This window comes from Streptomyces sp. NPDC043870, assembly GCF_056435785.1.
The window spans coordinates 115344-170476 of the sequence record NZ_JBWKDT010000014.1 but is presented as its reverse complement, the minus strand read 5'-3'; the positions used below and the strand labels follow the sequence as shown (position 1 = coordinate 170476).

The 55133-nt window shown below is 69.2% G+C and carries 57 protein-coding genes, 1 tRNA gene, 2 pseudogenes and 1 riboswitch (2 of these 61 cut by a window edge); of the genes and pseudogenes, 25 read left to right on the top strand and 35 right to left on the bottom strand.

All coding sequences use genetic code 11. The features are described from left to right. Positions 1–245: the beginning of a hypothetical protein gene (locus tag AC0699_RS19740; RefSeq protein ID WP_478661745.1), read on the bottom strand. The gene continues 670 nt to the left of window position 1, outside the view; only the first 245 of its 915 coding nucleotides appear in the window; the start codon lies at positions 243–245; the stop codon falls past the left edge of the window. Positions 246–307: 62 nt separating this feature from the next. Next, positions 308–1732, bottom strand: a complete 1425-nt coding sequence (locus tag AC0699_RS19735; protein WP_478661743.1) for an ROK family transcriptional regulator — start codon at positions 1730–1732, stop codon at positions 308–310. A 56-nt stretch (positions 1733–1788) separates the two neighbouring features. On the opposite strand from AC0699_RS19735, the gene AC0699_RS19730 reads away from it, so the two are divergent. The 4 genes from AC0699_RS19730 (at position 1789) to AC0699_RS19715 (ending at position 5909) form a co-directional block, all read left to right on the top strand. Next, positions 1789–2880, top strand: coding sequence for a Gfo/Idh/MocA family protein (locus AC0699_RS19730; RefSeq protein ID WP_478661741.1), 1092 nt, complete (start codon positions 1789–1791; stop codon positions 2878–2880). Continuing rightward, complete coding sequence (locus tag AC0699_RS19725; protein ID WP_478661737.1) at positions 2877–3344, top strand: heme-degrading domain-containing protein; 468 nt, start codon at positions 2877–2879, stop codon at positions 3342–3344. Before AC0699_RS19730 ends, AC0699_RS19725 begins: the two co-directional genes overlap by 4 nt. Before the next feature lie 367 nt (positions 3345–3711). Continuing rightward, the gene (locus tag AC0699_RS19720; protein WP_478661735.1) at positions 3712–5286 is read left to right on the top strand and encodes a hypothetical protein; all 1575 of its coding nucleotides are present in this window, start codon (positions 3712–3714) and stop codon (positions 5284–5286) included. A 179-nt stretch (positions 5287–5465) separates the two neighbouring features. Further along, on the top strand, positions 5466–5909 hold the full coding sequence (locus AC0699_RS19715; protein WP_478661733.1) for a carboxypeptidase-like regulatory domain-containing protein: 444 nt from the start codon (positions 5466–5468) through the stop codon (positions 5907–5909). Positions 5910–6021: 112 nt separating this feature from the next. Here the strand turns inward: AC0699_RS19715 and AC0699_RS19710 are convergent, their stop codons facing one another. The 4 genes from AC0699_RS19710 to AC0699_RS19695 form a co-directional block, all read right to left on the bottom strand. After that, entirely contained in the window at positions 6022–6882 is an 861-nt protein-coding gene (locus AC0699_RS19710; protein WP_478661730.1) for a fumarylacetoacetate hydrolase family protein, read from the bottom strand. Between the two features lie 141 nt (positions 6883–7023). Continuing rightward, entirely contained in the window at positions 7024–7788 is a 765-nt protein-coding gene (locus tag AC0699_RS19705) for a YidC/Oxa1 family membrane protein insertase (RefSeq protein WP_478661727.1), read from the bottom strand. 157 nt (positions 7789–7945) lie between these two features. Beyond that, positions 7946–8257: a DUF6412 domain-containing protein gene (locus tag AC0699_RS19700; RefSeq protein WP_478661724.1), complete on the bottom strand. Its 312-nt coding sequence runs from the start codon at positions 8255–8257 to the stop codon at positions 7946–7948. 190 nt (positions 8258–8447) lie between these two features. Then, positions 8448–8975 (bottom strand): winged helix-turn-helix transcriptional regulator, encoded by a 528-nt coding sequence (locus AC0699_RS19695; protein WP_478661723.1) that lies wholly within the window; start codon positions 8973–8975, stop codon positions 8448–8450. Positions 8976–9162: 187 nt separating this feature from the next. On the opposite strand from AC0699_RS19695, the gene AC0699_RS19690 reads away from it, so the two are divergent. After that, entirely contained in the window at positions 9163–10710 is a 1548-nt protein-coding gene (locus AC0699_RS19690) for an MFS transporter (protein ID WP_478661721.1), read from the top strand. Here AC0699_RS19690 and AC0699_RS19685 read toward each other — a convergent pair. Beyond that, on the bottom strand, positions 10707–11261 hold the full coding sequence (locus AC0699_RS19685; RefSeq protein WP_478661719.1) for a hypothetical protein: 555 nt from the start codon (positions 11259–11261) through the stop codon (positions 10707–10709). The genes AC0699_RS19690 and AC0699_RS19685 overlap by 4 nt on opposite strands. A gap of 156 nt (positions 11262–11417) precedes the next feature. Further along, positions 11418–12230 (bottom strand): class E sortase, encoded by an 813-nt coding sequence (locus AC0699_RS19680; protein WP_478661717.1) that lies wholly within the window; start codon positions 12228–12230, stop codon positions 11418–11420. A 129-nt stretch (positions 12231–12359) separates the two neighbouring features. Between AC0699_RS19680 and AC0699_RS19675 the strand changes: the two genes are divergently transcribed. Then, on the top strand, positions 12360–13364 hold the full coding sequence (locus tag AC0699_RS19675) for a tetratricopeptide repeat protein (protein WP_478661716.1): 1005 nt from the start codon (positions 12360–12362) through the stop codon (positions 13362–13364). A 57-nt stretch (positions 13365–13421) separates the two neighbouring features. Further along, positions 13422–16562 (top strand): DEAD/DEAH box helicase, encoded by a 3141-nt coding sequence (locus tag AC0699_RS19670; protein WP_478661714.1) that lies wholly within the window; start codon positions 13422–13424, stop codon positions 16560–16562. A 59-nt stretch (positions 16563–16621) separates the two neighbouring features. On the opposite strand, the gene AC0699_RS19665 is transcribed toward AC0699_RS19670, so the two are convergent. Beyond that, on the bottom strand, positions 16622–17092 hold the full coding sequence (locus AC0699_RS19665; RefSeq protein WP_478661712.1) for a hypothetical protein: 471 nt from the start codon (positions 17090–17092) through the stop codon (positions 16622–16624). A 560-nt stretch (positions 17093–17652) separates the two neighbouring features. On the opposite strand from AC0699_RS19665, the gene AC0699_RS19660 reads away from it, so the two are divergent. After that, positions 17653–19416 carry a DUF262 domain-containing protein gene (locus tag AC0699_RS19660; RefSeq protein ID WP_478661710.1) on the top strand — a complete coding sequence of 588 codons (1764 nt, stop codon included), beginning with the start codon at positions 17653–17655 and terminating at the stop codon, positions 19414–19416. A 28-nt stretch (positions 19417–19444) separates the two neighbouring features. Here AC0699_RS19660 and AC0699_RS19655 read toward each other — a convergent pair whose 3' ends face one another. Continuing rightward, positions 19445–20089 (bottom strand): ATP-binding protein, encoded by a 645-nt coding sequence (locus AC0699_RS19655; protein ID WP_478661800.1) that lies wholly within the window; start codon positions 20087–20089, stop codon positions 19445–19447. Positions 20090–20292: 203 nt separating this feature from the next. Here AC0699_RS19655 and AC0699_RS19650 point away from each other — a divergent pair, with 203 nt between their 5' ends. Both AC0699_RS19650 and AC0699_RS19645 read left to right on the top strand, forming a co-directional pair. Beyond that, positions 20293–21138, top strand: coding sequence for a helix-turn-helix domain-containing protein (locus AC0699_RS19650; protein WP_478661708.1), 846 nt, complete (start codon positions 20293–20295; stop codon positions 21136–21138). Then, positions 21138–21332 carry a DUF397 domain-containing protein gene (locus AC0699_RS19645; protein WP_478661706.1) on the top strand — a complete coding sequence of 65 codons (195 nt, stop codon included), beginning with the start codon at positions 21138–21140 and terminating at the stop codon, positions 21330–21332. Before AC0699_RS19650 ends, AC0699_RS19645 begins: the two co-directional genes overlap by 1 nt. A 9-nt stretch (positions 21333–21341) precedes the next feature. Here AC0699_RS19645 and tgmC read toward each other — a convergent pair whose 3' ends face one another. Beyond that, positions 21342–22469 carry an ATP-grasp peptide maturase system methyltransferase gene (gene tgmC, locus AC0699_RS19640; RefSeq protein WP_478661704.1) on the bottom strand — a complete coding sequence of 376 codons (1128 nt, stop codon included), beginning with the start codon at positions 22467–22469 and terminating at the stop codon, positions 21342–21344. Then, positions 22466–23000, bottom strand: a pseudogene (locus tag AC0699_RS19635) (MvdC/MvdD family ATP grasp protein); the annotation flags it as partial. The gene tgmC and the pseudogene AC0699_RS19635, both read right to left, overlap by 4 nt. Positions 23001–23010: 10 nt before the next feature. Between AC0699_RS19635 and AC0699_RS19630 the strand changes: the two are divergent. From AC0699_RS19630 to AC0699_RS19620, 3 genes are all read left to right on the top strand, one after another. After that, the gene (locus tag AC0699_RS19630) at positions 23011–23313 is read left to right on the top strand and encodes a hypothetical protein (RefSeq protein ID WP_478661702.1); all 303 of its coding nucleotides are present in this window, start codon (positions 23011–23013) and stop codon (positions 23311–23313) included. A 225-nt stretch (positions 23314–23538) separates the two neighbouring features. After that, complete coding sequence (locus AC0699_RS19625; protein WP_478661699.1) at positions 23539–24003, top strand: hypothetical protein; 465 nt, start codon at positions 23539–23541, stop codon at positions 24001–24003. Between the two features lie 106 nt (positions 24004–24109). Next, complete coding sequence (locus AC0699_RS19620; protein WP_478661697.1) at positions 24110–24397, top strand: acylphosphatase; 288 nt, start codon at positions 24110–24112, stop codon at positions 24395–24397. Between the two features lie 238 nt (positions 24398–24635). Here the strand turns inward: AC0699_RS19620 and AC0699_RS19615 are convergent, their stop codons facing one another. The 3 genes from AC0699_RS19615 to AC0699_RS19605 form a co-directional block, all read right to left on the bottom strand. Further along, on the bottom strand, positions 24636–24899 hold the full coding sequence (locus tag AC0699_RS19615) for a DUF1876 domain-containing protein (protein WP_469770015.1): 264 nt from the start codon (positions 24897–24899) through the stop codon (positions 24636–24638). 57 nt (positions 24900–24956) lie between these two features. After that, a complete protein-coding gene (locus tag AC0699_RS19610; RefSeq protein ID WP_478661693.1) occupies positions 24957–25400 on the bottom strand; it encodes an SRPBCC family protein in 444 nt (147 codons plus the stop codon). Positions 25401–25674: 274 nt separating this feature from the next. After that, the gene (locus AC0699_RS19605; RefSeq protein WP_478661691.1) at positions 25675–26172 is read right to left on the bottom strand and encodes a COG4315 family predicted lipoprotein; all 498 of its coding nucleotides are present in this window, start codon (positions 26170–26172) and stop codon (positions 25675–25677) included. 167 nt (positions 26173–26339) lie between these two features. Here AC0699_RS19605 and AC0699_RS19600 point away from each other — a divergent pair, with 167 nt between their 5' ends. Both AC0699_RS19600 and AC0699_RS19595 read left to right on the top strand, forming a co-directional pair. Further along, positions 26340–27308 carry a CHRD domain-containing protein gene (locus AC0699_RS19600; RefSeq protein ID WP_478661689.1) on the top strand — a complete coding sequence of 323 codons (969 nt, stop codon included), beginning with the start codon at positions 26340–26342 and terminating at the stop codon, positions 27306–27308. Between the two features lie 163 nt (positions 27309–27471). After that, a complete protein-coding gene (locus tag AC0699_RS19595; RefSeq protein WP_478661687.1) occupies positions 27472–27774 on the top strand; it encodes a hypothetical protein in 303 nt (100 codons plus the stop codon). Between the two features lie 160 nt (positions 27775–27934). Here AC0699_RS19595 and AC0699_RS19590 read toward each other — a convergent pair whose 3' ends face one another. From AC0699_RS19590 to AC0699_RS19570, 5 genes are all read right to left on the bottom strand, one after another. Further along, entirely contained in the window at positions 27935–29515 is a 1581-nt protein-coding gene (locus tag AC0699_RS19590) for a DUF445 domain-containing protein (RefSeq protein ID WP_478661685.1), read from the bottom strand. Positions 29516–30430: 915 nt separating this feature from the next. Then, positions 30431–31132, bottom strand: coding sequence for a DUF1707 SHOCT-like domain-containing protein (locus AC0699_RS19585; protein ID WP_478661683.1), 702 nt, complete (start codon positions 31130–31132; stop codon positions 30431–30433). 100 nt (positions 31133–31232) lie between these two features. Beyond that, positions 31233–32240: an ABC transporter ATP-binding protein gene (locus tag AC0699_RS19580; RefSeq protein WP_478661798.1), complete on the bottom strand. Its 1008-nt coding sequence runs from the start codon at positions 32238–32240 to the stop codon at positions 31233–31235. Positions 32241–32339: 99 nt separating this feature from the next. After that, positions 32340–33191, bottom strand: a complete 852-nt coding sequence (locus AC0699_RS19575) for an ABC transporter permease (RefSeq protein WP_478661794.1) — start codon at positions 33189–33191, stop codon at positions 32340–32342. Positions 33192–33207: 16 nt separating this feature from the next. Beyond that, positions 33208–34008, bottom strand: a complete 801-nt coding sequence (locus AC0699_RS19570) for an ABC transporter permease (RefSeq protein WP_469770024.1) — start codon at positions 34006–34008, stop codon at positions 33208–33210. 210 nt (positions 34009–34218) lie between these two features. On the opposite strand from AC0699_RS19570, the gene AC0699_RS19565 reads away from it, so the two are divergent. Continuing rightward, positions 34219–36702: a transglycosylase domain-containing protein gene (locus tag AC0699_RS19565; RefSeq protein WP_478661680.1), complete on the top strand. Its 2484-nt coding sequence runs from the start codon at positions 34219–34221 to the stop codon at positions 36700–36702. 142 nt (positions 36703–36844) lie between these two features. Here the strand turns inward: AC0699_RS19565 and AC0699_RS19560 are convergent, their stop codons facing one another. The 3 genes from AC0699_RS19560 to AC0699_RS19550 all read right to left on the bottom strand — a co-directional run bounded on the left by AC0699_RS19560 (position 36845) and on the right by AC0699_RS19550 (position 38113). Further along, positions 36845–37165 (bottom strand): DMT family transporter, encoded by a 321-nt coding sequence (locus AC0699_RS19560; RefSeq protein ID WP_453668066.1) that lies wholly within the window; start codon positions 37163–37165, stop codon positions 36845–36847. Positions 37166–37197: 32 nt separating this feature from the next. Next, a riboswitch (guanidine-III (ykkC-III) riboswitch) is annotated at positions 37198–37261 on the bottom strand. A gap of 129 nt (positions 37262–37390) precedes the next feature. Continuing rightward, positions 37391–37738, bottom strand: coding sequence for a GroES family chaperonin (locus AC0699_RS19555; RefSeq protein ID WP_453668067.1), 348 nt, complete (start codon positions 37736–37738; stop codon positions 37391–37393). A 54-nt stretch (positions 37739–37792) separates the two neighbouring features. Beyond that, positions 37793–38113 (bottom strand): DUF3618 domain-containing protein, encoded by a 321-nt coding sequence (locus AC0699_RS19550; RefSeq protein ID WP_469770026.1) that lies wholly within the window; start codon positions 38111–38113, stop codon positions 37793–37795. A 139-nt stretch (positions 38114–38252) separates the two neighbouring features. Between AC0699_RS19550 and bcp the strand changes: the two genes are divergently transcribed. From bcp to AC0699_RS19530, 4 genes are all read left to right on the top strand, one after another. Beyond that, on the top strand, positions 38253–38720 hold the full coding sequence (gene bcp / locus AC0699_RS19545) for a thioredoxin-dependent thiol peroxidase (protein ID WP_478661678.1): 468 nt from the start codon (positions 38253–38255) through the stop codon (positions 38718–38720). A 140-nt stretch (positions 38721–38860) separates the two neighbouring features. Next, entirely contained in the window at positions 38861–39487 is a 627-nt protein-coding gene (locus tag AC0699_RS19540) for an HNH endonuclease (RefSeq protein WP_478661676.1), read from the top strand. After that, entirely contained in the window at positions 39484–40323 is an 840-nt protein-coding gene (locus tag AC0699_RS19535) for an HNH endonuclease signature motif containing protein (RefSeq protein ID WP_478661673.1), read from the top strand. The genes AC0699_RS19540 and AC0699_RS19535 overlap by 4 nt, the downstream gene beginning before the upstream one ends. Positions 40324–40335: 12 nt before the next feature. Beyond that, a tRNA-Leu gene (locus AC0699_RS19530) sits at positions 40336–40411 on the top strand. A gap of 65 nt (positions 40412–40476) precedes the next feature. Here AC0699_RS19530 and rdgB read toward each other — a convergent pair. From rdgB to AC0699_RS19510, 4 genes are all read right to left on the bottom strand, one after another. Further along, positions 40477–41079 carry an RdgB/HAM1 family non-canonical purine NTP pyrophosphatase gene (rdgB, locus tag AC0699_RS19525; protein WP_478661670.1) on the bottom strand — a complete coding sequence of 201 codons (603 nt, stop codon included), beginning with the start codon at positions 41077–41079 and terminating at the stop codon, positions 40477–40479. A gap of 31 nt (positions 41080–41110) precedes the next feature. After that, positions 41111–41488: a hypothetical protein gene (locus tag AC0699_RS19520; RefSeq protein ID WP_478661669.1), complete on the bottom strand. Its 378-nt coding sequence runs from the start codon at positions 41486–41488 to the stop codon at positions 41111–41113. Positions 41489–41584: 96 nt separating this feature from the next. Continuing rightward, positions 41585–42322 carry a ribonuclease PH gene (gene rph, locus AC0699_RS19515; protein ID WP_469770029.1) on the bottom strand — a complete coding sequence of 246 codons (738 nt, stop codon included), beginning with the start codon at positions 42320–42322 and terminating at the stop codon, positions 41585–41587. Positions 42323–42581: 259 nt separating this feature from the next. Then, entirely contained in the window at positions 42582–42815 is a 234-nt protein-coding gene (locus AC0699_RS19510; protein WP_478661668.1) for a PTS sugar transporter subunit IIB, read from the bottom strand. A gap of 242 nt (positions 42816–43057) precedes the next feature. Here AC0699_RS19510 and AC0699_RS19505 point away from each other — a divergent pair, with 242 nt between their 5' ends. Then, entirely contained in the window at positions 43058–44323 is a 1266-nt protein-coding gene (locus tag AC0699_RS19505; RefSeq protein ID WP_478661667.1) for a PTS transporter subunit EIIC, read from the top strand. Between the two features lie 194 nt (positions 44324–44517). Further along, positions 44518–45783 carry a PTS transporter subunit EIIC gene (locus AC0699_RS19500; RefSeq protein WP_478661664.1) on the top strand — a complete coding sequence of 422 codons (1266 nt, stop codon included), beginning with the start codon at positions 44518–44520 and terminating at the stop codon, positions 45781–45783. A gap of 78 nt (positions 45784–45861) precedes the next feature. Here the strand turns inward: AC0699_RS19500 and AC0699_RS19495 are convergent. The 3 genes and pseudogenes from AC0699_RS19495 to AC0699_RS19485 all read right to left on the bottom strand — a co-directional run. After that, positions 45862–46063 (bottom strand): annotated as a pseudogene (locus AC0699_RS19495) (universal stress protein); the annotation flags it as partial. A gap of 1 nt (position 46064) precedes the next feature. Then, positions 46065–47591: an APC family permease gene (locus tag AC0699_RS19490; protein ID WP_478661662.1), complete on the bottom strand. Its 1527-nt coding sequence runs from the start codon at positions 47589–47591 to the stop codon at positions 46065–46067. Positions 47592–47738: 147 nt separating this feature from the next. After that, complete coding sequence (locus AC0699_RS19485; protein ID WP_478661660.1) at positions 47739–48491, bottom strand: MBL fold metallo-hydrolase; 753 nt, start codon at positions 48489–48491, stop codon at positions 47739–47741. Positions 48492–48723: 232 nt separating this feature from the next. On the opposite strand from AC0699_RS19485, the gene AC0699_RS19480 reads away from it, so the two are divergent. Next, complete coding sequence (locus AC0699_RS19480; protein ID WP_478661658.1) at positions 48724–49185, top strand: type II toxin-antitoxin system PemK/MazF family toxin; 462 nt, start codon at positions 48724–48726, stop codon at positions 49183–49185. 208 nt (positions 49186–49393) lie between these two features. Here AC0699_RS19480 and AC0699_RS19475 read toward each other — a convergent pair whose 3' ends face one another. From AC0699_RS19475 to AC0699_RS19455, 5 genes are all read right to left on the bottom strand, one after another. Beyond that, the gene (locus tag AC0699_RS19475) at positions 49394–50344 is read right to left on the bottom strand and encodes a PLP-dependent cysteine synthase family protein (protein WP_478661656.1); all 951 of its coding nucleotides are present in this window, start codon (positions 50342–50344) and stop codon (positions 49394–49396) included. Positions 50345–50350: 6 nt separating this feature from the next. Then, positions 50351–50629 carry a MoaD/ThiS family protein gene (locus tag AC0699_RS19470; RefSeq protein WP_453667951.1) on the bottom strand — a complete coding sequence of 93 codons (279 nt, stop codon included), beginning with the start codon at positions 50627–50629 and terminating at the stop codon, positions 50351–50353. A gap of 105 nt (positions 50630–50734) precedes the next feature. Then, positions 50735–50857: a putative leader peptide gene (locus AC0699_RS19465; protein ID WP_453667952.1), complete on the bottom strand. Its 123-nt coding sequence runs from the start codon at positions 50855–50857 to the stop codon at positions 50735–50737. 88 nt (positions 50858–50945) lie between these two features. After that, complete coding sequence (locus AC0699_RS19460) at positions 50946–51368, bottom strand: M67 family metallopeptidase (RefSeq protein ID WP_478661653.1); 423 nt, start codon at positions 51366–51368, stop codon at positions 50946–50948. 122 nt (positions 51369–51490) lie between these two features. Then, positions 51491–52198 (bottom strand): TetR/AcrR family transcriptional regulator, encoded by a 708-nt coding sequence (locus AC0699_RS19455; protein WP_478661650.1) that lies wholly within the window; start codon positions 52196–52198, stop codon positions 51491–51493. A gap of 108 nt (positions 52199–52306) precedes the next feature. Here AC0699_RS19455 and AC0699_RS19450 point away from each other — a divergent pair, with 108 nt between their 5' ends. Continuing rightward, positions 52307–54637 (top strand): MMPL family transporter, encoded by a 2331-nt coding sequence (locus AC0699_RS19450; RefSeq protein WP_478661647.1) that lies wholly within the window; start codon positions 52307–52309, stop codon positions 54635–54637. Next, positions 54634–55133, top strand: the 5' portion of a protein-coding gene (locus tag AC0699_RS19445) for an LmeA family phospholipid-binding protein (protein ID WP_478661645.1). The gene runs 229 nt beyond the window's last position; the window shows 500 of its 729 coding nt (coding positions 1–500); the start codon lies at positions 54634–54636; its stop codon lies beyond the right edge, outside the window. Before AC0699_RS19450 ends, AC0699_RS19445 begins: the two co-directional genes overlap by 4 nt.

Below are 55133 nucleotides of genomic sequence, written 5' to 3'. Positions count from 1 at the left end.
AGTACGTCACCGCAGGCAGGCTGCTGGTCGACCGGCGCGCCGCCGGGTTCGGGGAGTACGTCGGCGGATCGCGGGGCCGCCGACTCGGGCGGCATCGGCTCCGCGGCGTGCGCGGAGACCGGACCCGCGAGGACGGCCGGCGCGATGGCGGCCGTGGCGGCTCCGGCGGCGAGGGCGGTGCGCAGTCGCATGAGGGACCTCTGCTGATCGCGGGCGAGGGCGGTCGTCGCCCCCGACGCTGCCATGCGGCGGGCCGCCGCCCCGGCACACACGCCTCCAGGCAGCCGAACAATCACACAAATACGCTCTATCGGCCGAGTTGGCCGCCATCCATGCGGCCGAAGAGGGGGGCGAGGACGAGCTGCGCGGCGCCTTCGGCGACCGGGTACGCGCCGGCGTCGGCCAGGGCGACGGGCACGGCGTCGTCGCAGATCGCGGCGCGGACGCCACGTACGAAGGTCTCCCCGGCCGCGGCGACCGTCCGCCCGCCGAGCAGGACCTGGTCGATGTCGAGCAGCCGGACGAGATTGGCGGCGCCGGTGCCGAGCACACGCGCGGCCTCGCCGAGGTCCCCGCGGGCGACGGCGGCGAGGCACAGCGCCTCGATGCAGCCGCGGTTGCCGCAGCCGCAGGCGGGCCCGTCGAGCTGGATGACCTGGTGCCCGAACTCCCCCGCACCCGTGCGGGCACCCCGGTGGAGCACCCCGCCGAGCACGAGCCCGGCGCCCAGGCCCGTACCCAGATGGAGATACGCGAACGACTCCCCGGATCCGGTACTGGCATCGGAACCGGCCAGGGCGGGACCGGGGCCCGAGCAGGAACCGGGGGCGGGTCCCGCGGCGGGGGCGAGACCTGAGCCGGGACCGGGAGCGGGACCGGCGGGGCCGGGGTCGGGGTCGCGGCCGAGGACGAGGCCGAGGCCGGAACCGGAGCCAGAGCCGGAACGGGAACCTTCGCCGGAGGCGGAGCTTTCAGGCCCCCCGCGCAGTGCAAGCCCGAGCGCGGCGGCATTGGTGTCCTTGTCGAGCACAACCGGCAGCCCGATCCGCTCCGTGAGCTCCTCCCGGAGCGGCACGCCCTCCCACGCCGGCGCCCCGGTCACCCGCCCCGGCACGCCGGTCCAGTGATCCAACGGCCCGGGCATCCCGACGCCGACGCCGAGCACCCGTTCCACCGGGCCGGATCCCTGTGACAGCAGGGCCGTCACCTCGTCCGCCGCCGTCGCGAGGACGTCCGGGACCGGACCACCCAGGTCAAGCGCGCAGGTACGGGACGCGACGACCGTGCCGGCGAGGTCGACGAGAACCGCGGTCAGCTCGTCACGGTCGAGATGCAGGCCCACGGCGTGGGCCGCGGAGGGGACCAGACGCAGGACCGTACGCGGCTTGCCGCCGGTCGAGGCGCGGCGGCCCGCCTCCGTGGCCAGCCCTTCCGCACGCAGCCGCGCCGTGATCTTGCTGACGGCCTGGGGGGTGAGCCCCGTACGCTCGGCGATCTCCAGCCGGCTGATCCCCGCCTCGGCCGCACCACCCACACCGGCGTGGCCGCCCGCACCACCCGCGCCGCCAGTACCGCCAGGACCGTCCGTGGCACCGGGACCGCCCGCGCCACCAGGACCGGCCGCGCCGCCGGAACCGCCGGCACCGCCCGCCGTCCGCAGCAGATCCAGCACCAGCGCCGCGTTGTGGCTGCGCAGCACCGGCAGATTCGCACCCGCGTTACTCCTCTTCACCCCGCCATTCTCCGCCGCGCTTGCGCTTTGGCAACACCGTTGCTTAAGTGGAACGCATGACAGGCACTGGCACCGGCTCCCCCTTCCGCGTCGGACTCGTCGGCTACGGCCTCGCGGGCTCTGTTTTCCACGCCCCGCTCATCGCCACCACCGAGGGCCTCACGCTCGACACGATCGTGACGTCGAACGAGGAGCGCCGGGAGCAGGCCCGCGCCGAGTACCCCGGCGTGCGTTTCGCGGCCACGCCCGAGGAGCTGTGGGAGCGTGCCGACGAGCTCGATCTCGTCGTGATCGCCTCGCCGAACAAGACCCACGTCCCGGTCGCCACCGCCGCCCTCCAGGCCGGTCTTCCCGTCGTCGTGGACAAGCCGGTCGCCGGAACCGCCGCCGCCGCGCGCGAGCTCGCCGCCCTCGCCGAGAAGCGCGGCCTGCTGCTCTCCGTCTTCCAGAACCGCCGCTGGGACAACGACTTCCTCACCCTCCGCGGGCTCCTCGCGGACGGTGAACTGGGCGACGTCCAGCGCTTCGAGTCCCGGTTCGAGCGCTGGCGCCCCCAGCTCAAGGGCGGCTGGCGCGAGTCCGGCGCCCCGGAGGAGATCGGCGGTCTCCTCTACGACCTGGGCAGCCACGTCGTCGACCAGGCCCTGGTCCTCTTCGGCCCGGCGGTCCGGGTGTACGCGGAGTCCGACGTACGCCGCCCCGGCGCCGAGACCGACGACGACACCTTCATCGCCATCACCCACGCCGGCGGCGTGCGCTCGCATCTGTACATGAGCGCCACCACCGCCCAGCTCGGCCCGCGCTTCCGGGTCCTCGGCTCGTCCGCCGGTTACGTGAAGTACGGCCTCGACCCGCAGGAAGCAGCCCTGCGCGACGGCAACCGCCCGTCTCCCGGACAGCCGTGGGGCGTGGAGCCGGAGTCGCTGTGGGGCCGCGTCGGCTCAGGGGAGTCGCCGCTGACCGGCGGCGGGCGCCCGCTGAGGACCCTGCCCGGCGACTACCCGGCGTACTACGCGGGCATCGCCGCCGCCCTGCGCGACGGCACCCCGCCGCCGGTCACCGCCCACGAGGCCGCCGACGCCCTCGACGTCCTGGAGGCGGCCCGCCGCTCCGCCCGCGAGGGCATCGCCGTGGAGCTCGGCGCATGAGCGACACCGCCGGCATCGCCGCACTCGAAGCCCAGGAACGACAGCTGACGCTGCGCCAGTTCACCTACGACGACGCCTGGACGCTCGGCTCGATGCTCGTCGAGCTCGCGCGCGAGCGGCACGCGCCGGTCGCGATCGACATCCGGCGCGGCCCACAGCAGCTCTTCCACTGCGCGCTGCCCGGCTCGTCGGCGGACAACGACGCGTGGATCGACCGCAAGCGGCGGGTCGTCGAACGCTACGGCGAGAGCTCCCTCCTCGTCGGCAGCCGTTTCCGCGCCAAGGGCACGACGTTCGAGGAGTCGTCCCGCCTGGACCCCGACCGGTACGCGGCGCACGGCGGCTCGTTCCCGATCCGCGTCCACGGCGCGGGCGTCGTCGGCACAGTCACGGTCTCCGGCCTCCCCCAGGCCGAGGACCACGCGATGGTGGTGGAGGCGCTGGAGCGCCTCATCTCCACCTGAGCCCGCGGAGGGGGTGAATCCCCCGCACCCCCTCCGCGGCCCCTTCGCGGCCCCTTCGTCCACGCCGCCCGCCGAGGTCTTCTCTCCGCGCCTGCCGAGGCCCTTCTCCGCATCGCCCGTCGAGGCCCGGCTCCGCATCGCCCGTCGAGGCTGCATACATACGGGAGATATCAGCATTCAGGTGGTTTCGCCGACCATCTCCCTTCAGCTCCCGGTCATTCTCCGATTTCCCTCACACGATGAGCGCAGGAATCCCGACGCGCGGTTGTCTCGCGACCGCGAAAACTCGAGATGAGGACCTGCGTTGACGTCCAGAACGAGAGCTCGGCGAGTTCTGCCACTCCTGCTGGTCACGCTCGCCCTGAGCTTGGGCCTGCCACAGGCGACGGCCGGCACTCCGGCGGAAAGCGGCACCCCGACGGAGAGCGCTACTCAGGCGGAGGGCGAGCAGTCCGCCGTGGTGACGACGGACGAGATCCGGGTGCCCGCGGCGAGAGTCGCCACCCCGAGCGGTGACGCCCAGCCTGTGAAGTGGACCCCGCCACCGGCGCCGCGGCTCACGGCGACCGCCGAGGAGCTCACCGCGTCCCGGTCGATGAAGCCGCCGAAGCGCCCGGCAGTCCCCGTCCGGCGGTCCGGTGCACTCGCGCCGCCCCCACTCCAGAGCAACTTCGAGGGACTCGGCCAAAGCCCGTCCGGCGCCCGCCCACCGGACACCCACGGCGCCGTTGGACCCAACCACTTCGTGGAAGTCACGAACGGCCGTGGGCTCGGCATGTTCCAGAAATCGGACGGCGCGCTCGTGAAGAACGTGACGTTCGCCAGTTTCTTCGGCTACACGGCGCAGACGATCTTCGACCCGCGAGTCGTCTACGACAAGAAGTGGAACCGATGGGTCGTCGTCGCCACGGCGTTCCAGGAGAGCGCCACGATCCAGAACGTCTTCCTCGCGGTGTCCACGACCTCCGACCCCACAGGCTCCTTCTACATCTACAAGTTCGACGCGCCGGAGCCGTCGGGTGATTTCTTCGACTTCCCACAGCTCGGCATGGACCAGGACGCCGTGATCGTCACGGCCAACATCTTCGCCGGGAACACCTACGTCCGTTCGCGGGTGCTGGGCATCGCCAAGTCGGACATCTACAACGGACGTCCTCTCTCCATGCTTTACCAAAGCCTCGGCACGGTGGGCAGCTTGGCGCCTCCGATCGTGGAGGACAACAACGCGAACGCGTATCTCGTGGTGGCCAACGCCGGCTCGCCCACCGCACTGAGACTGTTCCGCGCGAGTGGCCTCGGCCGGAGCAACGCGAGCATCGCCGCCGCGGTCAACGTGCCGGTTCCTGCGTTCTCGCTGCCGCCGGACGCACGTCAGCCCGGAGTCGCCGACCGGCTCGACACCTCGGACGCCCGCTTCCAGAACGCCAGTACGCAGATCGGCAACCGACTCCTCAACGTCCACACCATCAACGTGGGCGGCTTCCCGACGCCGCGGTGGTACCAGATCAACACCAGCACCAACACGGTGGCTTCCACGGAGCGGGGCCTCCTCCGTGAAACCGTCGATTCCGACGACTTCAACCCGGCGGTTGCCGGTTCGCCCGTCGGCGGCACCGCCTCGAACCCCATCGGCCGGATGTTCTTCACCTGGTCCTCGACCGATGCGGTCGGCTCGGGCCTGCACCATGCCAGGGTGAAAGGCAGCGGTCGGCTGGCCACCGATCCCGTCGACGTCACCGGGGGCTCGACCCTCGCCACGGCGACGACTCCGTACAACCCGTCGGCCGACACCGTTGAGCGGTGGGGCGACTACTCCGCGGTCTCGATCGACCCGGTGGCGGGCGGCACCTGCGTCATCGGCCAGCGTGCCTGGATCGTGAACGAGCGACATGTCAACACGACTCAATGGGGCTCGCGATTCGGCAGGCTCGGCTTCTGCTGACCGGACACGCGGCGGCGAGGTGGCGGGACGGCGGGTGCGGGATGGCGGGGTATGGGGCGGTCAGGAACGACCCAGCCCCGCCCTGCCCCGCCCCCCGCTCCGAAGGAGTGAGCGCCATGCCGGAGCGTCCCAGCCGCCTTCACCGTCCCAGGCGCCTTCGCCGTCCCGCCCCATCGGGAATGCCCGTACGGCGGTACCGTCCGCTCGCCGCGGCACCGCTGGTCGTGCTGGTCGCACTCACCACCGGATGCGGGACTTCACCCGACGTGCAGTCCAGCAGTTCCCCGACACTGCGGCCGTCCGGGGTGAGGGGTGTGGTCGTCCTGTATCCGGTCTGCCCGATCGAGAGCAGCCCGATCGGGAGCAGCCCGGCAGAGGGTGGTGAGGACCCCTGCCGTGCGGTACCGACCGCGGCGACCGTGCGGGTACGCGACACCGCGGACGCCCTCGTGGCGACCGCGCGTGCCGAGCGCGACGGCAGGTTCCGGGCATTGCTGCGGCCCGGCGAGTACGTGCTGGAGGCCACGGCCCCCAGGAGCACCGGCTGTCACCCGATCGGCGTGACCGTCTCGCCCGGCACGTACACGGACGTGACCGTCCGCTGCGACACGGGCATCCGCTGAGGGCGCAGAGCCACGGCGCCCGTCGGCCCCGCGCAGGGCCGGGCCGGGCCGGGGGCACCGGCCCTGGACCACCTGGCCGGGGCCGCCGGGCGGGGGCCGCCACCGGGACGTGTTACGCGTCCTTCAGCTCCTGCCGCTGTCGGCCGAGCCCCTCGATCTCCAGCTCGACGACGTCCCCGGACCGCAGGAACGGCTTGGGCTCGGGCTGCCCCAGCGCCACACCCGCCGGCGTACCGGTGTTGATGACATCACCCGGGTACAGGGTCATGAACTGGCTCACGTACCGCACCACTTCGGCCACCGGGAAGATCTGGTCCGCGGTGGAGCCGTTCTGCTTCAGCTCACCGTTGACCCAGAGCCTGAGCGACAGCGCCTGCGGGTCGGGCACCTCGTCCCGCGTCACCAGCCAGGGGCCCAGCGGGTTGAACGTCTCGCAGTTCTTGCCCTTGTCCCACGTGCCGCCGCGCTCTATCTGGAACTCCCGCTCCGAGACGTCGTGCGCCACCGCGTACCCCGCGACATGTGCGAGAGCCTCCTCATGGGACTCCAGGTAGCGCGCGGTACGTCCGATGACCACCGCGAGCTCGACCTCCCAGTCCGTCTTCTCGCTCTTGCGCGGTACGAGCACGGTGTCGTTCGGTCCGACGACCGTGTCCGCCGCCTTGAAGAAGACGACGGGCTCGGCGGGAGTCGCCGCACCGGTCTCCGCCGCGTGGTCGTGGTAGTTCAGCCCGATGCACACGACCTTGCCGATGCGGGCCAGCGGCGGGCCTATGCGCAGCCCGGTCGCGTCGAGCACGGGCAGCTCACCGGCCTCGACCGCCTCCCGGATCCGGCCGAGCGCGGCATCGTCGGCGAGCAGCTCGCCGTCGATGTCCGCCACCAGCCCGGACAGGTCCCGCAGTGTCGTCCCGTCCTGGTCGAGCAGCGCCGGACGTTCAGCACCCGCCGTACCGACACGCAGCAGCTTCATGTTTCTTCTCCCTGTGGTCGAGGTGGCCCCGGCTGAGGGTCCCCCGCCGTAAGGCAGGGGCACTGTGCGGCTCATTGGAGGATTGGTTGATCCTCCAAGACATCAGACCAGCCTGCAAGACCCCGTTCACAACCTGGACCGTTACCCAGCGGTAGCGAGGGCGCCGGCCACCGGAGTGTCCCGGTACAGGAACACCCTCTCCACTGCGCTCCAAGTGGTGCTGGTGACGACATAGAGCGCGGCGGCGAGCGGCACGACCGCGACGGTGACGAGCGTGGCGAACGAGAGCAGCGGCATCACCTTCGTCATGGCCCCCATCCCCGGCAGTTGCTGCCCCTGATCCAGCGGACCGGCGGCCGCCAGCTGACGCTTGGTGCGGACGTAGTTGAACGTGGCCACGGCGGCGACGATCCCGAACAGCGCGACGTACACCAGCCCGGCCGGCCCGAATACCCCACCGTCCCCGAGCGCGTCCGCCCACCTGCCCCCGAGCGGGGCGGCGAGCAGGCTGTGCCCGAGCAGCCCGTTCGCCACGCCACCGATCTCCGAGCTGGAGAACAGCTGGTACATGAGGAAGAACGCCGGCAGCTGCAGCAGGCTGGGCAGACAGCCCGACAGCGGCGAGACCTTCTCCCTGGCATGCAGCTCCAGGACCGCCTTCTGCAACCGCTCCGGGTCCTTGCCGTGCTTCCTGCGCAGCTCGGCGACCTGCGGCGCGAGCCGGGTGCGGGCCTTCTGCCCGCGCGCGGCCGCACGCGAGAGGGGAAGGACGGCGAGCCGTATCAGCGCGGTGAAGAGGATGATCGCCGCGGCGGTGGCGGAGCCGTGGAAGAGCGGCTGGACCACATCGGCGAGCCGCTCGACCAGCGAAGCGAAAACGGAATTGAAAGAGGCGAAAGCGGACATGGAGGCCCTCCGGGTCTCGTCGTGCCGGAAACAAACAGACATGTCGGCATGACGACCCGCGAAGGGGTACCGGAAAGTACGCGGCTGGGCAGATGCGCGGCTGCCCGGTTGAGCAGATGCCCGGACGAGCAGATGCGCGGATGAAGTGAGGGTGCCCCTACGCGGCCGTCGTGCAGGGACGGCCCGGGGCTCGAGGCCTGGTGCGGCCCGATGCGTCGGGATCGCGCTGCGGCAGGAAAGCCGTCCGCCGCTCGCGGTCACGTATCGCTGTCCGTATTCGCGTGCGCGGCACCCGCGGAACGGACCGCGAGAGGACCAGCGCACAGGCGATGAGCGCGGCGCCCGCTGCGGCCGTGGCGGCAAGCGCGACGGCGACAGAGAGTCCGATGCCTTCGGCCACGAAGACTTCGACGAGAACGAAGAGCAGCAAAGCGATCGGCCGCAGAGCACGCAGCAACTGTCCGGTCACGAGCGCCTCCTCCCTCTGCCCTCTACGTCTTCCTCGCACAGAGCTCTCTGCTCTGTGCGCACTGCTCTCTGGCCTCTGCTCGGTGCTCCTCCTCGTACGGAGCGGCCCCGCTCGGGCGATACGAACCTTCATTCGTTATACACGAGCAAAATCCGCTCCGGGTTCCCTGTGGATAACCCGCACAGTGCGCTCACACGCGCTCCGCTTCAAGCGGCTCCAGGAGTCGGCGCGGCTTGAGCAGCGCACGGCTGACCGGGTCCGAGGGGTTCGGGTCGAGACCAGGCCCGGGGAGCATCTCGATATCGGCGGGCGGTACCCCGACCCCGCATGCAGGGCATTCGCCGTACGCACCCAGCTCCGTACCGCACGCGGCATGGCGGAACAGCCTCATCGGCCGGACGCCGGGGAGGCCGTGCCCCCACAGCCCCAGCGAGCGCAGAGTGGGCCAGAGCGCGAGGCCGCGCTCTGTGAGGACGTACTCGTCGCGCGGCGGTGACTCCTGGTACCGGCGCTTCTCCAGCACCCCGGCGCTGATGAGCGCCTGCAGCCGCCCCGCCAGCACGGCGCGCGGGGCGCCGAGGTGGATCAGGAAGTCGTTGTAACGGCGCACGCCGAAGAATGCGTCGCGCACAACGAGGAGTGTCCACCGTTCACCGATGACCTCGAGCGCGCGGGCGATCGAGCACTGCTGCGCGGCGTAGTCCTTGCCCAGAGCCATGCCCCCAGCGTAACCGCTGAAGGTTCATTGACCGAACCAAGCGTGCTACCGTCGAAGCAGGCGATAGGTTCATTCACCGAACCTTCCTGGCCTGGCCTGGCCTGGCCTGGCCCCGTCCGGACCCGGGCCAAGACCTGCACAGCCACACGACGCGGCTCGACTCGACTCGACTCGACTTGGGGAGTACATGGCACACCCGGCACGGCCCACACGCACCGCGCGACCTCGGTCCAACGAGCAGTGGCCCGCAGAGCCGCAGCCCAACGGGCAGCGGTCCGCAGAGTCCCGGTCCGCAGCGCCGCACGGGACCGGAGCAACCAACCCGGCCACCGGCCACCGCACCGGCCACCGCCCCGACCCCGACCCTGGCCCTGGCGCCCACCCCAGTCCCCGCCCAGGTGCGACGCTCGCCGTCACCAGCGCCGCGACGGCCGTCGCGCTCATGAACTACACCGCGCCGATGCTCACACTCCCCGGCATGACGGCGGCATTCGGGACCCCACCCTCCGCGCAGGCATGGCTGCTCAACGGCACCCCGCTCGGCCTCGCCGCCCTCCTCCTCGTCGCAGGCAGCCTCGCGGACGACTACGGCCGGCGCCGCGTGTTTGTCGCCGGCACGCTCGCGCTCGGTCTCACGACCGGGCTCGGCGCGTTCGCCGACTCGACCCTGACCTTCACCCTCGCCCGTATCGCCCAGGGCGCCGCGAGCGCGGCGATCCTCGCCAGCAGCCTCGGTCTGCTCGTCCACGCCTTCCCGGCGGGTTCCGCGCGGATCAGGGCGACCGGCGTGTGGGGAGCGTTCGTCAGCGCGGGGATCGCGCTCGGGCCACTGCTGGCCGGCGCCCTCGGCACGCTCGACTGGCGGCTCGTGTACGACGTCCTCGCGGTCGTCGCGCTCGCGACCGGCGCCGCAGCCTTCCGCATCCTGACCGAATCCCGCGCACCACGCGGCGGACGCCCCGATCTGCCCGGCGCGCTGGCCCTCGGCCTGTCGCTGACCGCGCTGCTCACGGCCCTGACCCTGGGCCGCGACGGCTGGCTGCGCGCGCCGGTCGGGCTGCTGACGGCCGCGTCCGTGGCCCTGCTCGCAATGTTCGTGCTGGTCGAGCGCAGGACCACGACCCCGATGATCGACCTCGGGCTGTTCCGGCGCCCGCTCTTCCTTGCCGCTTCGTCAGGCGGGCTGTTCACGGGCCTCGCCGTGATCGGCCTGTTCAGTTACCTCCCGACGCTGCTCCAGCGGGCTGCGGGGATGTCCCCGCTCGGCACCGCATGGTTGTTCCTGCTCTGGTCGGGTACGGCCTTCCTGGTCGCCCTCCAGACGAAGCGACTGGCGGGCCGTATCACTGCCCGGCACCAACTGGCCCTGGGCTTCGCCCTGTCAGCGGCGGGCGTGCTCGCGATGCTCGGCGCGGTGTCCGCAACGGGCAGCACGGGTGGCTGGATACGTCTGCTGCCCGGCCTGGTCGTGGCCGGAGTGGGCAGCGGCCTGCTCAACGCCGCGCTCCCCCACCTCGCCGTCGAGTCCGTACCGCCGGAACGCGCGGCGATGGGCTCGGGCGCCAACAACACGGCCCGCTATATCGGTTCAGCCGCGGGCGTGGCCCTGATGATCGCGGTCTCCGCGGCCGGTACGAACGCGGCGCTGGTCGTCTCGGCAGGGCTGTCTCTGCTGGGCGCGGCTGCTGTGCTGGCGTTCCGGCCGGGACGCGCAGTGCCAACTGCCCGCCGCTAGTGGCCGTCGACGATCTCCATGCCCGGTGCGAAGTGCGCAACGGCGGCAGTGAGCCGGTCCTTGTCGAGGCGCCAGCCGTTCACGGCTCTGGACGCCATGAGCAGGTCGATCGGTACGGGCGCGAGCGCCCCGCCCACGGCGCGAGCGAGCCGCCCCTGCCCAGGGCCGGGCAGCGCAGGCGCGCCCTCAGGGTGAGCCACGCCGATCCATGGGATCGTCGCGTGCGGTACGTGCTGCCGCCAGAGCACCACGGCCGTGATGTCCGCCCACGGCACATGGACGGTGGTGGCCCGGTATCGGAGGGGGCTCCCGCCGAGGAGTACGCCCGACTCGTCGACACGGAGCGCCACCTTCCGGGTCAGCGCCCCCGCGGCCATGAGCAACCCTCCACCGCCGAACAGGACCAGGACCGTGATCCGCTGTCCCCAGGAGAAGCCGGCTCCCGGTATCAGCACGCACGCACAGAACAGGACAGAACCACCCAGGACCGCGACGGTCCGACGATCGAACCCGTACCGCGCCTCGTAGACGGGCGCTTTGCTGCTACTCATGGATGGATCATGACGACTACCCGCCCCTGCGAGTAGGCATGAACAAGTGACGGATCACCGGCACGAGCTGAGATGTGCCGACCGGCACGCCGGACCGACGACGGGGCAGTCCACCGGTGACCGCCTATCGAGGCCCTGCCGAGCCGCATAGAGGCTTCAACGAGGCTTCATCGAGGCGAGCTTCCCCCACACCACCAACCGGTACTTGGACGTGTACTCGGGCGTGCAGGTCGTCAACGTCACGTAATAGCCGGGCTCGTTGTACCCGTACCCCGGTTTCACCACACTCCGCGGCACGGCCGCGATCACCCCGCCGTCACGCGCGGATGTCTGAGGCAGCCCCTTGTCCACCACATAGGTGAAAACCCCTGCCCGCGTCTCGACCACGACCCTGTCCCCGCTCCGCAGCCGGTTGATGTACCGGAACGGCTCGCCGTGCGTATTGCGATGCCCGGCGACCGCGAAGTTGCCGGGCTGCCCGGGCTGCGCGGTCTGCGGATAGTGCCCCACGTACCCCTTGTCGAGAACGCCCCGTTTCGCGATGCCCTGCGCGACGGGGGCGACGACCCCGAGCCGGGGGATGCGGAGGACGGCGTAGGCCTGGTCCCAGCGGGGCGTGCTCTGCCGGGCCGCCTGGCCACCTGCTCCGCCACCGCCCCCCTCCCCCGTCCCGGACGCGCTCCCCCCGGCATCGGGCCCCGGGTCCGCATCGGCGCCGTCGGCGCCGGTCTCAGGGGCCTCCGGGGCAGCCTCCCCCCACTCCCGCTCCAGGGCCTGGACCTGACGCCCTGCACCTTCCTTGGCCTGCCGATTGGTCCACCAGAGCTGATGAACGACGAGCAGCAGCACCACCACACCCAAGGTCACCGTGACCTCGGCTCCGACCCACAGCCCGCGGGCGAGCGTGACCCGGCCGCGCACCGGGCCACGCACCCGGCCGCCCCGGGTCCGCCGACGCTGTACGACCACAGGAATCCGCTCGGAACTCCGCTCAGATCTCCGCCCAGGCATCCGCTCCCGCACGGCCCGCACGATAAGGGCAGCCCCTCCAAGTCACCAGTCCCCTGCGGAGCCCCGTACAGCAGTACGGTGTGCTGCATGCGCCCCGACACGCCTGCCGACCACACCGCCGAAGCCGAGCGTCTGCTGCGCACAGCGGAGCAGTATCCGGAGGACCGTGAACCACTGCTGCTGCAGGCCGCGGCCCACCTGGAGCTGGCCGGCGACCGCGACCGCGCGACCGGCCTGTACGACCGTCTCCTCTCCGACGCTCCGGAGAACCCGCACCTGATCAAGGCGCTCCAGGCGGCGAACCTGTGGGAGTACGGCCACGACGCGGAGGCTCGCGCGATCATCGAGGGCATCCGCGCAGCCGCCCCGGATGACGCGGCCCCGTGGGAGATCGTCGCCGAGACCCTCGAGGCCCACGACGAGCTCGACGCGGCCCACTCCACGTTCACCACAGCGGTGACCCGGCTCGTCGACCCGGACGACGAGATCCCGTACCCGTCCCAGTCCCTCCTCACCGGCCGCCACCGCGTCCGCCGCCTGCTGGCCCTGCCCCACGACACCTGGGACTCCCTGGCGGACCGCCTCCATACCGCGGCCGTCCCCCTCGACGAGCTCCACGACCCCAAGCGCCTCTGGGCCCTCGGCTCCTCGGACCCCACCGAACTCCGCGCCGAAATCGCCCGCCTCCGCACCGAACTCGGCACCTACCGCGCGGCCCTCTCCCGCCCCTTCCCGGTCGCGGTCCTCCACTGGCCGGCCCCGGAACTCACCGAACTCCTCACCGCGTACCCCTCACTGGCGGCCGAGTACCCCACCCACGACGACCACCTCACGTCCATCGAGTCCGCCCTCCGCGACCTCTCCGCCACCGGCACGGGCAACCTGGGCATCGTCACCGGCACGGTCCCGTCGTACGAGGCCTTCGCAGCCTCCGAGTCCGCGTCCCCCGCGGATGCATCGCTGCTGCCGCAGTACGCGACGACCCTTGCGGCCCGAGGGAAGGCGGTGCCGTGGCCTCCGGCGAAGGCTGCGGCTTGCTGGTGCGGGTCGGGGGTGGCGTACAGGGAGTGCCACGGGGCGGAGCGTGCCTAACGCTCTGTCAGTGACTCCTGATATCAGTAGGAGGATCTGAAACGGGGAGGGAAATAGATGACGGGTTCCGTCGACGCCAGCCTGCCGGTCACTGGCCTCTACGAGCAGCTGATCACCCTGCGATTGGAAACCCAGCTCAAGAATCTCAGCGCCGGGGGTAGCTGGCATGCCATCGATGACGTCGTGGGACCCGAGTCATCGCCTCACGTCATCGCGCGGCACGTCGCCGAGACCATGAGGCGCGTCCTTGAGAGGCTGCCAGCGGCGGAACGCGTTCACGCGGCGAACCACATCCTTGAGTCGATGAACACCATTGACGGTGCTCGCGAGTGGGTCGATCTTGTCGCTGAAGGCCCCCGTCAGCTGCTCGCAATCGCTGAGCAGGAAGCCAAGGGCGTCTACTCCATCCGACCCGCAACGCCCTTGTCCGAGACCGCACTCATCACCAACTCCCCGGAAGATCCGAGCCTCGGCTTCGAATTGCGTGCTGAGCTCGCAACGGCTGACCGCGTGGACCTGCTCTGTGCCTTCGTCAAATGGCACGGGCTGCGGGTCATCGAGCAGTCCCTTGAAGCAGCTCATGCGCGAGGCGTACCGATTCGCGTCATCACCACGACGTATATCGGCGCCACGGAGCGACGAGCCTTGGACCGTTTGGTGCAGAAGTTCAACGCAGAGGTGAAGGTCAACTACGAACTGCGATCGACGCGCCTCCACGCCAAGGCATGGCTCTTCCGCCGTAACAGCGGATACGACACGGCGTACGTGGGCAGCTCCAACCTGTCGAAGGCTGCGCTCCTCGACGGCCTGGAGTGGAACGTCCGCCTCTCGTCCATCGCCACTCCCGATGTGCTGCGCAAGTTTGAAGCGACCTTCGACTCCTACTGGAGCGAGTCGGCCTTCGAGTTGTACGACCCCCATCGTGACGCCACGCGCCTCGATGAAGCGCTGCAGCAGGCAGGCCGGGGAACCAGCGGCACCGATGGTCGTCACGTCACCCTCTCCGGGCTGGAGGTACGCCCGTACCCACACCAGCGCGACATGCTGGAACGGCTTGAGGTGGAGCGCGAAGTCCACGGCCGTCACCGGAACCTGCTGGTTGCCGCGACAGGCACTGGCAAGACCGTCATGGCTGCTCTCGACTACAAGCACCTGAGGCAGAAGTACGGCCCAGATCTGCGCCTGCTGTTCGTCGCCCACCGCCAGGAGATCCTTCGGCAGTCGCTCCGCACGTACCAAGACGTGCTGGTCGACGCCAACTTCGGCGAGGAACTGCACAGCAGCATCGTTCCCGAGGATTGGAAGCATGTCTTCGCCAGCGTCCAGTCCCTCAATGCTCGGTCACTGGAGCGTCTTGCTCCCGACCACTTCGATGTTGTCGTCATCGATGAGTTCCACCATGGGGTGTCGCCCACCTATCGAAGGATCATCGATCACTTCACCCCCCGCGAACTGCTCGGCCTGACGGCCACGCCGGAACGGATGGATGGCCGCAACGTTCAAGACGAGTTCTTCGACGGGCGCATCGCTGCAGAGATGAGGCTCTGGGAGGCGCTTGAGAACGACCTGTTGAGTCCCTTCCACTATTTCGGCGTGACGGACAACACCGATATGAGTGCCATCACCTGGAAGCGAGGCTCGTACGATGCCTCGGCACTCAGCAACCTCTTCACTGGCAACGACGCCCGTGCCCGCCTCGTCGTTCAGGCCGTCATGGACAAGGTCACCGACCCTGGTTCCATGCGGGCCCTTGGCTTCTGCGTGTCCGTCCCGCACGCTCATTTCATGGCGGACTTCTTCCGTCGTGCCGGCCTGAACGCTGTCGCACTGTCTGGCGAGACGCCTCGTGATGAACGCAAGGCGGCACTCGACGCCCTGAGGTCAGGTGAGCTGCAGGTCATCTTCTCGGTCGACCTCTTCAACGAAGGTCTGGACATCCCGGACGTCGACACGCTTCTCCTACTGCGCCCGACATCGAGCGCCACTGTCTTCCTTCAGCAGCTGGGGCGCGGTCTCCGACGGACCGAGGGCAAGGCAGTGCTCACCGTCCTGGACTTCATCGGCCAGCACCGTAAGGAGTTCCGCTTCGAGGAGCAGTTCCGAGCCCTGACCAATCTGACGCGCAACCGACTGCTGACCAATATCGAGCACGACTTCCCGAAGCTTCCCTCCGGCTGTCAGATCGTCCTTGAGTCCAAGGCCAAGGAGATGATCATCGACAACATCCGCAGCCAGATCAGCGTCAATGTGACGCAGCTTGCCCGTGAGGTCAGCCAGTACGGCGAGCCTCGGCTCTCGGAATACCTCAAGGAGAGCGGCCGCGAGCTCAAGGAGATCTACCGAGGCAACGGCAACTCCTGGACGGGCCTCCTGCGCCGCGCCAAGCTCCTGCCCGCTCCTGCCCCGGAAGGCGAAGAGGCGCTCCTCAAGCGCGTCTCCGCGTTCCTTCATGTGGACGACCCTCAGCGCGTCGCTGCGTACACGAAACTTCTCGAGGACGACGCCCCGGCGTACGACGACCTCAGCGAACGCGAGCAAGCGTACGCGCGCATGTTCTACTTCTCGCTCTGGCCTCTCGGCGGCTTCGCTACGTACCAGGAGGCGCTGGACTCACTCCGCCCGCACCACGCCTTCCGCAACGAACTCCGCCAGGTTCTGGCCCACGTCCTTGACCGGGCAGACCACGTCCCGGTCCCTCTCCTCGGTGACCTCGCCGGCCTCCCCCTCACGGTCCACGCTTCGTACAGCCGCGAGGAGATCCTCCCCGCCCTGGGCCAGTCCTTCATCGGCGGCTTCATGCCCGGCCACTTCCGTGAGGGTGTGAAGTGGTGCGAGAACATCCGCGCCGATGCGCTCCTGATCACCTTGGAGAAGGACGAGAAGGACTTCTCACCTCAGACGCGCTACCGGGACTACGCCATGAGTGACTCCCTGTTCCACTGGGAGTCCCAGAACCAGACCTCGGATACGTCCCCAACGGGTGTCCGCTACCAGGCCCACAAGGAACAGGGCACTCACGTCCTCCTCTTCGTCCGCCGCTACAAGAAGACGGACATTGGCGGGCCACAGCCCTGGATGCTGTTGGGCCGAGCCGACTACGTCGAGCACAAGGGCAGCAAGCCGATGGGCATCACATGGAAGCTCCAACACGAGGTGCCGGCTGACGTCTTGACCTACTCAGCGATCGCAGCAGGCTAACTTCTCTGCCGCCGCGGTCAGGTTCGGGCCTCGAAGCCCGAACCTGACCACGGGGGGGATCACTCCACGGAGTTCGTGACGGCGTCCACGACCTGCGCTATCTCCTTTGCCACCCCAGAGCCTGCCTCAATTGCGGACTGCAGTTGGGTTGCGCCGGTGGTGAAGACGACTGACGCTGCCACAAATCCGAGAAATGCTCGCTTCCATTTTCCACCTGTCTCAGCATCAGCCCCGGTCAAGACAGTCGAAGCCTGAGCAAGCGAGCCGATTACGCTATTCGTCTCGCGTGAAACTCGAGCAACGCCGAAGATCTCTACATTACTTATGAGCCAGAGAAGGTGATGGATCTGAGCAACGATCTGATCCTTCAACCCTGCTGGCAGCTCAGAGTCGGGTGTATCGGCAATGATCGCGAGCCATGAATTGCAACTGTCACTCAGGGCCTCAAGGTTATCCCCTTGGGGAGCGGAACTCGTGTCATGCAACGCTCCCGCCACGAGGTCAGCCGCCGACTCGAGGTGGTCGAGCATCTCTTGAGTGATTAGCACTCGGGCGGGGCGCGCAGGGTCGGCCCAACCGACATTCGGCTGCACGATAGCCTGCCACCACTGAGAAAAGTAGCGCGAAAATCTAATCCGAGAACGCTCCGGCAGCGCTTGTATCTGTTGAATCGTCTCAGATAGCAGAGACGCAACCTCGGCATGCCGACGCGCAAACTCGTCTGATTCCCACTCCGTCTCAAGCGCTACAGCCCAACCTTCACTGAAGGTCGACGCCCCCGATTCGCACACCTTCACCAAAATTGCGTGCAGGTGATGCGGACTTGTCCCCAAAACCAGGCTCCCCATTCTTCCGCGTTTCCACTATCCCATCCGGGAAGCCACAAAACTATCAGGGGGATCGCCAGAACACCCGAGTGCGCGGCCATCAGGACACGCAGTTATCCAGTATCTCCAGATAAGGGATGTTTGACAGAAAAGATCCCGCCCGCCCCAATTCGTCCAATGATTTCAACCCGCCATGCGAACCCTTTCATGCATGACCGCGGTACTGGGCGCTATCGTTTGCCAAAACTCGGGGAGGAGAATTTATGGCGATCATCAAGCACGCAGCCCGTCAGACCCTCGGGCAACTCATCGGGGCGAACAATCCGCCTGTAGAGGTGCCCAATGACAGCCAGCGGCAGTACGCCTGGGGGAAGAGGGAGGTTGACACGTACTGGTCCGACATTCAGAAGTTTATGAGGGCTCGCCGCGCTGGAACTGAAGCATCGGCAGAATACTTCATCGGCCCCATCGTCACCATTACGGACGACAAGGTAACCAGCCGGTCACTCCTTGATGGACAACAGCGCCTCACCACTTCAACTATCCTCATCGCCACCATTAGAGACACCCTCGGCAGGATGGCTTCGACCGAAGCTCGCGTTATGGCGAACAACATCCAACGCGACTACATCGCACGAAAAGACGGCCGCCACTCGCGTCCACAATACTTCCTAACCCTCTCCCTCTTCGATCGGGACTTCTTCAGGGACTTCATTCAAGACTGGAACGAGACCACCGGGAAAGTCGCAAACACAGAGCAGTCATCTCGCCCCTCACACAAACTGATAGAGGACGCCAGTTCGCTATTTCACTCGCACGTAGCTTCAGCGCTACAAGAAATCCCGATGGAGGACGACCGCCTCGATTGGCTTGACGAGCTTAAAGATTGCCTAGTAAAGGGTCTTGTATTCGTCGAGGTGCAGACACCCACTTCCAGCGATGCCAATGAGGTATTCGAAACCATCAATTCTCGCGGGAAAGACTTGTCTACCGTCGATCTCGTCCGAAACTTCCTGATGGAAAAGAGCAGGGATGATGGCGAGAAAGATAGAGTGAACAATGCCTGGCAATCGCTCCTCGACGGCTTCGAGCGACGGGAGGACATAGAGAAGTTCCTCCGCCACTTCTGGGTCGCCCGGCACGGCGACGTCAGATCGCATAGTCTCTATACAACCATCAGGGCCAGTCTGACGCAGCGTTTTGAGGCGGTTACCCCACGATACGAAGTGAGGAACTTCGCGGCTGAACTCCAGAATGCTTCGGTTCGCTATCTCGCATTGATCACCTCTGGCACTGGGGTCGAAACTCTGGACAGCTTGCTGGACGAAATCAAGGTCCTTGGCGCCGACGCCTCTTATCCGTTGCTACTTGCAGTGTCGGGAAAGTCCGAATACAGCGAGATGGTCACTGTGACGCAGGCACTGATCAGCTACTACGTGCGCTGGACGGTAGTTGGCCGGCGCGAGTCCACACTCCTCGAGGAGAAGATGTTTGACCTCGCCAAACAGGTGAGCAGTGGTTTGCATCTGTCTTCAGCCGTTCAACAGATCATCGAGTGGACGCCGGACGACCAGGCATTCCAGTCCGACTTCGAGCAAGCTCCCATCCCCAAGAGCACCCAGGCCAGGTACTTGCTCACTAAGGTCGAGCAGCATCTCAGGCGCGAAGCGGGCGTGGATGATGTTGTCGTGGCAGGGTCGAGCGCCGTGCACGTCGAGCACATATATCCCCAGTCGCCCGAAGCCGACCTCCGCCTCGAGGACCACGCAACCTGGGTCAACAGGCTCGGCAACCAGACTCTGCTGCATGGACGGAAGAATCGAGCTGCATCAAACAAGGCCCACCCCGAGAAGGTCGACGCGTACAGCGCCTCGTCGCTACTCATAACTCGGGACACCGGGGTCGACCGTCTCTGGGACTCTGAGGGTGCCCGCTGGCGCACAGAGGGGATAGAGGAGCGCCAAGCGGACCTCGCCAAGATTGCCATCGCAGTCTGGCCCCGTGAGGCTCGCGAATCGAATCAGTGACAGCGCTAGTCCAGACGATGGCATCGCGTTAGAGGCATGCATCCAAATTCGCCTGGGCCCCGTCGAGCGCGAAGTCAACGTCGCACCCGTGGGCGACGAGCCAGCGGAGGAGGTCGGCGATGAGGTCGATCGCCGCCTCCTCCAACTTCGCCATGCCGATCCGCCTGCTACCCAACGCGTACGGAGAGCGGCACATTTGAAAGAGCACCAGGAGCGCTTCAGCCTCATCGTTCCGAGCACCACCCGTGTGTCCGTTGGGGGACGGCAGAGCGGTCGCCAGCTCACACCAAGTGACCTTGGAGTCGGCGCGCAGCAGAACGCCCCACCGATCCGCTGTGGCATCCACCAGAGCCATGCCTCGGCCGGCTTCGTCGTCATATCGCGCCGACATGAGCGTGGGGAGCGCCCTCGTATCGGGGTCCTGGACCTCGATACGAAGGTTCGTGCCGTTCATCGAGACCGCGAGCGTCGTGGGGGTCTCGGGACCCACGTGCCGGACCACATTCGCGACTAACTCGGTCACACAGAGCTGAGCCGGATCGACAAGTTCCGGTAGGCCCCAGCGGTTGAGGTGGAGACGCATCACGCGCCGCAGCCCGGCAACCTCCCGAGCCTCGGCCAGGAAGGATAGTTCCCAAGCCTTACGCGGTACTTCACAGCGACACTCGTTCATCTCCGCCAACCTCCAGCGATTCTCGGGCGTTGCGTTGTGTAACGTCTCGCTCCTCCAGCGTGACAGCGGAACTTTCAAAATGGAACTCTCAGAAATGCCTTGAGGGAGCACGGGAGGGGCAGCGCGCCCCTGGCGTACGCCGTCTTGTCTCTGCGCCACTGAGGCATGCACGCTCAGGTAGATCGACATGGAGGGCCTCGACCATGGCAGTTGGACCGACCACCCGCAGGCGCCAGTTGGGCGCAGACCTGCGTCGTCTGCGGGAGCGCAAAGGCCTCACCCTGGAAGAGGCAGGTGCACTCGTTGGGATCTCGAAGGCGACCCTGAGTCGGTACGAGAAGAAGGAGGGAACCGTTAAGTGGCCTGCTGTTGATGCACTTTGCCGCGAGTACGGCGCGACCGAGCAGGAGCGTCAGACTCTTGTTGAGCTGGCCAAGGGTGCCAAGATCCAGGGCTGGTGGCGATCCCTCGCCGACCCGATCCCCGAGTCGATGAACCTCATGCTGACGCTGGAAGACGAGGTCGTGCGGGAGGATCACTTCGCCTGCATGTACGTCCCAGGTCTGCTCCAGACGCGCGCGTACGCAGAGGCGGTTCACCGCGCCTCTGAGATGCGGTGTAGTGAGCAAGAGATTGCGCACATGGTCGACATCCGTATGAAGCGGCAAGAGTTGCTGACGAGAGAAGAGCCGCCGCACATCTGGGCCGTGATCGACGAGGCCGTCATTCGCCGCATGGTTGGTGGATGTGCCGCCATGCGTGGGCAGTTGGAGCACCTGGTCTTGCTGACGGAGCAGCCTCACATCACCGTCCAGATACTGCCGTTCGCAAGTGGCGCGCATGCCGCCGCCGTTGGCAGCTTCGTCGTCCTGGGTGGGCCTGCCCCGGAGCTCGATGTGGTGTACGTGGATGTCATCGGCGGCGGCCTCTTTATGGAGAAGCCCGAGGAGCTCGAGCGCTATAAGTTGGCGTTCGAATACTTGCGCGCACAGGCGTTGGACATTCCGTCGTCGGTTGCGCTCCTCGATCAGGCTTGCAGGGAGCTGTAATGGATCGCGACGCCGTCCAGTGGTTCAAGTCCTCGTACAGCGGGGGCAGCGGCACGGAGTGCGTGGAGGCCGCACGCGTGGCTGGGGGAACCGCCGTTCGGGACAGTAAGGATCCCCGAGGGCCACTACTCGCGTTCCCCGCGCACGTCTGGAACAACTTCACCGCTGCCGTACGTGATGGTGAGATCGGCTGATTTAGCAGGTCAGGTTGCCCAACTGATGGTCTGCCGGTCTGGGGTAGCCGTGATGAGGAACTGATCGAGGCCAGGTGCGCCATCCCGACGCCAGCGGGCAACGTAGTCCTCGACCTCGTCCCACACACGCCCCGGGCCGCCTTGCCGTACGAGCCAGCGACCGGCCTCGCGGTGCAGCGCCGCCCCCGAGCCGGCCTCCACGTCCAGCAGCACGTCCGCTGTGTAGCCGCCGTCGAACGACATCTGGACGCGTTGGGCTCTCGGGGCTGCGAGCTGGGCTACGAAGCGGGCGGTCCAGTCGTCGAGAGCATCCGCGCCGAGGACCGCTTCGCGCTCTTCGCCGGCCTTCATGTCGGGCAGCATCCCGAGCGGCGGCGGGAGCTGAGGGCGGGCGAGCATGAAGGAGATCTGTCCGCCGAGGAGGCGTCCGGTGGCGGTGCCGTCCTCGTGCACGGTCAAGCGGGCGAGTGCGGAGGAGTACAGCCAGCCGCACACGGTGGCGAGGATTTGGCCCCCGGGCCGGGTCTGCGCGAGCCAGTCCGCGGGGATGTCGAGGACGCCGCAGGTCGCGATGATCCGATCGTACGGAGCGCCTGCCTCGTAGCCGGTCAGGCCGTCGCGTACGACGAGCCCGGGCATATGGCCGACCGCGCCGAGTGAAGCTCTGGCGCGGCTCGACACGTCCTCGTCGACCTCGACCGAGGTCACATGGTCGTCGCCGAGCCGGTGGCACATGAGCGCGGTGGAGTAGCCCGTGCCGGTCCCGATCTCCAGGACCCGCATCCCGTCCTCGACACGGAGTTCCTCAAGCATTCGAACGACGAGGCTGGGCAGGGTACTGGAGCTGGTCGGCGGGCGCAGGATCCGGCCTTGGATGTCGGCTGGGACGATGGCACCCGCGATCTGGGTCACCAGCGATTCGTCCGAGTAGCAGGCCGGTAGCCACGCGGCGGCGTCGGGCATGACCGGCTCCCAGCCGGTCGGGCCGTTGCCGTCCACTCGTTGGAAGAAGCCACCTCGCAGGAACTCGTGTCGAGCGATGTCGAGCACAGCCTGTCGCCACTGCGGCGATCGCAGGTCACCACTGGCGGCCAGGCGATTGACCAGGTCCTCGCGAAGGGTCTTGTCGTCGCTCATCGGTGTTTCCGTTCCAGTAGGTCGGCCATGGCCGACCTAGGGCAGTCCGGTTTCCGGCTCCATCCACGCCCGCTGACCGGACGGGTTGCATTCCAGGAACCACCATCCACCGTCGCGGTCGACGGCGAAGTCGAATGCTCCGAAGACAAGACCGAAGAAGGCGAGATAGTGGTGGAGGGCTTCGGTGATGTCGGGTGGAGGGGTCCATGACGGTGTACGTGAGCCGGTCGTAATCGGTACGCCAGTCCAGCAGCCCCGAGTCGATCCGGACCCTGAAGACCTGGTCTCCGATGACGGTCACGCGTACGTCCGCGATCTCTTGATGAAGGCGCGGGCGGCGTCCGGGTCGGAGGTGACCAGCGTTGCCGGGATCTGGAATCCGCACCGCGCTGCGGCTGCAAGACCGGAGGTCTTGAACTCCGCGTCTCCGATGCGATGCGGATGGTTGACGTACAGACAGCCGGGCAGCGACGCGAGGACGCCGCCGAGGCCGTAGCGGGCCTGGGTGATGGCGAAGCGCGCGTCACGATCCCGCGCAGGCGTGTCCACCCGGCACGTCGACGGTTCGGTCGAAGCCCTGCAGGAGTCGAACCGTCTGCGGGAGTCCGTGTACCGGCGGGCGCGGGTACGCCACGGGGCGATGCTCGCCGAGCGGAAGCTCCAGGTCGGGCGGCTGGAGGAGGCCTGCGTCGACTGGCACAGGATGCTCGACGACTACCGGCACGTGCGGTCGGGGCGCTGTGATGACCGGTACCGGTCAATGATGGCCGCGGTCCGTCCCCACCTGCGAAACCAGCACGCGGGAGCGTTGTACGAACGGGCCCGGACGATTGCCCCCGCCTGAGGCTGCTCGATGAAGCGGGTAGGTATGTGTTGCTCTGTGAAGTTGTCACCTGTGCGGTTGGTGTGACCTCCGGCGCGGTCGTAGCGTCGATACAGGAGCAACCGGTGGGAGGAGGTCGACAGCGCCCGTCCGGAGCCCGCCTCCGGGCGCGGAGATCGCAGGGCGCGGCGGGTCAAGGTGTTTACGCAGGGCCATGTGGGCTCAGAGAGACGGCTGGGAGCAGACATGCAGAGACACAAGCTGAAGGCAGCGGTCCTGATCTATGCCGCTACGGCGCTCGCAGTGGCCGTTGCGCCGGCATCCGCTTCCACTTCCGCTTCCCCGTCCGCAGGGTCACAGCCACGTGTCGACGTCGTGGTGGTCGTCGACTGCTTCTCGAAGCCGCAGGTGCGACCCGGTGAGTACTTGATCGCCTGTGGGGACGGCAACAACGGCCTCACCAAGCTCAAGTGGACCAACTGGGGATCGACGTCTGCCACGGGTAGTGGACTCAACTACGTGAACGACTGCATCCCCTACTGCGCCGCAGGCAAGTTCCACTCCTACCCCGTGAACGTCAGGCTCGAGCTCCCGGAGCGCTGGGACAAGCATCCTGAGCAACTGCGTTTCACCCAGCTGCACATCGAATTCACCACTGACAGCAAGCCGGCGAACGCGTCGCAAGAGGTGACGTACAAGCTCTGGCCCTGACGGCAGCACGACGACAGCCTGACGGCGGACGAGCAAGCGGGGCAGACCCGAGGCTCGCGCCGCGTCGTCCTCGCCGTCGGCCTGGTGGCTCGTACGATCCGGAGTCATGGTGCGGAAGCGCGTGATCGTCTCAGGCTTGGTCCAGGGCGTGTTCTACAGGGACACGTGCAGGCGCGTGGCCCTGGAGTACGGGGTGTCCGGATGGGTGCGGAACCTGGCCGACGGGGATGTCGAGGCCGTGTTCGAGGGGGAGGCGGACGCCGTCGAGACGCTGGTGCGGTGGGCTCGGCAGGGGCCGCCGACGGCGAAGGTGAGCGGGGCCGAGGTGCGGGAAGAGGAGCCCGAGGGGCTCAGGGGGTTCGAGGTGCGGGGTACGCCCAGGGCTTGGGGCTGAGGTTCCGGCTGCTCCGCGGGGCGGCCGGAACCCGCCGAAATCCGGATACGCGCCGAAACCCGGGTCCGCCGGACGTACGCCGGCCGGCGCTTGAAGCCGGGTACACCGCTGGGTACGCCGAGGGCCGGGGCTGATGCCCCGGCCCTGGCCACTTGCTTTCGGGTTCTTGGTCTCGGGTTCTTGGTCTCGGGTTCTTGGTCTCGGGTTCTTGGTCTCGGGTTCTTGGTCTCGGGTCAGGTCAGATGGCGATGTCGGCCGGCCTGTGGGTGTGGCTCTCCACATCGGCGGCGGCTCGGCCCACAAGCTCGTGGGCCAGTTCGGAGCAGGCGCGGGCTGCTGCGAGTTCCTCGCCTATCTTCGCGTCCGGGGTGTCGCCGGGGCTACGCCTGGCTACTCCCATGCCCTGGACGCCGGGGGCATTTTCCCCGCTGAGGGAGGCCTTGCAGGCGGTCCGGGTTCCGTCTTCCTCGAACGACAAGTCGATGTTCCAGTGTTGCGTCATGACGGGTCACCTTCGCCGTACGGTTCCGTCAGCCCCTGCGTGCGGGGCATCGTGGCGTTACTTGATGGGGTGTGCCTGCTCCACCAGGTCCTTGAACTGGTGGAGGTCCTCCCGGACGGTCCGTTCGATGGCGGAGGACTGGGCAAAGCCCTTGGGCCCCCCGAAGGCATTGTGCGCCTCGGCGGGGTCGTACTCCATGCGTAGCTGCATCCTGGTGTGGGTCGCGTCGATGGGGAGGAGCGATACGGAGCCGCTCAGGTGCGGGCCCTCCGTGGTTCTCCAGGTCATCGTCTCGTTGGGACGGAGGTCATCGGTGGCAGCGTCGATCCCGCGGGCCGTGCCGCCGCCGGGCTCCAGGTCCATGTGTACGCCGGTGGTGCCTGCGCGCCGGGCTTCCCGTACGCCTCCGACGAACCGTGGATAGTCCTCGACCTGGTGCAAATGGTCCCAGACCACGTCACCGGGTGCCGTGATGTCGATCTGTTCCTCGAGCGTGGGCATAACGGTCTCCCTACCTCTTACTCCAGGGTGCGTTCCGCGGCCCGTCATCGCAACGGATCCGGCTGTCCGGAAGGCGGCTCTGTCCATGGATCAGCTGGTCGCTGCGGCCTCCTCCCCGGTCGCCACATCCGACAAGGCAGCGGTCACCGGGAACGGCAGGCTGCGGCGGGAGAGCTGAATTCCAGCCACCGCAGATCCATGGGTGGCCGTAACCGAACTGGATTACGTCTGTTACGGAATCATGAAGGAATGGAGAGGCGAATTCCGGGTGACGTCAGATCGCTTTCTTGATGAGCTTTCCGTCCGCCGCGATCACGAACCACTCGCCGTCCAGACCCTGCCCGTTGAGGTCGCCGGGCGTCGCGTCGCCGACGTAGTAGTAGAGCGGCCAGTCCCCGTACGTCGCCTGCTCCGCACCCTCGCCGAGCTTGGTCTCCTTCAGCAGGGAGGCGTTGGCGCCGCTGCCGGCCGTGACGTCCTCGGCCGAGGTGAGGGCCGGCCAGACCGCGATGCAGTCGGCGTCGCAGGCGCTCGCGGCGCCGGGCTTGTCCTTGGTGAATCCGTACAGCGTACGGCCCGAATCGTCGACCAGGATCCGGCCGAGCGGGGAGTCCGCGATCTTGACGGAGGCTGCGGGCTTGGCGGGCTTGGCGGGCTTGCCCGCGGACACGTCCGCGGGCTCGTCGGACCCGCCGCAGGCGGTCAGCGTGAGCAGGACGAGCGTGGCCGCCGAAGCGGCGAGGAACGTCGTTTTGGTACGGGCGCTGCGCATGGTGATCCCCCGGTTCGGTGTGTGTGGGTACGTAGGGTTGTACGGCCGCAACTGACCGGCGGTTCAATCGAATTAAAGAGATTTTCTGTTGAACAACCGCGAGCCGCGGCGCGTACTTCCCGGCGACCGACTCGATGCGAGTCGGCCTCAACGGGAGGATGAGAACAATGCAGAAGCGATTTCTCGCGGTGACGGCAGCGGCAATTGTTGTCGGTGTTACGGGTGTTACTCCGGCGATCGCGCACGGGGGGCATGGCGGGCACGGCAGCCATGGGTCGGGAGCGGGGGGCGGAGGTACGCAGACGGGCAACGCCGCTACGTTCACCACGCCGGCCGCCGGCAAGGCGGTGACCCTCGCCGCCGAGCTCTCCGGCGCCCATGAGGTGCCCGTCCAGGGCGGGCCCGCGGTGAACGACCCGGACGGCAAGGCGATCGCCCTGGTGAAGGTGAAGGGGGACCGGGTCACGTTCGCACTGCAGTGGAAGGGCTTCGTGCCGAGCCTCGGCCACATCCACGAGGGCGTCGCCGGGAAGAACGGGGCGGTGAAGGTGCCGCTGTTCGGCAGCGCGATGCCCGACACCGTGCACTCCGCGGCCGGGCAGGTCGCGGTCACCGACGCGAAGCTGGCCGAGAGCATCCGTAGCAACCCCGCCGGCTTCTACGTCAACCTGCACAGCGCGGAGTTCCCGGGCGGGGCGGTACGGGGCCAGCTGAAGCCGCTCAAGCGGAACGTCAACCCGCTGGAAATCATCAAGGGCGGCAAGCTGCGAGCGCTCGCCAACGGCGACCAGGAGGTCCCGAAGAACGACGCGTCGAAGGTCGGCGACCCGGACGGGCACGCGGTCACGTTCCTGCACCCGAAGGGAACGGCCGTGGACTACTCCTTCGCCTGGGTCAACATCCAGAGCCCGTCGAAGGGCCACGTCCACAAGGGCACGTTCGGCAAGAACGGCGACGTCGTCTTCGACTTCTTCAACCGGCCGGTGCCGGACGGGATCTTCGCCGTCAGCGGGCGGCTGGCGGGGCAGAACCCGGACGTGGTGAAGCGGGTCCGGGAGAACCCGCGTAACTACTACTCCAACATCCACACGGCGGAGTTCCCTGACGGGGCCGTGCGCGGGCAGTTCTTCCACTGAGGCGGGTGCGCGCTGCACGGTGGGCGGGGCACGGGAGGCGGTGCGCGGTGGGCAGTGGGCGGGCGGCCCGGCGCAGGTCGAGCCCCGGCCCCGGCCCGGCTCCTGCCCACCGACCCCCTCGTTAGGCTCAAGCCAGTCCAAGACCGAACGAAGGGCGGCAATCATGGCGAGGATTCCGGCAGCGGCAGTCGCGGCGAGCGGCCTCATCGGGGGCTACGGCGTCGCCCGGTGGACCAAGAAGCGGCCGCTCGGCGGGGTCGCGCTGGCCGCCGCCGGGGCCGTCGCCGCACGGCAGTGGCAGCAGGAGGCCGGGGGGAAGGCCGCGGCGGGGCTGAGTGCGGCGTACGTGGCCGCGTTCGCCGGGTCGCATCCGCTGGCCAAGAAGGTGGGGGCGTGGCCTGCTGTGTTCACCGTGGCGGGTGGGGTTGCGCTCGCATCGTGGGCCGTCACCCGTCGGGCAGCCTGAGCGAACCGCTCCACACGGGATTGAACGGGGGCGGGGGCCCGTACGTACGTATGGGCACTCCCCCATGGTGGCTGGGCGCGTAACCGGACGACAGGGTCCGGTCTACGCGCCCAGCACTTTTTCACGCGCATGGCGCTCTGCGTCCGCCGCCGGCGCTCGTTCACGCACCCAGCGCATGCGCGACCGTATAGATCAGCAGACCGGCCAGCGCGCCGACGACCGTGCCGTTGATACGGATGAACTGCAGGTCACGGCCGATGTGTGCCTCGATCTTGCGCGAGGTGTGCTCGGCGTCCCAGCCCGCCACGGTGTCGCTGATGAGGGACGTGATCTCCTCGCGGTACGTCGTGACGACGTAGACCGCGACGTCCTCTACCCAGCCCTCCAGCTTCTGCTGCATCCGGCCGTCCGTCGCCAGTCGGGCACCGAACGACATGAGGGACGCGCGGGCGCGCAGGCGCAGCTCGCTGCGCTCGTCCTCGGCGGCCGAGATGATCATGGCGCGTACGGAGGACCATGCGGAGGCGATGATGTCCTGCACCTCGGTGCGGGACAGCATGTCCGACTTCATGCGCTCCACCCGCCCGCGGGTGTCCGTGTCGGCCTGGAGGTCCAACGCGAAGTCGGCGAGGAACCGGTCGATGGCGCCGCGCGCCGGGTGGGCGGGCATGTCCCGGATCTCCGTGACGAAGCGGACCAGCTCCTTGTAGACGCGCTCGCCGACCCTCCGGTCGACGAAACGCGGCGTCCAGCCGGGGGCACCGCCCTGGACCGCGTCCATGACGGAGTCACCGTGCTCGACCAGCCAGTCGGCGGCGCGTGCGCAGATCAGGTCGACGGCGCGGTGATGAGCGCCGTCCGCGACGACCTTCTCGAGGGTCTTGCCGATGCCGGGCGCGATCTCGGCGGCCTCGGCCCGGCGCGTTATTGCCTCGCCGACGACCGCCTGGACGTCGGCGTCCCGGAGGACGGTGAGCGCGCCGCGCAGGGCGGTCGACAGCTCGGCGGTGACCCGGTCGGCGTGCGCGGGCTCAGCGAGCCAGGCGCCGAGCCGTCCGCCGAGGGAGAGGCCGCTCAGGCGGGCCCGGACGACCTCGCCGGAGAGGAAGTTCTCGCCGACGAACGAGCCGAGGGAGGCGCCGAACTGGTCCTTCTTGGTGGGGATGATCGCGGTGTGCGGGATGGGGATGCCGAGGGGGTGCTTGAACAGCGCAGTAACGGCGAACCAGTCGGCGAGCGCGCCGACCATGCCGGCTTCGGCGGCCGCGGCGACGTAGCCGGGCCAGCCGTCGATTCCCGAGTTCTTCGCCCAGGTGGCAAGCGTGAAGATCAGCGCGACGAGCAGGAGCAGACCGGTGGCCATCGACTTCATCCGGCGAACGCCGCGGCGTTTCTCCTCGTCGGCGGCTGTGTACGCGAACGAGGCGAGGGGGGCGGGGCGGGTGCCTCCGGCGGTCGTCGCGGAAGTGGCCGCCTGGCCGGTGCGGTCTGTCGGGCTTCGGCGGGTTCCGCCCGCGGGGCCTCCGCCGGTGCCGCCTGCCGGACTCTCGGCCGTGGCGCCTGCCGGGCTCCCGGCTGTGCCGCCCGCTGGACTTTCGGCTGTGGCGCCTGCCGCACTGTCGGCCGCTGTCATGCGGGGGCCGCCCGCGGGGCCCCCGTCGGTGCTGCCTGCCGGACTTTCGGCTGTGGCGCCCGCCGGGCTCCCGGCTGTGCCGCCTGCCGCACCGTCGGCCGCTGTCATGCGGGTGCCGCCCGCGGAGCCTCCGTCGGTGCTGCCTGCCGGACTTTCGGCTGTGCCGCCCGCTGGACTTTCGGCTGTGCCGCCTGCGGGACTTTCGGCAGGGGCCAGCCCGGTGCCACCCGCCGGGCCGCCGCGGGTGCCGCCGGTGCCGCTGGCGCCGCCGACGAGGCTTCCGCCGGTGTCATGCACCTCGCCGTCGGCTGTGGCGCCTGCCGCGCTTCCGGCTACCCGGCCGGTCCCACCTCCGGCACCTCCTGCCACCCTGCCGGTCCCACCTCCGGCACCTCCGGCCGTCCGGCCGGGCCCACGTGCTCCGCTGTCGGCCGCTGTCATGTCCGTGTCGCCTGCCGGGCCACTGGCCGTGCCTCCGCCGGGCCGGGCATCGGAGGAGCCGGTACCGCCACTCGGTTCTGGGCCCGCGGCCCCACCAGACCCCGACGTGCCCGGGGCAGCGGACTCCCCCGACCCGAGTTCGGGCCCCTGCGCGGACGACTGGCCGGACGCCCCGGACACCCCGTCCCGCCCAGCGGCAGCCGGCGCGCCGACGAAGCCCGCGCCACCGTCACGGCGCTCCGGACCCGCGGCCCCACCAGGACCGGCCGCTGCCGCCAGGGCAGCAGACGCCCCCGGCCCAGGCCCCGGCCCAGGCCTCTGCGCGGCGCCGGACGCCACCGTCCCGGGCTCGTTCGCCGCCGGCGGGCCGGGCTCTCCGGGGACCCCCTGGGGCTCCGGATTGGCGCGATCCGTTCTTTTCATCCGCTCCACCCGTCCGCGTACGTATCGTCCCTTCCCTATCTGACCTACTCCTGGGACGCACGTCGAGTTCCCGCGGCCGCGTGGCAGGCAGCCGCGGGAGCGGGAACGGCGGGCGCGGCGGGCGCGGCGGGCGCGGCGGGCGCGGCGGGCGCGGGCGCGCTACTCCAGCTCGCCCCGTGCCTCCGCGCCGCGCTCGCCCTTCTCCAGGCGTGCACGGCGGCGGGCCTCCTTCAGCCGCAGCTTGTCGGCCTTGCGCATCTTGCGCTCCACGCCGACGCCGCCCATCAGGGCGAAGCCGGTGATCACCACGCGGGGCGAGCCCGGCGTGATGACGGCCTCGTCGACGTCCTTCTCGTCGAAGCCGCCCATGATGCCGAAGCCCTTGACCTCGACGTGCAGCTCCGGGGGAACGGTGACCTGGATGCCACCCATGAGCGTGAAGCAGCGGATCACGATCTCGCGGTCCTCGAAGTTCGCGTCGCGAAGATCGATCTCGCCGCCGCCCTGGAGTGCGACAGCGGTGAAGTTACGGCCGACGGTCCACGTGCCCCTGCGCATGAACCCGCTCCAGAAGGCGAACGCCCCCGAGGACGTGGGCGGTTGACCCACACGCCGGGACCAGTCCACGGCACCGTCGGCTGCGGGTACGGCCGCGAGCGGCGCCGAGCTGCCTCCCGGTGCGGGGAGATCCCGTACCAGCGGCTCCAACTCCCCATGCGTACGCGCCCTGTACGCGGCGTCCAGGCGCTCCTCGAACTCCTCCATGTCGAGCCGCCCCTCGGCCACCGCGTCGCGCAGCCGCTCGGCGATCCGCTCCCGCTCGGCGTCGGAGGCCCGCATTTCCGGAAGATCGCTCGTCATACGGTCAGCCTAGTCAATCCGCGTTGCCGTCGCCGTACCCACAGCACCTACAGCACCGACTGCGGACGCCGGCCCGCGTCGCGAGCCTCACCGGCCGGACTCACCGCTGACGGGCCACGTGGCTGCCGGGCCGGTCCTCCATGCGATACAGCATCTTCGCGATCACCGCCTCGATGTCCGGCTCCCGCACCGACAGATCCACCAGCGGATACTCCGCCGCGATCGCGGCCACGATCGGCGCCGCCGACTCCGACGCCGGGAACGACAGCCACTGCCGCGGCCCCTCGACCCGTACCGTCCGCGCCCCCGCCACCTCGATCGGCGGCAGCGGCCGCTCCAGGTCCACCACCAGCGTCCGCTCGCTCTCGCCCACCTCGTGCAGCCCCGCCAGCGCGCCGTCGTACATCAGCCGGCCGTGGTCGATGACCATGACCCGCTTGCAGAGCTGCTCGATGTCGGTCAGATCGTGCGTCGTCAGCAGCACGGTCGTCGCGCGCTCGGCATTCAGATTCCGCAGGAACTCCCGCACCTTCGCCTTCGACATCACATCGAGGCCGATCGTCGGCTCGTCGAGGTAGAGCACCTCCGGGTCGTGCAGCAGCGCCGCCGCGATGTCGCCGCGCATGCGCTGCCCGAGCGACAGCTGCCGTACGGGTACGTTCAGCAGCTCGCCCAGGTCCAGCAGGTCCACGCACCGCTCCAGGTTCTCCCGGTAGCGCGCGCCGGGGATCCGGTACATGCGGTGGACCAGGCGGTACGAGTCGATCAGCGGAAGGTCCCACCACAGCGTCGTGCGCTGCCCGAAGACCACGCCGATGCGCTGCGCGAGCCGGGTCCGCTCGCGCGACGGGTCGATACCGGCGACGCGCAGCCGTCCGCCGCTCGGCGTCAGAATGCCCGTCAGCATCTTGATGGTGGTGGACTTTCCGGCGCCGTTCGGGCCGATGTAACCGACCATCTCGCCGCGCGGCACCCGGAAGGTGATGCCGTCGACCGCCCGTACCTGCGTCTTCTCGCGGCGCAGCAGGCCTGTCCTGCGCCGTACGTCGAAGACCTTCTCCACCCCGTCGAGTTCGATGAAGTCCTCGACGGAGTCGCCGACAGACATGCCGACGGTGTCACTGGCGGTGTCGTCGACGGTGTTGATGGAGTCGTTGACGATGTTGATGGAGTCGTCGGCGGTGTCGTTGATGAAGTCCATGACGCGTCAGCTCCCCGTGCTCCGGTACGAACGAAGGCCCGCCCGCCAGGCCAGTCCGGCGAGCACGCAGCACACCGCCGCGACGAGCGGCGGCGCGAACGCCAGCGGGCGCGGCAGGTCCAGCGGATAGGGCTGCCCCAGGACGTACAGCGCGGGCAGCCAGTTGACGAAGGCGAGCGGTACGACGAAGGTCACGCCCCGCACCAGATCCTTCGCGAAGATTGTCGGCGGGTACTGCAGCAGCGTGTTGCCGCCGTACGTGAAGGAGTTCTGCACCTCCGCGGCATCCTGCGCCACGAACTGGAACGCCGCGCCCGCCACGAACATCGACGCGAAGATCACCGCTCCGCTGAGCACCATCATCGGCACCATGGCGACCCGCAGCGGCGTCCACGCGATGTCCAGCACGAGCAGCGCGTAGCCGAGCACCAGCAGACCCTGGGTGATCCGGCCGAGCCGGCGCAGCGCGAAGCGGTCCGCCGCCACCTGTGCGAGCACCGGGGCGGGCCGCACCAGCAGGGTGTCCAGCGTGCCGTCGCGCACCCGCCGCCCCAGCCGGTCCATCGACCCCATGACGAGGTCGGCCAGGCCGAAAGCGGTGCCGGCCGCGCCGTACAGGAAGGCGACTTCGGGCAGGCTGTACCCGCCGAGCGCGTCCACATGCGCGAACATCAGCAGAATCACGACGAAGTCGAACGACGTCGCCGCGAAGTTCCCGAACGCCGTCATCGCGAAGGACGCGCGGTACGTCATCGTCGAGCGCATCCACATCACGGCGATGAGGACATAGGCCCGCAGCCCGCCCCGCAGCCCGCCTCGCAGTCCGCCCGGCGGCACGGTCCGCAGCCTCCGCACCACCCCCGGCCGCTCCCACTCAGCCACCCTGGACCACCACCCTCCTCGTCGCGGCCGACTGCAGCAGCCGCCCGGCGCCGAGCAGCGCCACCGCCCACCCGGCCTGGAAGGCGTACGCCTCGGCCAGCCCCCATCCCGTGTACTTGCCCAGGAGGACGTCCACCGGGACCTGGAGCAGTGAGGACCAGGGCAGAAGGCGGGCCAGTTCGCCGAGCGCGCCGGGGAAGAGGGTGAGCGGCAGCAGCATCCCGGAGAAGAACAGCCCGGCCAGCCAGGTGATCTGCATGACGCCCGCACCGTCCATCAACCAGAACGCCGACAGCGCGACCAGATAGCGCACCGCGAAGCTCACCACCACCCCGAGGGTCACGGCGAGCAGGAAGGCCGGCCAGGCGAGCGGGGAGACGGGCAGCGCGAGATCGAAGGCGAGGCCGCCGAGCAGCATCGGCACCACACCGCGGCCGAGCAGATGGAAGGCGGCGCGGCCCAAGTCACCCGCGAGCCACCACAGTTGGAGGTCGACGGGCCGGTAGAGATCGATGGCGATGTCGCCGGTACGGATCCGCTCGATCAGCTCGTCCTCGAAACCGCCGCCCATCATGGCGCAGGTCATCAGCAGGGCCTGACCCAGCCACACATAGGTCAGCGCCTCGGAGAGGTCGTAGCCGCCGAGCTGCGGCCGCTCATCCCATAGGGCGATATAGGTGTACGCCATGATGAAGCCGAAAACGGTGTTGGTGAACACTCCCGCCGCCGTCGCCACTCGGTACGTCGCATAGCGCCGGAATCCACCTGCCGCAACGACCGCGTAGAGCCTCACAACAGCCCCTCCTCCCAGCGCACATGCCGAAACGCACCAAAGCGCCCGACCCTAGCCGAGCGGAACTGGTCGCCGCGACCGTATTCCGAGCGGGGGTCCGGGGGTTAGCAGGGCGAGAAGTGCAGTATGGGCACACCAAGCGAATCGCCCGAAATGACACCGTTACTCCGGAGGGAGACCTCCGGTCGGGGCCGAGGAGTCTCCACAGACATGAGCGACGAGCCACAGCAGCAGCGCTGGGATCCGCGGGATCCGACGATGGTCGGACCCACGCCCAGCCGGCCGGGCGATGTGGGCGGCAGGGGCGGAACAGGTGGCAGATTCGGCAAGGGCGGCGTAGGCGGCAAGGGCGGCGTGGACGACGTAGGCGGCATGGGCGGTGTGGGCGCAAGAACCCGCCCGAGGCGCACCGGCTGGCGCCGGGCGATCCCCACCTGGCGGATGACGCTCGGGGCGTTCCTGCTGTTCGCGCTGGTCCTGATCGGCGGCTTCCTCGCCGGCTACATGCTCGTCGACATCCCGCCCGCCAACTCCGCGGCCACCGCCCAGTCCAATGTCTACCTCTACAAGGACGGCACCCAGATCGTCCGCGACGGCGAGGTCAACCGGGAGAACATCCAGCTCGCCCAGGTCCCGCGGACCGTCCAGCACGCGGTACTCGCCGCCGAGGACCGCGACTTCTACTCCGAGCGGGCCGTCGACCCGCTGGCGATGGTCCGCGCCGCCTGGAACACCGTCACCGGCAAGGGCAGACAGTCGGGTTCCACGATCACCCAGCAATACGTCAAGAACTACTACCTGGGGCAGGAGCAGACGGTCACCCGAAAGGTGAAGGAATTCTTCATCGCGATCAAGCTCGACCGCGAGGAGAGCAAGGCCGACATCCTGGAGGGCTACCTCAACACCAGCTACTTCGGACGCAACGCGTACGGCATCCAGGCCGCCGCGCACGCGTACTACGGCAAAGACATCAGCGAGATCGGCACCGCCGAGGGCGCGTACCTCGCCTCACTGCTCAACGCCCCCAGCGCGTACGACGTCACCACCCACCCCGAGAACCTGCCCAACGCGCTCGCCCGCTGGAACTACACCCTCGACGGCATGGTGACGGAGCAATGGCTGCCCGCCTCCGAGCGGACCGCCCTGACCTTCCCGACACCGCACACCGCGCGGCCCGCCACCGGGCTGTCCGGACAGCGCGGCTATGTCGTCCAGGCCGTTGAGGACTGGCTCACCAACAACAGGATCATCGACGAGAACACCCTGGCCCACGGCGGCTACCGGATCACCACCACGCTGGAGAAGGCGAAGCAGGACGCCTTCGCCGCAGCCGTCGACAAGCATGTGATGGCCAACCGTCGCGACGGCACCCGGCCCGCCGACCGGAACGTCCGCGTCGGCGGCGCCTCCATCGACCCGGCCACCGGCGAGGTCGTCGCCATGTACGGCGGCATCGACTACACCAAGCAGTACGTCAACAACGCCACGCGCCGCGACTACCAGGTCGGCTCGACCTTCAAGCCGTTCGTCCTCACCGCTGCGATCGAGAACGGCTCCTCGACCCAGGACGGCCGCCGCATCACTCCCAGCACGGTCTACGACGGAACCGACCAGCGCGAGGTGGTGGGTGCCTACGGACCGGTCGGCTACGCCCCGGAGAACGAGGACAACATCTCGTACGGTCACATCAGCGTCCGCGACGCCACGGACGCGTCGGTCAACGCGGTGTACGCGCAGATGGCCCAGGACGTACGGCCCAGCAGGGTGCGGGAGACCGCGATCGCGCTCGGTGTCCCGGAGAACACCCCCGATCTGACCGCGACCCCGTCCATCGCGCTCGGCGTGGCCACCGCGAGCGTCCTCGACATGGCGGAGGCGTACGCGACGCTCGCCAACCACGGCAGGCACGGCAGGTACACGCTCGTCGAGAGCATCAGCAAGGACGGCGCGGAGATCGAGCTGCCCGACGCGCCGGTGAGGCAGGCCGTCAGCCGGGAGGCCGCCGACACCACCACGGCCGTCCTGCGAGGCGTGGTCGAGCAGGGCACCGGCATGGCGGCGCTGTCCGCCGGCCGGCCCGCCGCCGGAAAGACCGGGACCGCGGAGGGGGACAAGGCGGCCTGGTTCGCGGGCTACACCCCGGATCTGGCCACCGTCGTCGCCGTCATGGGTCAGGACCCCGACACCGGCGTACAGAAACCGCTGTACGGGGCGCTGGGGCTGCCGCGGATCAACGGTGGCGGGGCGCCCGCCCGGATCTGGGGCCAGTTCACGGCGGCGGCGCTGACGGGCAGGGAGGTGAAGGACTTCGACCTCGCGCCCACGGAGGGCACGGACGAGGAACTGCCCCCGCCGGCCGAGCCGAGCGAGTCGGACGACGACTCGTCGGCGTCCCCGGACACCACGGGCCCGGCCGAGGACGGCGGGACGGAGGGCCAGTCGCAGAGTCCGGCGACCGGCGGCGCGTCCACGGACGGTGGCGCAACGGACGGCGGGCCGCCGACGGGAAGCCCGACGACCGGCGGGACCACCACAGGGCCGTCCAGCGGCGGCACCACGACGGACGGGGCGACGAACGGTGGCAGGACGGACGGCGGCTCGACCACCGGAGGGCCGTCGGACGGCGGCACCGACGGCGACACGGACAACCCGGGCGGGTCCGGCGGATGGGACGTCGTCCCCCGGCGCCTGTGAGTACCACGGGGCCGCCGCAGGGTGACGAGCGACCGCCGCTGCGCGACGAGCGACCGCCGTTGTGCGACGAGCGACCGCCGCTGGGTGCCTGGTGCGCCCGTGCCGGACAGGCCGCTCGTGATCAACCCACCGGACAGAACGCCTAGTGCCCGGAGGTCGCCTTCAGCCCCACCACCGCGACCAGGAGCAGCACGACGAAGAAGATCCGGGCGGCGGTCGCCGGCTCGTTCAGCACCAGCATGCCGACCACCGCCGCACCGGCCGCGCCGATGCCGACCCAGACGCCGTACGCGGTACCGATCGGCAGGGTCCTGGCCGCGTGCGACAGCAGCAGCATGCTCGCGACGATCCCGGCACCGGTGAAGAGGCTGGGCCACAGCCGGGTGAACCCGTCGGTGAACTTCATCCCGATCGACCAGCCGACCTCGAGCAGACCGGCGACAACAAGCAGAACCCAGGCCATGACGGCACCTCCGGGACGCGGACTTCATACGGGGTGCGTCGTCTTTGCATGGCCCGGTACGGCGCGTCTCGTCGGGTTCCCCCCAAGGTAGCAAACGGCACGGAAGGGCCCGGTGACCGGAGTCACCAGGCCCTTCCCGGACCGTCCCCCAGCTGAAGATCGCGACAGCTGCGGGTCCTGCTGCGGCTGCTGCGGGTCCTGCTGCAGATACCGCTACAGATGCTGCTACAGATACAGCCCGGTCGAGTCCTCGGCACCCTCGAAGCGGTCCGCGGCGACCGCGTGCAGATCGCGCTCCCGCATGAGGATGTACGCGACACCGCGCACCTCGACCTCGGCCCGGTCCTCCGGGTCGTACAGCACCCGGTCCCCGGGCTCGACCGTGCGGACGTTCTGCCCGACGGCGACCACCGCCGCCCAGGCCAGCCGACGGCCCACGGCCGCGGTCGCAGGAATCAGAATGCCGCCGCCCGAGCGCCGCTCGCCCTCGGGGGCGTCCGACCGGACCAGTACCCGGTCGTGCAGCATCTTGATCGGCAGCTTGTCGTGCTTGTCGAGGGTGTTGTCGCTCACGACACCGAACCTACCTGCCGAAAGCCGATCCGCACGCCGCCGGGGTCACACCGGTCACGCCTTACGCTTCCTGGCGGACAGCGCGAGCAGCCCCACGACGCCCACGACGAGCACCGCCACCGGCACCACACGCTCCAGCCGCGGCGCGCCGTGCGGGTGCACGAACCGGGCCTTCACATCCGTCACCACGCGGTTCGCGGCGACGCACGCCCGCCCGGCGGTCTGGTCCACTGTCGCGGCGACCTTGGCCTTCGCATCCCCAATGATCGTCTTGGGGTGCACACGCACCCCGATCTCGTCGAGCGTCTCGGCAAGCCGCTCGCGCCGGCGGATGATGTCCGCCTCGATCTGCGCAGGGGTCCTGGCGTCCGACACCGCGCCGCCTCCGTCGTCGTATCCGGTAGTTCTTCCTCAGTGCTTCCTCGACAGTCTGTCAGCTCGACGCCCACCGCACCCCACGGCACCCCTATTACGCTCGGTGCCGTACGCCCGTACCCCTTGAGGAGAACCGAGAATGAGCGAGCGACTCCAGCCCGGCGACACCGCCCCGGCCTTCACCCTGCCCGACGCGGACGGCAACGACGTATCGCTCGCCGACCACAAGGGCCGCAAGGTCATCGTCTACTTCTACCCGGCGGCCATGACTCCCGGCTGCACCAAGCAGGCCTGCGACTTCACCGACAACCTGGAGATCCTGGCGGGCGCGGGCTACGACGTGATCGGCGTCTCCCCCGACAAGCCGGAGAAGCTCGCGAAGTTCCGCGAGAAGGAGGACCTCAAGGTCACGCTGGTCGGCGACCCGTCGAAGTCGGTCCTGGAGGCGTACGGCGCGTTCGGTGAGAAGAAGCTCTACGGCAAGACGGTGACGGGCGTGATCCGCTCGACGGTCGTCGTGGACGAGGAGGGCAAGGTCGAGCGGGCGCTGTACAACGTGAAGGCGACCGGCCACGTCGCCAAGATCATCAAGGACCTCGGCGTCTGAGGCATGCCGCCCGGCTGGACGGCCCGCATCGCGCACGAAGCGGCGCGGGCCGTTCCGTATTTCGGAGGTAACCATCCGATAAGCGGTTCGTTGCTCCGTGCGAGGTTGCGAACGTGCGACCGGGACGGAGGAGATGCACGATGCCGGTCCGATACACCCGGGAGCTGCTCGCCGAGGCAGCGTGTCACACGACCACCTGGGACGACGCGGTCCGTTGGTGCGGCGGAATACCGACTCCGGGCAGCAGGCGCTACCTGCGCCAGAAGATGGCAGAGGCGGGGATAGACGCGTCGCACTACCCGACGAATCGGGTACGGCACACCGAGGAGAGGCTTCGTGCGGCCGTGGCTGCCTCCTCCAGCATCAGGGAGGTCGTCCGCCGACTGGGCCTCAGCCCGGTGGGCGGCAACCACACGCACATCAGCCGTCGGCTCACGGCGCTGGACATCGACACGTCGCACTTCACCCCAACGCGTCGGGGCGGCACCAAAGGGTCAAGGGGACCTGTGCTGACAGTCCGGCCGCCGGAGGAAGGCAGGGTGCCGGGCGAGCGGCTCCGCCGTGAATTGCTGCGGACGGGGATCCCGGAGAGCTGCGCAATGTGTGGGACCGGTCCAGAGTGGAACAACAAGCCGCTCCGGCTCGAGGTCGACCACATCAATGGAGACTGGTGGGACAATCGTCCGGAGAATCTGCGGCTCCTGTGCCCCAACTGCCATGCAGTGACTGATACTTACCGCGGCCGCAGGCGGGGGGATGCGGCATGAGCTCCGCGAAGTACCCCAAGGACGTACTCGCCCGCACCGCCGCCGTCGCCACAAGTGTCGTCGACCTGCTGCGCCGACTAGGGGCACCGTTGGGCAGTGGCCCCCATCGATACGTACGCGGCCGACTGCGGCACTACGGCATCGACACCTCCCACTTCGTGGATGAACCCCTTCCCAAGCGCGAGCCGTACGCCTATACGAAGGTGCTGCTCCAGGAAGCGGCAGCCCACGCTCAGAGCATCCGGGGGATGCTCGAGTTCATGGGCGTACCCCTGTACGAGAGTGCGTACAGCCACCTCCGTACGAAGCTCGACCGCTTCGGTATCGACACCTCGCACTTCACTGGCCGACGCGGCAATGGCGGCCAGGAGCTGATTCCCCGCGAACAACTCGTCCGCGCGGTCTTGGAGTCACGGAGCCTGGCCGGTGTGATGCGCGCTCTCACTCACGCGGACCGCGGCGTGGGACGTTCGCCGGTGAAGCGCAGCATCGCGGCGTACCGGATCTCGACTGATCACTTCGTCGGCCAAGGGCACCAGGCCGGGCGGCAAGCACCCAATCGGAAGTCAGCCGCCGAGATCCTGTGCCTGCTCCCGGCCGGCGCCTCTCGCATGAAGACCATGCTGCTGAGGAGGGCACTCGACGACCTCGGTGTTCCACACATCTGCGCGGAGTGCGGCATCGGAGAGACTTGGCAGAGCAAGCGACTGGTCCTTGAGATTGATCACATCAGCGGCGACCGGCTGGACAACCGGGTCGAGAACCTGCGGTACCTGTGCCCGTCCTGCCACAGCCAGACTCGCACCTATGCGAACCGCCGGAGCGCGGCGCAGTAGAGTGGGCGCCGCGGGTCCGTACCCCAGCTGGCCAAGAGGGCGCCGGTTTAGGTCCGGTGTGTCGTGGGTTCGAGTCCCACCGGGCCCACCGTAGCGACGGGGCGCGGCGGTGTGCCGCGCCCCGGGCATCTGCGGACACAGTCCGGCACAGCCTCAGCCCAGCAGCTCCCCCACCACCGGCACCAGCGCCCGGAACGCCTTCCCCCGGTGGCTGATCGCGTTCTTCTCCTCCGGGGTCAGCTGGGCGCACGTCACGTCGTAGCCCTCCGGCTGGAGGATCGGGTCGTAGCCGAAGCCGTTCGTGCCGATCGGGGCGTGGCGCAGCGTGCCCCGCAGTCGGCCCTCGACGACCCGCTCCGTGCCGTCCGGGAGGGCGAGGGCCGCGGCGCAGGCGAAGTGGGCGCCGCGGTGGGGGTCGTTGACGTCGGAGAGCTGGGCCAGGAGCAGCTTGAGGTTGGCGGTGTCGTCGCCGTGGGTGCCGGACCAGCGGGCGGAGAAGATGCCGGGGGCGCCGCCGAGGACGTCGACGCAGAGACCGGAGTCGTCGGCGACGGCCGGCAGGCCGGTGGCCCTGGCCAGGGCGTGGGCCTTGAGCAGGGCGTTCTCGGCGAAGGTGACGCCGGTTTCCTTGACGTCGGGGATGTCGGGGTACGCGTCCGCGCCGACGAGGTCGTGGGTGAGACCTGCGTCGGCGAGGATCGCGCGGAGTTCGGTGATCTTCCCGGCGTTGCGGGTGGCGAGGATCAGGCGGGTCATGCGCCCAGTATCTACGGGCGTCCCATGGGCGTTACGAGGTGCAGACCTTGCCGATCTCGCCGGCCGCGTCGGTGACCGGCGAGATGTCCGGGGTGGTGTCGCCGTTCTCGACGGCCGTACGGACGTTGGCGACGCCCTTGGTGAGGTCGTCGACGGCCTTGGAGAGGTCGGCGTTGTCGGTCGTGTCCTTGAGGTTGCCGAGTTCCTTGTCGATCTCGTCGAGGGCCTCGGTCAGCTGGGTGGGGTCGTCGGCCGCGGCGCCGACGGCCTGGGAGAGCTTGTCGACGCTGGTGGCGATGGCGTCGGCGGTCTTGACGCAGTCCAGGGCCTTGTCGACGGCGCTGCACCCGATGGCCCCGAACAGGGCGGTGGCGGTGACGACGGCAATGACTATTCGGCGGCTGCGCATGGAACGGGCCCTCCCAGGGGTTATGGACGGGCGTACGGTTCGGCCCGTACGCCCGTGTGGGTAACGACGCCGACGGCGGCGTCCTTGGTTGCTTCTTTACGCTTCGAGCGTGCGGGCAAGCGCTTCGGTCTGGAGCGCAGCGAGGTCGGCGCAGCCACCGGTGGCCAGGTCGAGGAGGGCGTTGAGCTCCTTGCGGTCGAAGGGCTCGGCCTCAGCGGTGCCCTGGACCTCGACGAATCGGCCGTCGCCGGTGCAGACGACGTTCATGTCGGTCTCGGCGCGGACGTCCTCCTCGTAGCAGAGGTCGAGGAGCGGCGTGCCTTCGACGATGCCGACGGAGACGGCGGCGACGGTGCCGGTCAGCGGCTTGCGGCCGGCCTTGACCAGTTTCTTGGCCTGGGCCCAGGCGACGGCGTCAGCGAGGGCGACGTACGCGCCGGTGATGGCCGCGGTGCGGGTGCCGCCGTCGGCCTGGAGGACGTCGCAGTCGAGGACGATCGTGTTCTCGCCTAGGGCTTTGTAGTCGATGACTGCGCGCAGTGAGCGGCCGATGAGGCGGGAGATCTCATGCGTGCGGCCGCCGATCTTGCCGCGTACGGATTCACGGTCGCCGCGGGTGTTGGTGGAGCGCGGGAGCATGGAGTACTCGGCGGTGACCCAGCCTTCGCCGCTGCCCTTGCGCCAGCGCGGGACGCCTTCGGTGACGGAGGCGGTGCAGAAGACCTTGGTGTCGCCGAAGGAGATGAGGACGGAGCCCTCGGCGTGCTTGCTCCATCCGCGTTCGATGGTGACCGGGCGGAGCTGTTCGGGGGTGCGGCCGTCGATACGAGACATGTAGTGAGCCTATCCGTCCATGAGTGAGGGGCCCGTTCCGGTGTGGAACGGGCCCCTCACGGGTGAGCGGCGAGACAGCGCACGCATATGGCCGGTTCGCTTCTCCGCCCACTCGGCGAAACCGCGGGCATCATCGCCGGCCGCGAACCGGCGGCCTCCCGTGCGTCGCTCACGCATGCCTTCGGTTCGCTTCTCCGCCCACTCGGCGAAACCGCGGGCATCATCGCCGGCCGCGAACCGGCGGCCTCCCGTGCGTCGCTCACATCATGTCTTCGATCTCCCCCGCGATGGGGTCGGCGTCGGTGCCGATGACCACCTGGATCGCGGTGCCCATCTTCACGACGCCGTGGGCGCCGGCGGCCTTCAGCGCGGCTTCGTCGACCAGGCTCGGGTCGTGGACCTCGGTGCGGAGTCGGGTGATGCAGCCCTCGACCTCGTCGATGTTGTCGATACCGCCGAGCCCGGCGACGATCTTCTCAGCCTTGCTGGCCATGTGTTTCTCCCTAGGTCTTCTGGGCCGGGGGTGCGGCGATGCCTCCGGACGATGCAGCCGACTGGGACCGTCGACGGCCAATCGTTTTGTCACGGTAACTCACGGTTGGCCCAACTTCACGGGCGAGTTGCGGTCTCGCACCGAATGATGATGATCACCCGCGCCCTGCCCGCGGCCCACGGCCGGACACTGGCGAGCGTACCGCAACTGGTCTACACCAGTACGTCGGAGGGACGATGCCGATGAGCGCCGAGAGCGCTGCCGCGCCGCCGGAGCGGAAGTGGCGGAGCGGCGTCCTCCCCGGGCTCCAGAGGATCGGCCGGAGCCTCCAGTTGCCGGTGGCGGTCCTCCCGGCGGCCGGACTGCTGGTCGGTCTCGGCCGCCTCTTCGAGGCGTATCTGCACGGAGCGTTCTGGGACAAGGCGTCGGACGTCCTCCTCAAAGCCGGCCTGGGCATCCTCGACCCCGGTCTCGGGCTCCCACTGCTCTTCTGCGTCGGCGTCGCCATCGGCTTCGCGAAGAAGGCCGACGGCTCGACCGCGCTCGCCGCCATGGCCGGCTTCCTCGTCTACCACAACGTGCTCAAGGCCTTTCCGGTCGCCGGCTCGGTGACCGAGATGACCCCGGACGGCATTCCGCAGAACCCCGGAGTTTTCGGCGGCGTTCTGATCGGCCTGCTGACGGCCACGATCTGGCAGCGTTACCACCGCACGAAGCTCGTCGACTGGCTCGGCTTCTTCAACGGCCGACGACTCGTCCCGATCATCATGGCGTTCCTGTGCTGCGCACTGGGCGTGGTGTTCGGGCTCCTGTGGGAGCCGGTGGGTGACGCACTGAACTGGTTCTCCAAGCAGCTGATCGACCTCGGCGCCTGGGGTGCGGGCATCTTCGGTGTCGCCAACCGTCTGCTCATCCCCATCGGGATGCACCAGTTCCTGAACGTCTTCTTCTGGTTCCAGGCGGGCGAGTACACCAAACCGGACGGCACGACCGTCCAGGGCGACCTCACCCGCTTCTTCGCCGAGGACCCCTCCGCGGGCCAGTTCATGTCCGGCTTCTTCCCGATCTTCATGTTCGGTCTGCCTGCCGCCGCGCTCGCCATCACGCACTGCGCCCGGCCCGAGCACCGCAAGCGGGTGGGGGGCCTGATGCTCTCGGTCGCCCTGACCTCCTTCGTCACCGGCGTGACCGAACCGCTGGAGTTCTCCTTCATGTTCGTGGCGCCACTGCTGTACGGGATCCACGCCCTGCTCACGGGCGCCTCGATGGCGATCACCTGGGCGCTCGGCGTCCACGCGGGCTTCAGTTTCTCGGCCGGATTCATCGACTACATCGTGTACTGGCACCTGGACACGAAGCCATGGCTGATCATTCCGATCGGCGCCTGCTTCGCGGTCGTCTATTACGTGATCTTCCGGATCGCCATCACGGCGTTCAACATCCCGACACCCGGGCGGGAACCGGAGGAGATCCAGGAGCAGCTGGAGAAGGACGCCACCAAGGCGTAGGGCCTTTGTCGGCATTGACCGGTTATGGTCGAGGCCACAGGAATGACGGGTTCCTTATCCCGCCCTCACCGTGCTACAACAGGTCTACACCTCTGAATGGTGTAGACCACGCGGTTTCACCGCGTTCCCCCTGAGACGCTGCCGTCCCCCTCTGCCCCTGGTCCCGGGCGGCGCCTTGCCCACTGGAGGAAGTTGTGTCCACGGCTAGCGCCGCTCCCGCGGCCGAGAAGAAGAAGGGCGCCAGCGCGATGGCTGTCATGCAGCGCATCGGCCGCAGCCTCATGCTGCCGGTCGCGGTGCTGCCGGCGGCCGCACTGCTCGTGCGTTTCGGCCAGCCCGACATGCTCGCGAGGGAGTCGTTCCCGGCCTTCGTCACCAAGATAGCCGGGTACATGGCGGCCGGTGGCGACGCGATCCTCGCCAACATGGCGCTGCTGTTCGCCGTCGGTATCGCCATCGGTTTCGCCAAGAAGTCGGACGGCTCGACGGCGCTGGCAGCGGTGACCGGCTACCTGGTCTTCCAGAAGGTGCTGGCCACCTTCACCGACCCCAACCTGCCGCAGGTCGAGGTCGTCAAGGACCACAAGGTCGCCCTGGTCGACGCCCCGGTCAACGCCGGTGTCCTCGGCGGTGTGGTCATGGGCATCGTGGTCGCCCTGCTCTACCAGCGCTTCTACCGCACCAAGCTGCCGGACTGGGCGGGCTTCTTCGGCGGTCGCCGTCTCGTTCCGATCCTGTCCGCCTTCGCGGGTCTGATCATCGGCATCGTCTTCGGCTACATCTGGCCGGTCCTCGGCTCGATCCTGCACAACTTCGGTGAGTGGCTGGTCGGCTCCGGGGCCGCCGGCGCGGGCATCTTCGGTGTCGCCAACCGTGCGCTGATCCCGGTCGGCATGCACCACCTGCTGAACTCCTTCCCGTGGCTCCAGGCCGGTTCGTACGAGGGCAAGAGCGGCGACATCGCCCGCTTCCTCGCCGGTGACCCGACCGCCGGACAGTTCATGACCGGCTTCTTCCCGATCATGATGTTCGCCCTCCCGGCGGCCTGCCTGGCGATCGTGCACTGCGCCCGCCCCGAGCGCCGCAAGGTCATCGGCGGCATGATGTTCTCCCTCGCGCTGACCTCGTTCGTCACCGGTGTGACCGAGCCGATCGAGTTCACCTTCATGTTCATCGCCCCGGTGCTGTACGCGGTCCACGCGGTGCTGACCGGTGTCTCGATGGCGCTGACCTGGGCGCTCGGCATGCGGGACGGCTTCGGCTTCTCGGCCGGTGCGATCGACTTCCTCCTGAACCTGGGCATCGCGTCCAACCCGTGGGGCCTGGCTCTGGTGGGCCTCTGCTTCGCGGCGGTCTACTACGTGGTCTTCCGCTTCGCGATCACCAAGTTCAACCTCCCGACGCCGGGCCGCGAGTCCGACGAGGAGCTGGCGGAGCTGCAGAAGGCCGAGGCCAAGTAACCAAGCAAGCGGCCCTCGCAAGCACGCACGCAGAAGCCCCGCCTTCCGTACCGGAAGGCGGGGCTTTCCGCACACCTCGGCCTCGACCGCGTGCGCGAGCGCGATACGGCCGGTCTGCCGGATGGCCTCGTAGTGGGCCCGGTACTCCTCCCCCAGCGCGCCCGGGGCCGCGGCTCCGAAGAGCAGCACGAGCGGTTCGCCGAACGCCACCGACACCTCGAGCGCGACCCGCAACACGCACCGAGCCGGGCGACTCGTCGTACCCCAGGACGACCGACATCTCAGGGCTCCTTGGTGCCGCGCGCGACCTCGGGGTCGGCCACCCCGGGGCGCTCGCTCCAGAACCTCGCCGCCGTGAGGCGTCGCGCAGCCATGATCAGCAGCCCCACGATCAGGATGAAGATGCCGATGACGAGCGGCGGGCCGAAGCCGAACCACGAGACACCGCTGTAGGAGTTCGCGGGGTCGGACATGTCGATGACGGACTCCACGAGCAGCCATGTCAGCAGCCCGGCGCCGATCAGCGGGCCCACCCCGATGAGGAAGAAGTTGCGGACGCTCTCGGTCAGGTGGCGGCGGTAGTACACGGCGCAGGCGACTCCGGTCAGCGCGTAGTAGAACGCGATGAGCAGCGACAGTGCCGTGAGCGAGTCGAAGAGGGCGTTCTCGCTGATCTGGCTGACGACGAGGTACCAGGCGATGGCGACGACGGCGACGGCCCACGTGCTCAAATACGGCGTGCGGAAGCGCGGGTGGATCCGGGCGAAGACGGACGGCAGCGCACCGCGGCGGGCCATCGACAGTCCCGTGCGCGACGATGGGATGATCGTCGTCTGCGTCGAGGCCAGCGCGGACGTCGAGACCGCGAGCAGCACCAGCCAGTCCCAGCCGCCCATGACCTGGCCTGCGAGCAGGGCGAAGACGAACTCCTCCTTGGCGGCGTTCTCGGCGAGGAAGGCCGGTCCGGCGAACGCCACGACCGCGATGGCGACCGACAGGTACGTCACCAGCAGCACGATCGTCGACCAGATGCCGGCCCGTCCGGGGGCGCTGGCCGAGTTCCTGACCTCTTCGGTGAGGTTGACCGCCGACTCCCAGCCCCAGTACATGAACACGCCCAGCAGCAGGCCTCCGGTCAGCGCGGCGCCGCCGGCCCCGAACGGGTTCAGCCACTCGATCTCCGGTTGGACGGGATCGAGTGGGCTCGTACCGGCGTAGACGCGGTAGATCGCGACGAAGGCGAAGGCGAGCAGCGAGACGACCTGGGCCAGGATGAGCACGTTCTGCACATGAGCCGACGCCTCGGTGCCGATGACGCAGATGGTCGTCATCACGAGGATGACGACCACTGTCAGCAGCTGGCGTACGAAGTCGTTCGCGGCCCAGCCGTCCAGGCCGACGGTGAGCAGGCCGAAGCCGACGGCGACGTCGGCGAGCGAGCCGACCACCAGCACGCCGGTCATCATGATCGCCCAGCCGCCGATCCACCCCGCCCAGGGGCCCATGGCCCGGGTGACCCACGAGAACGTCGTGCCGCAGTCCTGGTCGACCCGGTTGAGGTAGAAGAATGCCGACGCGATCAGCAGCATCGGCACGAAGGACGCGAGTACCACGCCGGGGGCGTAGACGCCCACCAGAGCCACGACCGCGCCGATGACCGCGGCGAGCGAGTACGCGGGCGAGGTGGAGTTGATGCCGATGACCAGCGCGTCGAGGAACCCGATCGCGTTGTGCTTCAGCTCCCCCGGCCCCTCCTTGTGGTGCGAGCTGGGCGGGGGCGGGCGGGTGTCCATGACGTCATCGGCCATGTGTCCTCGCAGATCAGAGCGATACGTCGCTTTTGCGTAATCTTAGCGAGGCGGGCCGGAGGGGGCCTGCAGTGCTGCGGCACATCGGTACTGCGCTACTTCGGTACCGCGCTACTGCGCTACTGCGCTACTGCGCTACGAGGACTCCTAGATCTCGTAGACCGCGCCCGCGACCGCCAGCTCGGCGGGCCCGTCGTACACGGCGCGGGCGTCCGCCAGGTTCCGCTCGGCGTCCGTCCACGGCGGGATGTGGGTGAGCACGAGACGCCGCGCCCCGGCGCGGGCGGCGTGGGCCCCGGCCTCCCGGCCGTTGAGGTGGAGGTCCGGGATGTCTTCCTTGCCGTGCGTGAAGGCCGCCTCGCAGAGGAAGAGGTCGGTGCCGCCGGCGAGCTCGACGAGGGGGTCGCAGACGCCCGTGTCGCCGGAGTACGTGAGCGAGCGGCCGTCGTGCTCGACGCGGATGGCGAAGGTGTCCACGGGGTGCGCGACCTTCTCCGTGCGGACCGAGAACGGCCCGATCTCGAAGGAGCCCGGCTTGAGCGTGTGGAAGTCGAAGACCTCGCTCATCGACTTGTCCGAGGGGGTGTCCGCGTAGGCGGTGGTGAGGCGCTGCTCCGCGCCCTCGGGCGCGTACACCGGGATGGCGTCGCAGCGGCCGCCGTCGTGGCGGTAGTAGCGGGCCACGAAGTATCCGCACATGTCGATGCAGTGGTCCGCGTGCAGATGACTGAGAAAGATGGCGTCGAGGTCGTAGAGACCGATGTGGCGCTGCAGCTCGCCGAGGGCGCCGTTACCCATGTCGAGGAGCAGCCGGAAGCCGTCGGCCTCTACGAGGTAGCTCGAACAGGCCGATTCCGCGGACGGGAACGACCCCGAGCAGCCGACGACGGTGAGCTTCATGGAGCTTGAACCTCCGTGGACGGTCGTTCGTGAACGGGGAACGGGGCGGGCTGAGGGGCGAGCGCGGGGGAGGTCGTGCGGTTTGTTGAGCGTACGGCGCGAAGGGGTCGGCCGCTCCTTCGCGGCGGCCCGTTGTGGGGGAACTCACCTGCCCTGTCACCGGATAGGACGAGGTGCGCGGGCGTGTGCGCGGCGCGCATGGCACGGGGTGCGCGCCGGTACCGTCTGGGGTATGGATACGTCCTGGTGGCTGGCGCTCGGCGCGGTGGTGGTGATCGCGCTGGTGGCTGCGGTGGTGCGGGTACGGCCTGGGGGGCGGGTGCGCCCGCCCGGCAGGCCGCGCGGGCGCCTGGCAGGCCCCCCGGCGCCGGCCGGCCCGAAGCGGCGTCCGCAGCCGGGCGAGATCTGGTGGGCGGATGTTCCGTACGAGGACGGACCGGGCTCCAAGGACCGGCCGTGTCTGGTCCTGCGTGTCCACGGCGGCGCGGCCCGGGTCGCCAAGATCACCAGCAAGTACCACGACGCGCGCCCCGGCGTGATCCCGCTCCCGCCGGGTGCGGTGGGCGACGCGCACGGCCGTCCGAGCTTCCTGGAGACGGATGAGCTGCGGGAGGTCCGGGTCCGTGACTTCCGCCGCCGTGTGGGGGTGGTGGACCCGCTGCTGTGGGACCAGGTGCGGCACCTGTCGCCGTAGGTCGTGTCTTCAGAGTCCCGTCTGCCCGGCCTTCGGGCGGACGACGCTACTTTGACGACACTCCCTCACCGGGCCCGGCCCCCGGAGACCCGTACGCCCTTCGGACGCGTCCTCGATCGCCGGACGGGCGGGGTCTGCCGGTCCGTCCGGCGATCGAGGAGCGGAGTCCGGGGCGGGACTCCCCGGGTGGCCGGGGCGGGATCCCGGGTCAGGCCCAGAGCTGGCCGTGCAGCGTTTCGATCGCGGCCTCTGTCGTCGGGGCCGTGTAGACGCCCGTCGAGAGGTACTTCCAGCCGCCGTCGGCGACGACGAAGACGATGTCCGCGGACTCGCCCGCCGTGAGCGCCTTCTTGCCGACACCGATCGCGGCGTGCAGCGCCGCGCCCGTGGACACGCCCGCGAAGATGCCCTCCTGCTGCAGGAGCTCACGGGTGCGGGCCACCGCGTCGGCCGAACCGACCGAGAAGCGCGAGGTGAGGACGGAGGCGTCGTACAGCTCCGGGACGAAGCCCTCGTCGAGGTTGCGCAGGCCGTAGACAAGATCGTCGTAACGCGGCTCCGCGGCGACGATCTTGATGTCGGGCTTGTGCTCGCGCAGGAAGCGGCCGACGCCCATGAGCGTGCCCGTGGTGCCGAGGCCCGCGACGAAGTGGGTGACGGAGGGCAGGTCGGCGAGGATCTCGGGGCCGGTGGTGGCGTAGTGGGCGCCCGCGTTGTCCGGGTTGCCGTACTGGTAGAGCATCACCCAGTCCGGATGTTCGGCGGCCAGCTCCTTCGCGACCCTGACCGCCGTGTTGGAGCCGCCCGCGGCCGGCGACGAGATGATCTCGGCGCCCCACATCGTGAGCAGGTCACGGCGCTCCTGCGAGGTGTTCTCCGGCATCACGCAGACGATGCTGTAGCCCTTGAGCTTCGCCGCCATCGCCAGCGAGATCCCGGTGTTGCCGCTGGTCGGCTCCAGGATCGTGCAGCCGGGGGTGAGCCGGCCGTCCTTCTCCGCCTGCTCGATCATGTGGAGCGCGGGGCGGTCCTTGACCGAGCCGGTCGGATTGCGGTCCTCCAGCTTGGCCCAGATCCGGACGTCCTCCGACGGGGAGAGCCGGGGCAGCCGGACCAGCGGCGTGTTGCCGACCGCGGCGAGCGGGGAGTCGTAGCGCATCCGGGATCAGACCATGCCGCCGGCCACGGCCGGCAGAATCGTGACGTTGTCGCCGTCGGACAGCTTGGTGGAGATGCCGTCGAGGAAACGGACGTCCTCGTCGTTCAGGTACACGTTCACGAAGCGCCGCAGCTGGTCCCCGTCCACGATCCGGGCCTGGATTCCGGTGTGCCGGGTCTCCAGGTCGGCGAAGAGCTCGGCGAGGGTGTCCCCGTTGCCCTCCACGGCCTTGGCGCCGTCGGTGTAGGTGCGGAGGATGGTCGGGATGCGGACCTCGATGGCCATGGCATGGGCTCCTGTCGGAAGGACGTAAGGGCGATACGTGTGGGGCGCGCGGCTCGGCCCCCGCGCGGGGGTTGGTGCGGAGGGTGGTGCGCTCGGGGCCGTGGCTCAGGCCGGACGGCGGTCCGCGCAGCGCGTACAGATGGCGCTGGCGAGGCGGCACAGGTCGACGTGCAGCCGCGCAACGAGCAGCATGCCCGGCGTCTTCTCGCTCACGTCGTTCGAAACCATGCGGTCATCGTAACGATTCCCGCTCCGGCTCCCGGAATGTGATCTCGCATCGTGGACCCGAACTGTTCGCCAGGCGGACGCTCGGTGCTCAGTACGCCTCGACGATCTTGACGTCCTCCTCCGTGACCTCACCCTCGACGATCCGGAACGAGCGGAACTGGAACGGACCCGCGTCGTCCGTGTCCGCCGTGGACACCAGGACGTAGTGCGCGCCGGGCTCGTTGGCGTACGAGATGTCGGTACGGGACGGGTAGGCCTCGGTCGCGGTGTGGGAGTGGTAGATGATCACCGGCTCCTCGTCGCGGTCGTCCATCTCCCGGTACAGCTTGAGCAGATCCGCCGAGTCGAACTCGTAGAACGTGGGTGAGCGGGCGGCGTTCAGCATCGGGATGAACCGCTCGGGCCGTCCCTCGCCGATGGGTCCTGCGACCACGCCGCAGGCCTCGTCGGGGTGGTCCGCGCGGGCGTGGGCGACGATCTGGTCGTACAGGGCCTGGGTGATGGTCAGCATGGGGACGAGAATAGGCGGACGGCCACCGGATCTGAGATCCGGGGACCATTGGCTGAGATCATTCCCGCGGCTCGGGGTCGCGGCAGGTCTCCGGCCGCCCTTCCGGACGATCGCGCGGCCGGTCATCCGGCCGGGTCGTGCGGCCGCTCGTCCGGCCGGTCGGTCACGGCGAGCAGCGCGTGCACCGTGGTCTCCATCGCACGGCGGGCGGCCTCCGGCTCCAGGCCGCTGCTGCGCCAGTGGTACCAGGCGCCCCATGTGGTCACTCCGTCCAGCCCGTTGAGCAGGTCGGCCCTGCGTCCCTCCGGGAGCCGGCCGAGCTCCACGGCGAAGACCTCGGTCAGCCGCTGCCGGGCGAAGTGCATGACCTGCCGGATGGCCTCGTCGACGCGCTCGGACAGCTGGTCCATCCGCAGCACGGCCAGCCGCGCCGGCGTGATCCACTCCAGGATGCGGGCGCGCTGCTCGGCGAGCGCCGCCACCCGGGCCTCCCGCGGCCCGTCCGTCGGCAGCGGCTTGATCTGTGCGGCCAGCTGGTCCAGGCGCCGGGCGATGGCGGTGTCCGCGAGCTGCGTCATATCGGCGAAGTGATGGAACACCAGGCGCCGGGACACCCCGGCGCGCTCGGCGACACGGTCCGCCGGGAACTGCGTCTGCCCCTCGTCCAGCAGGGACAGCATCGCGTCGGCGATCTTCTCGCGGGTCTGCCGGCCGCGCTCGGTGCGGCCGTCCGGCGCACCGCCGCGCGCCCGTTCACGAGCTTCGCCCTGCACCGTCTCCCGGGTGCCCGTCCGGGCGCTGCCCGGCGCCTGCGGTTGCGGCTGCTTCACGTCGGCTCCTCCCATCCCTGCGTTGACATTGTTGCACTCGCGATGCAACTGTGCCGATTGCACGTCGAGTGCAATAACTTCCGCCGCACGAGAGGGACGGCTCATCCGATGCTCCTGTCCGTAGGGCGCTGGTGCGCGCGCAGACCCAAGCGGACCGTGGCCGCTTGGCTGCTTCTGGTCACCGCCGTGGCCGCCGCAGTCGGCGTGTTCGGAACGGCCACCACCGAGGCCGTGACCATCCCGGGCAGCGACAGCCAGGCGGCACGGGACACGGCCACGGCCTTCTCCGACGCGGCCTCCGGCCGGCAGCCCGTCGTCCTGTACGCACCGCCGGGCGCCGCGCCCCTCACCGCGGCCGGGCAGCGCGAGGCGGTCGAGGAGGCCGCGCGGGCCATCGAGGACGTGGCACACGTCACGGCCGTCACCACGCCCTACGAACCGGCGGGCCGCGGCGCCCTCAGTGCCGACGGCCGGACCGGTCAGCTCGTGGTCGAACTCGACGTCACCGGCCGGGACATCACCCCCGGGACCACCCGGAGCATCACGGACGCGGCCGCCGGGGCCACCGGGGCCGGCATCGAGGTGACCCCCGGCGGCGATCTCGCCGCCGCCGCGGACAAGGGCTCCACCGGCCACAGCGAGATCATCGGGCTGGCGGCCGCCTTCGTCATCCTCGCCGTGGGCTTCGGCAGCCTGGTCGCGGCGGGGGTCCCGCTGCTCACGGGGACGATCGGCCTGGCCGTCTCCCTGTGTGCGATCGGCCTGGCGGGCCACCTGATGGACATGCCGTCCTCGGGCACGACCATCGCGGCGATGATCGGTCTCGGCGTGGGCATCGACTACACGCTCTTCTGTCTGACCAGGTTCCGTGAGCTGCGGGCGGCCGACCTGGGCGTCGAGGAGGCGGCCGCGCGCACCACGGCCGGCTCCGGCAAGGCCGTCGTGTTCGCGGGCAGCGCGGTCATCGCCGCGCTCGCCGGGCTCGCGCTGGGCGGCCTGCCGCTGCTCCACGCGCTGGCGCTCGCGCCGGGGATCGCCGTACTGGTCGCCATGGCGGCCACGCTCACCCTGCTGCCCGCCGTGCTCTCGTTGCTCGGGCGGCGGCTCACGCCCAAGGCACGGGCGACGGCCTCCGTGACCGGGGCGACGGACCCCGCGACCGAGGAGACGGACCCCGGGCGCGGGGAGACATCCGGCGCGGTGCTGCCCGATGCCGGACGCGAACGCGCCGATGCCGGACAGGAGCGCCCCGAAGCCGGCCGGGAGCGCCTCCGCGGCTGGGGACGCATCGCCGGGTACGTGGCATCGCGGCCGTGGCGCTGTCTCCTGGCCGCGCTCGTCCTGACCGGTGTGCTCGCCGGCCCTGCCGCGCAGTTGACCTTCGGTCAGCTCGACGCGGGCGACAAGGCCGCCGGAACGGCGAGCCGGACCGCGTACGACCGGCTGGCCGACGCCTTCGGCCCCGGCGCCAACGGCCCCCTGCAGATCGTGTCCACGCTGCCCACCCCGGCGACCGGCCCCGGCGACACCCGGATCACGGACGTCACCGCCGCCCTGCGCACGGCCCACGGCGTCGCGGCCGTCGGACCCGCGCAGCTGGACGCCGACGGCACACATGCGCGCTGGCAGGTCACCCCCACCTCCGCGCCCGGCGACCCCGCCACCGTCGAACTGGTCCATCTGCTGAGGGACGAGACCCTGCCCGACGCCACCGCGGGCACCGGCCAGGTGACCCATGTCGGCGGAGCCACCGCCGCCCAGGCCGATCTGAACGAACGTCTGAGCCGGCGGATGCCGCTGGTCGTGGGCTTCGTCCTCGCCGTCGCCGCACTGCTCCTGCTGGCAGCCTTCCGCTCCCCGGTCGTCGCGGTGAAGGCCGCACTGATGAACCTGGTCTCGGTCGCCGCGTCCTGCGGCGTGCTCACCGCGGTCTTCCAGTGGGGCTGGGGCGCGTCCCTGATCGGGCTCGAAGGCCCGATACCGATCCCCGGATACGTCCCCCTGCTGATGTTCGCCGTGCTGTTCGGTCTCTCCATGGACTACGAGGTCTTCCTGCTCAGCGCGGTCCGGGCGGCCTATCTGCGCGACGGGGACACCCGGCGGGCCGTGATCACCGGGCTCGCCGCAACCGGGCGGATCATCACCTCCGCCGCACTGATCATGGTCAGCGTCTTCCTCAGCTACCTGCTGTCCGACGACCCCGTGGTGAAGATGTTCGGCATCGGCCTGGCCACGGCCGTCGCGCTGGACGCCACCGTCGTCCGCGGCGTTCTCGTCCCGTCCACGATGGTCCTGCTGGGCCGCGCCAACTGGTGGCTGCCCCGCTGGCTGGACCGGCTGCTGCCGCACATGGCCGTCGAGGACGACGGCCACGTCCCGGCGCCGGCCGCTCCCGCGCCGGGCAGCACCCCCCTCGTCGGCACGAAGGGCTCAGCGTGATCCGGGTCCTGGCCCGCGGCCCAAGACGGCTGCTGTGGACGTCGCTCGCGCTGGGTGCGGTACTCGCCGCGCTGCCCGTCGCCGACCGGATCGCCACCGCGGTCGCCGAGGACCGGCTCGCCGAGCGGATCGCCGGGGCGCAGAGTGCCGTGGTCGGCACCCCGCGGGTGAGCATCGACGCCTTCCCCTTCCTGCTGAACGCCGCGGAGGGAACGTTCCCCCGGGTGGCGGTACGGGCCGACGCCGTGACCGGGGAAGGGCGGCCCGTACAGGCGTCGGTGGAGCTGCGCGACGTCAGGGAAAAGGCCGGTGCGTACACGGCCGCTGCCGCCGACGCACGGTTCACCGCGCCCTTCGGCTCCTTCGGCGCCGGTGCCGGTGCCGGTGCCGATCCCGGTGCCGGCGAGGGCGCTTCGTTCTCCGCGGACGCGGACGGACGCCTGCGCATCGAGCGTGAGTTCCTCGGTCTGCCGCTGGTTGTCGTCGCCGAGCTGCG

Coding starts and splice junctions, on each gene's coding strand:
- AC0699_RS19730 (WP_478661741.1), top strand. CDS start 1,789: ATGACAGGCACTGGCACCGGCTCCCCCTTCCGCGTCGGACTCGTCGGC.
- AC0699_RS19725 (WP_478661737.1), top strand. CDS start 2,877: ATGAGCGACACCGCCGGCATCGCCGCACTCGAAGCCCAGGAACGACAG.
- AC0699_RS19715 (WP_478661733.1), top strand. CDS start 5,466: ATGCCCGTACGGCGGTACCGTCCGCTCGCCGCGGCACCGCTGGTCGTG.
- AC0699_RS19710 (WP_478661730.1), bottom strand. CDS start 6,882: ATGAAGCTGCTGCGTGTCGGTACGGCGGGTGCTGAACGTCCGGCGCTG.
- AC0699_RS19705 (WP_478661727.1), bottom strand. CDS start 7,788: ATGTCCGCTTTCGCCTCTTTCAATTCCGTTTTCGCTTCGCTGGTCGAG.
- AC0699_RS19695 (WP_478661723.1), bottom strand. CDS start 8,975: ATGGCTCTGGGCAAGGACTACGCCGCGCAGCAGTGCTCGATCGCCCGC.
- AC0699_RS19690 (WP_478661721.1), top strand. CDS start 9,163: ATGGCACACCCGGCACGGCCCACACGCACCGCGCGACCTCGGTCCAAC.
- AC0699_RS19685 (WP_478661719.1), bottom strand. CDS start 11,261: ATGAGTAGCAGCAAAGCGCCCGTCTACGAGGCGCGGTACGGGTTCGAT.
- AC0699_RS19675 (WP_478661716.1), top strand. CDS start 12,360: ATGCGCCCCGACACGCCTGCCGACCACACCGCCGAAGCCGAGCGTCTG.
- AC0699_RS19670 (WP_478661714.1), top strand. CDS start 13,422: ATGACGGGTTCCGTCGACGCCAGCCTGCCGGTCACTGGCCTCTACGAG.
- AC0699_RS19665 (WP_478661712.1), bottom strand. CDS start 17,092: ATGCTCGACCACCTCGAGTCGGCGGCTGACCTCGTGGCGGGAGCGTTG.
- AC0699_RS19660 (WP_478661710.1), top strand. CDS start 17,653: ATGGCGATCATCAAGCACGCAGCCCGTCAGACCCTCGGGCAACTCATC.
- AC0699_RS19655 (WP_478661800.1), bottom strand. CDS start 20,089: ATGAACGAGTGTCGCTGTGAAGTACCGCGTAAGGCTTGGGAACTATCC.
- AC0699_RS19650 (WP_478661708.1), top strand. CDS start 20,293: ATGGCAGTTGGACCGACCACCCGCAGGCGCCAGTTGGGCGCAGACCTG.
- AC0699_RS19645 (WP_478661706.1), top strand. CDS start 21,138: ATGGATCGCGACGCCGTCCAGTGGTTCAAGTCCTCGTACAGCGGGGGC.
- tgmC (WP_478661704.1), bottom strand. CDS start 22,469: ATGAGCGACGACAAGACCCTTCGCGAGGACCTGGTCAATCGCCTGGCC.
- AC0699_RS19625 (WP_478661699.1), top strand. CDS start 23,539: ATGCAGAGACACAAGCTGAAGGCAGCGGTCCTGATCTATGCCGCTACG.
- AC0699_RS19620 (WP_478661697.1), top strand. CDS start 24,110: ATGGTGCGGAAGCGCGTGATCGTCTCAGGCTTGGTCCAGGGCGTGTTC.
- AC0699_RS19615 (WP_469770015.1), bottom strand. CDS start 24,899: ATGACGCAACACTGGAACATCGACTTGTCGTTCGAGGAAGACGGAACC.
- AC0699_RS19610 (WP_478661693.1), bottom strand. CDS start 25,400: ATGCCCACGCTCGAGGAACAGATCGACATCACGGCACCCGGTGACGTG.
- AC0699_RS19605 (WP_478661691.1), bottom strand. CDS start 26,172: ATGCGCAGCGCCCGTACCAAAACGACGTTCCTCGCCGCTTCGGCGGCC.
- AC0699_RS19600 (WP_478661689.1), top strand. CDS start 26,340: ATGCAGAAGCGATTTCTCGCGGTGACGGCAGCGGCAATTGTTGTCGGT.
- AC0699_RS19595 (WP_478661687.1), top strand. CDS start 27,472: ATGGCGAGGATTCCGGCAGCGGCAGTCGCGGCGAGCGGCCTCATCGGG.
- AC0699_RS19590 (WP_478661685.1), bottom strand. CDS start 29,515: ATGACAGCGGCCGACGGTGCGGCAGGCGGCACAGCCGGGAGCCCGGCG.
- AC0699_RS19585 (WP_478661683.1), bottom strand. CDS start 31,132: ATGACGAGCGATCTTCCGGAAATGCGGGCCTCCGACGCCGAGCGGGAG.
- AC0699_RS19580 (WP_478661798.1), bottom strand. CDS start 32,240: ATGTCTGTCGGCGACTCCGTCGAGGACTTCATCGAACTCGACGGGGTG.
- AC0699_RS19565 (WP_478661680.1), top strand. CDS start 34,219: ATGAGCGACGAGCCACAGCAGCAGCGCTGGGATCCGCGGGATCCGACG.
- AC0699_RS19560 (WP_453668066.1), bottom strand. CDS start 37,165: ATGGCCTGGGTTCTGCTTGTTGTCGCCGGTCTGCTCGAGGTCGGCTGG.
- bcp (WP_478661678.1), top strand. CDS start 38,253: ATGAGCGAGCGACTCCAGCCCGGCGACACCGCCCCGGCCTTCACCCTG.
- AC0699_RS19540 (WP_478661676.1), top strand. CDS start 38,861: ATGCCGGTCCGATACACCCGGGAGCTGCTCGCCGAGGCAGCGTGTCAC.
- AC0699_RS19535 (WP_478661673.1), top strand. CDS start 39,484: ATGAGCTCCGCGAAGTACCCCAAGGACGTACTCGCCCGCACCGCCGCC.
- rdgB (WP_478661670.1), bottom strand. CDS start 41,079: ATGACCCGCCTGATCCTCGCCACCCGCAACGCCGGGAAGATCACCGAA.
- AC0699_RS19520 (WP_478661669.1), bottom strand. CDS start 41,488: ATGCGCAGCCGCCGAATAGTCATTGCCGTCGTCACCGCCACCGCCCTG.
- rph (WP_469770029.1), bottom strand. CDS start 42,322: ATGTCTCGTATCGACGGCCGCACCCCCGAACAGCTCCGCCCGGTCACC.
- AC0699_RS19510 (WP_478661668.1), bottom strand. CDS start 42,815: ATGGCCAGCAAGGCTGAGAAGATCGTCGCCGGGCTCGGCGGTATCGAC.
- AC0699_RS19505 (WP_478661667.1), top strand. CDS start 43,058: ATGAGCGCCGAGAGCGCTGCCGCGCCGCCGGAGCGGAAGTGGCGGAGC.
- AC0699_RS19490 (WP_478661662.1), bottom strand. CDS start 47,591: ATGGCCGATGACGTCATGGACACCCGCCCGCCCCCGCCCAGCTCGCAC.
- AC0699_RS19485 (WP_478661660.1), bottom strand. CDS start 48,491: ATGAAGCTCACCGTCGTCGGCTGCTCGGGGTCGTTCCCGTCCGCGGAA.
- AC0699_RS19480 (WP_478661658.1), top strand. CDS start 48,724: ATGGATACGTCCTGGTGGCTGGCGCTCGGCGCGGTGGTGGTGATCGCG.
- AC0699_RS19475 (WP_478661656.1), bottom strand. CDS start 50,344: ATGCGCTACGACTCCCCGCTCGCCGCGGTCGGCAACACGCCGCTGGTC.
- AC0699_RS19470 (WP_453667951.1), bottom strand. CDS start 50,629: ATGGCCATCGAGGTCCGCATCCCGACCATCCTCCGCACCTACACCGAC.
- AC0699_RS19465 (WP_453667952.1), bottom strand. CDS start 50,857: ATGGTTTCGAACGACGTGAGCGAGAAGACGCCGGGCATGCTGCTCGTT.
- AC0699_RS19460 (WP_478661653.1), bottom strand. CDS start 51,368: ATGCTGACCATCACCCAGGCCCTGTACGACCAGATCGTCGCCCACGCC.
- AC0699_RS19450 (WP_478661647.1), top strand. CDS start 52,307: ATGCTCCTGTCCGTAGGGCGCTGGTGCGCGCGCAGACCCAAGCGGACC.